The following is a 57671-nucleotide window of genomic DNA, read 5'->3' on the forward strand; positions in this document are numbered from 1 at the left end:
CGCCGGACGCCGGCCCCACCACCGGACGCCGGCGCCGGCCGACCGTGATCGCCGCCCTGCTGCTCGGGGTCGGTGCGGCCCTGTTGTGGGCATCGAGCCGGATGACGTGGGTCACCGCGGTCTCGTCCGACGGACTCGGGATCGACCGCGTCGACGACCTCGAGGGTGGCCGCTGGGCGGCGGCACTGACCCCGCTCGCTCTCGTGCTGCTCGCGGCGGTCGCCGCCGTCTTCGCGGTGCGCGGACTCGCGCTGCGTCTCGTCTCGCTCGTGGTCGCGGCCGTCGCCGTCGCCGCCGCGATCCCCGCCGTCCGGTTGCTCACCGGCGACGCAGACCCCGAGACCGCGGCCGGTGTCGCCGCGCTGCCCGACCGCGCGACCGTGACCGCCGTCGAGACCTATCCGTTGCCCGCCGTCCTCGCGATCGTCGGCGCCGTCGCGGCCCTCGCCGCGGCAGTGACGCTGTGGCGCACCCCGCGCGAGGCGGCCGGACTGTCGTCGAAGTACGACGCCCCGGCAGCACGTCNCGTCGCGAGGCGGCCGCCCGGCGCGCCGAGAACGACGAACCCCTGTCCGAACGCGGTCTGTGGGACGCACTGGACGCAGGTGAGGATCCCACGGACGACGGTGGCGAGGGTGATACAGGCACCCGCCGGTGACCGCTGTAAACCACTTCACTACTCTTTTAGACAGATCCGATGAGCTTGATCACATCGGGATTGAGCAGGGTGGGAAAGGACTCGAGCCACGATGACAGTTCTCGATTCGATTCTCGAAGGAGTGCGAGCAGACGTCGCCGCCCGTGAGGCGGCCCTCGATCTCGCCTCCGTCAAGGCTGCCGCCGCAGCCGCGCCCCCACCGATCGACGCCAAGGCCGCGCTGCGCGAACCGGGCATCGCGGTCATCGCCGAAGTGAAGCGTGCCAGCCCCTCGAAGGGTGCTCTCGCCGACATCGCCGATCCCGCCGAGCTCGCTGCAGCGTACGAGTCCGGAGGCGCTCGCGCCATCAGCGTTCTCACCGAGGAACGCCGATTCCACGGCAGCCTCGCCGACCTCGACGCCGTCCGTCGCGCTGTCCGTATTCCCGTACTGCGCAAGGATTTCGTGGTCGGTCCCTACCAGATCCACGAGGCGCGGGCACACGGCGCCGACATCGTGCTCCTCATCGTCGCGGCCCTCGAGCAGACCGTGCTGACGGCGCTGATCGACCGCGTCGAGTCGCTCGGCATGACCGCGCTGGTAGAGGCGCACACCGAGGAGGAGGCCGACCGTGCCCTCGAGGCGGGCGCCACCGTCATCGGGATCAACGCGCGCAACCTCAAGACCCTCGAGGTCGACAAGACGACCTTCTCGCGCATCGCGCCGGGCCTGCCCAGCAACGTGCTCAAGATCGCCGAGTCGGGTGTTCGCGGCCCGGCCGATCTGCTCGCGTACGCGGGCGCGGGTGCCGACGCGGTGCTCGTCGGAGAGGGACTGGTGACCAGTGGGGATCCGCGCCAGGCAGTCGCCGAACTGGTGACGGTGGGCACGCATCCGTCGTGCCCCAAGCCCGCACGCTGACCGTCCCGGCCGGTCCGGACCCCCACGTGATCCGCGTCGCGTGGTGGGGCAGACTGGACGCGTGACTGCAGACGATTCCGCACTTTCCGCCAAGGGCCGAGGGCTTCCCTCGATGAGCGAAGCCCTCGCCACTCCGACCGCGCACGAACCCGACGTCCGCGGCCATTTCGGAGTCTTCGGTGGCCGCTATGTGCCCGAGGCGCTCATGGCGGTGATCGAGGAGGTCACCGCTGCCTACGAGAAGGAGCGCGTCGATCCCGGCTTCCTGGCCGAACTCGACCGCCTGCAGCGCGACTACACCGGCCGCCCGTCCCCGGTCTACGAGGCCACCCGCCTGAGCGAACACGCCGGCGGAGCGCGCATCTTCCTCAAGCGCGAGGATCTCAACCACACCGGCTCGCACAAGATCAACAACGTGCTCGGGCAAGTGCTGCTCGCCAAGCGCATGGGCAAGACCCGCGTGATCGCCGAGACCGGCGCCGGCCAGCACGGCGTCGCCACAGCCACCGCATGCGCGCTGCTCGGTCTCGAATGCCGCGTCTACATGGGCGAGGTCGACACCGAACGGCAGGCCCTCAACGTCGCGCGCATGCGTCTGCTCGGCTCCGAGGTCATCGCCGCCAAGACCGGCTCGCGCACCCTCAAGGACGCGATCAATGAGGCGATGCGCGACTGGGTCACCAACGCCGACAACACCTACTACTGCTTCGGCACCGCCGCCGGCCCGCACCCCTTCCCGGCGATGGTCCGCGACTTCCAGCGCATCATCGGCCTCGAGGCCCGCGCACAGATCCGCGAACTCACCGGTCGCCTGCCCGACGCCGTCGTCGCCTGCGTCGGCGGCGGATCGAACGCGATCGGCATCTTCCACCCGTTCATCGACGACCCGTCCGTCAAGCTCGTCGGCTGCGAGGCCGGGGGAGACGGGGTGGAGACCGGACGGCACGCCGCCACCATCGGCGGCGGCACTCACGGTGCCCTGCACGGCGCGTTCTCGTATCTGCTGCAGAACGAGGACGGCCAGACCATCGAATCGCATTCGATCTCCGCCGGTCTCGACTATCCCGGCGTCGGCCCCGAACATGCCTGGCTCGCCGACACCGGCCGGGCCGAGTACCGCGCCGTCACCGACAGTGAGGCCATGGAGGCCTTCGCGTTGCTGTGCCGCACCGAGGGCATCATTCCCGCGATCGAGTCGGCCCACGCCGTCGCCGGTGCCGTCAAGCTCGGCCCCGAACTCGGCAAGGGCGCCATCGTCCTGGTCAACCTCTCCGGCCGCGGGGACAAGGACGTCGACACCGCCGCCAAGTGGTTCGGCTACCTGCCGACCGACGAGTCCGCCGACCGGACCGGCCCCGAAGGAGCAGCCCAGTGAGCGCCCCGCACGAACGCCTGACCGAGATCTTCGCGACCTGCCGCGCCGAGAACCGCGCCGCACTGGTCGGTTACCTGCCGGTCGGCTATCCCACCGTCGAGCGCTCCGTCGAGGCGATGAAGACGCTCGTCGAGGGCGGCTGCGATCTCATCGAGGTCGGCATCCCCTACAGCGACCCGGTCATGGACGGCACCACCATCCAGAACGCGGCGTTCGAAGCGATCGCCAACGGCGTCCGGGTCCGCGACGTCTTCCCGGCCGTCGAGGCGATCACCGCCGCCGGCGGCGCCGCGGTCGTGATGACCTACTGGAACCTCGTGCTCAAGTACGGCGTCGAGAACTTCGCGCGCGACCTCGCGGCCGCGGGTGGACTCGGCATCATCACGCCCGACCTCGTCCCGGACGAGGCGGAGAAATGGATCGCCGCGGCCGACAAGTACGGACTCGGCAGGATCTTCCTGGTCGCACCGTCGTCGACCAACGAGCGCCTCGCGACCACCCTCGACAAGTGCCGCGGCTTCGTCTACGCCACCTCGACCATGGGTGTCACCGGCGCCCGCGACAGCGTCGACAACCGCGCGCCGGAGATCGTCGCCCGGGTGCGCACGCACTCCGACATCCCGGTCGGTGTCGGTCTCGGTGTGCGCAACGGTGCCCAGGCCGCGGAGATCGCGGGCTACGCCGACGGCGTGATCGTCGGTTCGGCGCTGGTCTCCGCCGTCGCCGAAGGGCCCGACGCGTTGCTCGCACTGACTCGGGATCTCGCGAAGGGCGTTCGCTCCGCTAACGTGCACTCGTGACATCCACTGCGTCTGTTCTGGCCTATCTGCCGAGTCCGCCGCAGGGCGTCTGGTATCTCGGACCGTTCGCCCTCCGCGCCTACGCCCTGTGCATCATCGTCGGGATCGTCGTGGCGATCTGGTGGGGCGACCGCCGCTGGGTCGCACGCGGCGGACAGGCCGGCACCGTCCTCGACATCGCCGTGTGGGCGGTGCCCTTCGGTCTGATCGGTGGGCGGCTCTACCACGTGGCCACCGACTGGCAGAAGTACTTCGGAGACGGCAACGACCCGGTCGACGCCCTGAAGATCTGGGAGGGCGGCCTCGGCATCTGGGGTGCGGTCGCTTTCGGTGCGCTCGGTGCGTGGATCGGGTGCCGTCGGCGGGGGATCCCGCTGCCGGCCTTCGGGGACGCCCTCGCCCCGGCGATCCTGCTGGCGCAGGCCATCGGACGCCTCGGCAACTGGTTCAACCAGGAACTCTACGGTCGCGAGACCACGGTGGCGTGGGGACTCGAGATCTACGAACGGCGCAACGACGCAGGGCAGGTCGCGCCCGGGCTGGTCGACGGCGTGTCCACCGGCGAGGTGGCCTTCGTCGTGCACCCGACCTTCCTCTACGAGCTGCTGTGGAACCTCGCCGTCGTGCTGCTGTTGGTGTTCGTCGACCGGAAGTTCACGATCGGTCACGGACGCCTGTTCGCCCTCTACGTCGCCGGGTACTGCGCGGGCCGGTTCTGGATCGAGCTGATGCGCACCGATGCGGCGACCCAGATCGCCGGTATCCGGATCAACTCGTTCACCTCGGGCATCGTATTCGTGCTCGCGGTCGCCTACTTCGTCCTCGCACGTAAGGGCCGCGAGGACCCTGCGACGCTGAACCCGGTCGCCGGGAACGCGGACGCAGAGCCGGCCGCACAGGACGAGGGCGGGGCGGCCGCAGACGAGGCCGCGCCCACTTCGGAGTCGGCGGATGCGGAGTCGGACAGCTCGTCGTCCGCCGCCGGTAGAGTCGACGAAGCGACGTCCGGAGACAGCAAAGGGGATCACTCGTGACCACACAGGACCCGGGAACTTCGGGAGCATCCGATTCGGAGCCTGCCAAGCCGGAGCCCGACAAGACGGAGCCTGCCCAGCCCGACCTGACGAAGCGGAGCGAGTCCGCCTCCGGCGCCGACACGCCGGAGCGGTCCTCGGAGAGCGAGCACACCCCGCCGCCCGATCTCGGACGCGCGTTCGACTACGACGCCACCGCGCAGGCCTCGTTGTCCGCTCAACCGCCCACACTCGACTCCCTCGGTGGCGCCACCGGCACTCCGGGACCGGGATGGGACACCTACTCGGGTGTCGGCAACGGACCGGGCTGGGGGACCACGCCCAGCTACCCGCCGCCGGCCGAGCACGAGTCCGACTATCCGTCCCCGGGCGACTACCCCTACGGCGAGCATCAGGGCCGGCCCGAGACCGGCACCGGACCGGTCTACGGGACACCCGACCCGCACTACCCGATCGGGTCCCCGCAGCAGGACCCGTCGCAGGGCCGGTACACCGGTCCGCAGGGATCGCAGCAGCCGGGTTACGGTCCGCCGCCGCAGGGCGGGCAGGGTTACGGCCCGCCTCCACAGAGCGGACAGGGATACGGTCCGCCGCCCGGCTACGGGGTGATGTCGGCCTACGGCTACCCCGACCCGTCGAACCCGTACGGTCGCGACGCCGCAGCGCCCTTCGGACGCGATCCCTACACCGGCGAGCCGTACTCCGACAAGAGCAAGGTCACCGCAGGTGTGCTGGAGATCCTGCTCGGCGCCTTCGGTGCCGGACGCTTCTACCTCGACCAGCCGGGCACGGCGGTCGCGCAGATCGCCGTCACGTGGCTCACCTGCGGTATCGGGGGCATCTGGCCGCTGATCGACGGCATCCTCATGCTCACCGGCAAGGTCCGCGACAAGAACGGACGCCAGCTCCGTCCGTGACATCCCGACGTCTCCATCCCANCCCCGGCGACACGCACCGGGGTGCTGGGATGGAGGGTCGCAGGCTCGGAGGCTAGGCTCGAAGCGTGACCCGACGCACCAAGATCGTTTGCACTATGGGGCCGGCCACCGCCGACCCCGATGTCCTGCGGAATCTCGTCGACGCCGGAATGGACGTCGCCCGCCTGAATTTCAGCCACGGTGAACACGCCGACCACGAGGGCCACTACAACCGGGTCCGCGCTGCGTCGGAGGCCTCCGGGCACGCCGTCGGTATCCTCGCCGATCTCCAGGGGCCGAAGATCCGGCTCGGACGATTCGCCGAGGACCGCACCGTGTGGGAACACGGTGAAGTGGTCCGCATCACCGTCGACGACGTGGTCGGAGACCACGACCGCGTCTCGACCACCTACAAGGAACTCGCCCAGGACGCCGTCGCCGGCGACCGGTTGCTCGTCGACGACGGCAAGGTCGGTCTCGTCGTCGAGGCGGTCGAGGGCAACGACGTCGTCTGCCGCGTCATCGAGGGCGGACCCGTCAGCAACAACAAGGGTGTCTCCCTGCCGGGGATGAACGTCTCCGTTCCGGCCATGTCGGAGAAGGACATCGAGGATCTCGAGTTCGCCCTGCGCCTCGGTGTCGACTTCATCGCCCTGTCGTTCGTGCGGTCGCCGGCCGACGTCGAACTCGTTCACGAGGTCATGGACCGCGTCGGGCGGCACGTGCCGGTGATCGCCAAGCTCGAGAAGCCCGAGGCCGTCGAGAATCTCGAGGCCGTGGTCCTCGCCTTCGACGCGGTCATGGTGGCGCGCGGCGACCTCGGCGTCGAACTTCCGCTCGAGGAAGTACCGCTCGTGCAGAAGCGCGCGATCCAGATCGCACGCGAGAACGCCAAGCCCGTCATCGTCGCGACGCAGATGCTCGAATCGATGATCGAGAACTCGCGTCCCACCCGCGCCGAGGCCTCCGACGTGGCCAACGCCGTGCTCGACGGCACCGACGCCGTGATGCTCTCGGGTGAGACCTCCGTCGGCAAGTTCCCCGTCGAAACGGTCCGCACGATGGCGCGCATCATTGCCGCCGTCGAGTCGGATTCGACGGAAGTGCCTGCGCTGACGCACGTTCCGCGCACCAAGCGCGGTGTCATCTCGTACGCCGCCCGCGACATCGGCGAGCGTCTCGACGCCAAGGCGCTCGTCGCGTTCACCCAGTCGGGCGACACCGTGCGACGACTCGCGCGGCTGCACACCCCGCTGCCGCTGCTCGCGTTCACGCCCGTCCCGCACATCCGCAACCAGCTGGCGCTGACGTGGGGCACCGAGACCTTCTCGGTCGAGCCGGTCGACACCACCGACCAGATGGTCGAACAGGTCGACGCGGCGTTGCTGTCGCTGGGCCGGTACCAGCGCGGCGACCTCGTGGTGATCGTCGCCGGAGCGCCTCCGGGACGCTCGGGTTCGACCAACCTCATCCACGTGCACCGGCTGGGTGAGAAAGACACCCGGTGACACTGTCGGACACAACGGATCTCGACGTTCTCCTCGGCCTCCTCGATCTGGAGCAGGTCGAGGAGAACGTCTTCCGTGGTGGTCATCCCGCGCAGGTCGGCAGCCGCACCTTCGGCGGTCAGCTCGTCGCGCAGGCGCTCATCGCGGCCGGACGCACCGTGGGTGATCGTCCGGTGCACGCGATCAACGCCCATTTCATCCGGGGCGGCGACGTCAAGCGGCCCATCGACTACCACGTCGTCACCCACCGGGACGGCCGCGACTTCGCGAACCGGATGGTCACCGCCTACCAGGACGACCAGGAACTGTTCGTCATGCTCGCCGCCTTCCAGCGGTGGGGCAAAGGCCTCGAACACTCGGTGACCGTTCCCGATGTTCCCCTGCCCGAAGCGCTTCCGCCGATCGGCGAACGCCTGCGCGGCTTCGAGGAGCAGTTGCCGCATTTCGTCGGCGCGCTCAAGCCGATCGACATGCGGTACGCCAACGACCCCGCCTGGGTGTTGCGGGGAACGGGGGAGAAGCTCGGCCACAACCGCGTGTGGATGCGCGCCGACGGGCAACTGCCCGACGATCCGCTGCTCCACGTCGCCACGCTGGCCTACGCGTCCGACACGACCGTCCTCGATTCGATCCTCACCACGCACGGCCTGTCGTGGGGACTCGACCGGATCGTGGCGGCGACGGTCAACCATTCGATCTGGTTCCACCGTCCGCTCCGCTTCGACGAATGGCACCTGTACGCCACGGAATCCCCGGTGGCGGCCGGTTCCCGTGGTATGGCGACGGGACGCTACTTCACCATCGAGGGCGAACTCGTCGCGACCGTCGTGCAGGAAGGGCTCATCCGTCACTTCCCGCCGCGTCGTCCGTCGGGGAGCTGATCGGCCGATCGGTCGAGGGCGGCCGACAGCGCGCGCATGCCCTCCACGATCCGCGCCAGGTTCTCGGATCCGGTCTCCTCGCACAGTGCCCGCGCGGCGTCGGCGTGAGCGGGGCCGATGGCACGGATCGCGTCGCGACCGGCCGGTGTCATCGCGACGAGCTTGGCGCGACGGTGCGCCGGATTGGGCCGGTACTCCGCCAGGCCCTTGTCGACGAGGAGATCGGCGATGCGCTGCACGCTCTGCCGGGTGATGCCCATCTCGCGGGCGATCGCGGACACCGGCAGCGGAGCGGGGGAGACCGCGCCGAGGACCTGCCACCAGGCCGCGGTCAGGCCCACCGGACGCGCCAGGGTCTCGGCCAGCGCGAGAAACTGGCCGTTGAGCCGGAACGCCGTCAGTGCGGCCGCGCTGAGCAGTTCGGCCTCGGCCGGGTGCTGCTCGGCCGCGTTCTGCTCCGTCACGAGCCGGAGGACATGAGCTCGTAGTAGCCGCGCGGGTCGCGCTCGCCGTAGAGGGCGTACCAGGCGTCGAGCACGCGCGGTTCGTAGATGTCGAGGCGGGCGAGGATCGCGCGGGCGAAGTCGACGGGGGCGATGCCGCTCGCGGTGATGAGATCGCCGTCCGTGACCGCGGGTTCGTCCCGGTACAGATCGGCGCCCCCGTAGCCGATGCCCTGCAGGAATTCGAGAGCGTTGCTCGTGTGCGGTCGCTCGTCGAGCAGGCCGGCTGCCGCGAGCGCCCCGGTCGCGCCGCAGATCGCAGCCACCGGAACGCCGGCGTCGAGGAACTGCCGGGTCTTGTCGACGAAGGGGGCGTAGGCGTCGGTCGGCCAGATGTCGTTGCCCGCGAGGATCAGCATCGCGCTGTCCTCCGGCGTCACGTCTGCGAGCACGGTGTCGGGGAGGATGCGGAGTCCGCCCTTCGTCGTGACCGGTTCCGCCGTGGCTCCGACCGTGCGGACGCGATACCGGCCGGGACTGCGCTGCCATTCCGGATCTGCGATGTGCGGCGTGACGTATCCGATCTCCCAGTCCGCCAGGGTGTCGTACACGGCGACGTGAACTGTTTCGGTCATGACAGTATGCTGCCAAAAAGGCAGCATACTGTCAATGGTGTCGAATCGTCGATCCAGGGTGATTTGCCGGGTGGTCGCGGAGGCGATTAGCCTTGATCAGGACCACGTCGTGGCGCCACTGTCGTCGAAGGTCGCATGCGACCTCATCGGAGGAGAACATGGGCAACACCCACACGCAGACTGTGAGCACACGCGCTCGACGCGCCGTGGCTCCTGCGTGTTGTCGTTGCCGCTGATCGCCCCTGTCCGGGGCTGCTCGCACTGCTCTCACGAGTCCCCTGAGTCCGCTGTGACCGACCATCCGGCGGTGACCGGGAATTCCTCGCATCCGATGCGGTTCGAAAGGCACATCATGTCCGATTCGACGGTATTGCCCGTCATCGATCTGTCCGATCTCGACGGCGACGAAACAACGCGCAACACCCTGCTCGATCGCCTCCGGGAGGCCACCCACGAGATCGGGTTCTTCCATCTCGCCGGTCACGGGATCGACCCCGCGCTCGCCGGCGAACTCGTCGCGGCGGCCCGCGAGTTCTTCGCCTTCCCCGAGGCGGACAAGCTCTCGATCGAGAACATCCGCTCACCCCACTTCCGCGGCTACACCCGTGTCGGTGGCGAACGCACCCAGGGCTATGTCGACTGGCGCGAACAACTCGACATCGGCCCGGAACGCGATGCCGTCGCCGAGATCGACCCCGACCGCCCCTGGGAGGTGCTGCACGGCCCCAATCTGTGGCCCGAGCAGGTCCCCCGACTACGCGAACTGGCCCTGCGGTGGATCGACGAGGCCGGCAACGTCGGACGCCGACTGCTCGGTGCATGGGCCGAATCCCTCGGTGCCCCCGCCGATCACTTCGAGGACGCCTTCGCCGATCCCGACCCGCTGCTGAAGATCGCGCGGTATCCCGGGCACGACCGCTCGGTCACCGATCAGGGGGTCGGCAGCCACAAGGACGTCGGCGCGTTGACGTTGCTCTATCCCGAACCCGGCAGCACCGGATTCCAGGTCGAAGGCGACGGTCGGTGGGTCGACATCGACCCGCTCCCAGGGCATTTCATCGTGAACATCGGCGAACTCCTCGAGGTCGCCACCGGTGGCTACCTCCAGGCGACCGTCCACCGCGTGCTGCCGCCCCCGGCGGGCACCGACCGCGTGTCGCTGCCCTTCTTCCTCAATCCCGGTCTCGACCGCGAACTCCCGCCGGTGGAGCTGCCGGCGGATCTCGCCGCGGCCGCCCGCGGCGTCGGCCCCGACGCCCACGGCGGCACGCTGCACGCCGTCTACGGCCTCAACGCACTCAAGTCCCGCCTGCGGGCACACCCGAACGTGGCGGAGCGTTTTCACGCGGATCTCCTCGCCCGCTTCGCCGCACCCCGATAATCGATCTGTCCGTCCCCGCATTTCCGAAGTCCCCGCATTTCCAACGGAAGGTATCCACCCGATGTCACTGCGTCGTATCGTCGTCGCGTCCGCCGCGCTCACCCTCGCTGCGGGCCTCGCGGCCTGCTCGTCGTCCGAAGGAGACGACACCACCCTCCGGATCTCGGCGTCGTCCACCCCGCACGTCGAGATCCTCGACCAGATCGTGAGCACCGGGGCGCTGGGCGACTACGAACTCGACATCGTCGAGATCACCGGTGAGGTCGATCCCAACGAACTGCTCGAGGCCGGTGACGTCGATGCGAACTTCTTCCAGCACGAGCCCTACCTGACGGACTGGCAGAAGCAGAAGGGTGTCGACGACCTCGTCGCCGTCGCCGACGTGCACCTCGAGCCCATCGGCCTCTACTCGAACAAGATCGCCTCGCTCGACGAGCTGAAGGACGGCGACACCGTCGCCGTGCCGCGCGACACCACCAACTACGCCCGCGCGCTGTACCTGCTCGAATCGGCCGGTCTGCTCGAGATGGACGTGCCCTTCGAGGAGGCCGACCTGTCGGTGGTCACCGAATCGAACATCACCGCCAACCCGAAGAACCTGAACCTCGTCGGCATCGAGCGTCCGCAGCTCGCCCGTCAGCTCGACGACGCGCAGATCACCGCCGCCGTGATCAACTCCAACTACGCGCTCGAAGCCGGCCTGAACCCGGCCGAGGACGCCATCGTCACCGAAGAGGTCGAGGACAACCCCTTCTCCAACCTGCTCGTCGTGCGGGCCGAGAACGAGAACGACCCGGCCGTGACCGCGCTGGCCGAGGCCCTCGAGTCGCCCGAGACGGCTGCCTGGATCGAGGAGACCTACTCCGGCGCCGTGCTGCCGGTCCACCCGACGAACTGATGATCGTCGTCGAGAACCTCGTCAAGACCTTCCCCGGAGCCGGGCGCTCCGGGGAGGTGGCGGCGCTGCGAGGGGTGTCGCTCGAGATCCCGGACGGCGAGATCTACGGCATCGTGGGCCCCTCCGGATCCGGCAAGTCCACGCTGCTGCGCTGCCTGAATCTGCTCGAGCGGCCCACCTCGGGACGGATCCTGCTCGGCAAGGACGATCTGTCGACCCTGTCCGGTGCGGAACTGCGTGCGGCCCGTCGACGGATCGGGACGGTCTTCCAGCAGTTCAACCTGCTGCACTCGCGCACCGTGATCCGGAACGTCGAGTTCCCCCTCGAAGTGGCCGGGATCGGCAAGGAACAGCGCCGCACGCGGGCGCTCGAGCTGCTCGATCTCGTCGGCCTGGCCGGCAAGGGGGAGAGCTACCCCTCGCAGCTGTCCGGTGGTCAGCAGCAGCGCGTGGGCATCGCCCGCGCACTCGCCGCAGAACCCGAGGTGCTGCTGTGCGACGAGGCCACGAGCGCCCTGGACCCGGACACCACCGATCAGGTCCTCGATCTGGTCGCCGAGGTGAACAGACGACTGGGTGTCACGGTCGTGGTGATCACCCACGAACTCGGGGTGCTGCGCCGGATCTGCAGCTCGGCAGCTCGGCTCGACGCCGGACAGGTGGTCGAGACGGGCCGGATCGTCGATCTCGTCGCCGATCCCGAGTCGGCGCTCGGGCATGCGCTCGTCCCGGTCGGCACCGACCCGTCGACGGGTTCGGGTGCCGACACGGCTCTGGTCACCGCGATCGGTGATGCCGCGCACGGACCGTGGCTCGCGGAGATGATCCGCGCGATCGACGCCGACATCGCTGTGGTCGGCGGCCGGGTCGAACAGGTCGGCAGCGTCACCGTGGGCCGGATGCGCCTGCGGTTCACGGCGGGTACCGATCGGGCACTCATCGAGGGCTTCGTGGCCGGACGCCCGTATCTGAGCCTGGCGTGGGGGACGGAAGCCGAATTGGAGGGACTCACGGAATGACGGTGCAGGCGCGATGAACAAACTGCAGTGGTACGACGCCTTCCCGGAGGTGTGGGAAGCCACCCTCGAGACGCTCTACATGGTTGCGGTGTCCTTCGTGCTCACCGTCGTCGGTGGTGTGCTGGTCGGGATCGTGTTGCAGTTGACGTCACCGTCCGGGCTGTGGCCCCGCAGGACGCTCAACACCGTCCTCGGCGTGATCGTCAACCTGTTCCGGTCGCTTCCCTTCCTCATCCTGCTGATCGCGCTGATCGGGTTCACCCGCTTCATCGTGGGTACCGCGATCGGGCCGACCGCGGCGATCGTGCCGTTGACCATCGGTGCCATCCCGTTCTTCGGCCGGATCGTCGAATCCGCTCTGCGGGAGGTGCCCCGGGGCCGGGTCGAGGCGGCCCAGGCGATGGGGGCCACCAACGCGCAGATCGTGCGCAAGGTGCTGCTGCCCGAAGCGCTGTCCCCGCTGATCGCCGGTGCCACCCTCACCCTCGTGCTGCTGGTGGGCTATTCGGCCATGGCCGGTGTCATCGGTGGTGGCGGTCTCGGCGACTTCGCGATCGTCTACGGCTACCAGCGGTTCAACACGCCGGTGCTGTTGCTCGCGGTGGTCGTCCTCATCGTGATGGTGCAGATCATGCAGTCGATCGGTGATCTCATGGTCCGCAGGCTCGCGCACCGGCGGTGACGCCCCAGAGCCGGGCGCACCACCGGTGCGTCCGGCTCAGCGGTCGAGCTTCGCGATCGCCTCGTCGACGAGCGGGACGTAGCGGTCGATCGACCACGGCACGGTGAGCGGATTGATCATCGACGATCCCGTGACGAACGGCTGTTCCTCCGGTGCGACGAGCGAGCCGCGCGCGATCGCCGGAATCTGCTGGTAGACGGGCTGCGATTCGATCTCCGCGCGGTTCGCCGGGTCGGAATAGAACGTGAAGATCAGATCCGAGTCCTTCAGCAGTCCGGCGTTCTCGAGCCCGATGACCGCCGAGTCGGTGCCCTCGGTCTCCTCGAGTGTGTTCGCGACCGGGTCGACCGTCAGCCCGAGTCCGCGGACCATCGCCACGCGCTGCTCGTCGGGCATGAACACGCCCAGCGTGCCGGGGCCGGTGTTGTAGATATAGGATAACGTCACGGCGGCGTACTCGGGGTGCGCGGCCGCGGTGCGTTCGAAGGTGTCCTCGATCCCGGTGATCAGATCCAGTGATTCGTCGTGCTTGCCGAGTGCGGTGCCGATGGTCTCGATCTGGTCCTGCCAGGTGATCGTCCACGGCAGTTCGGGATAGGCGACGGTCGGAGCGATCGCCGACAGCAGTTCGTACTGTTCCTGCGTGATCCCGGACCACGGCGCGAGGATGACGTCCGGGGCGAGTCGGGCGATAGCCTCGACGTCCACCTCGGTGCCGCCGGTGAACTGCTCGGGCAGCGGCTCGCCGCGTTCGGTCAGTTCCTCGTGGATCCAGGGCAGGTACCCCGTTTCGTCGCTGCCCCAGGGATATTCCTCCATCCCTACCGGGGTGACGCCGAGGGCGATCGCCGTCTCGGCCGAGCCCATCCCGAGCGTCACGACTCTCTCGGGCTGCGCGTCGATCTCGGCGGTGCCCAGTGCGTGCTCGATCGCGACGGGTTCGAAGTCGCCCGTCGGAGAGCCGTTCGAGTCGTCGCCACTGCCGGACGAGCACGCGGTGAGCGCGACGGCGGCGGCGGCGAGTACGACTACCGCGCGCGGCCCGCGGCGGCGCAGGGATCGGAATTTCATGAGTACCTCTCGCTGATCGGGGCCATGTCGAGAGGTGAGCCTAACCTTCCGGTCGGACTGCGGGTTACCGACAGATTTCCGGGCGGTCCACAACTTGGTGATGTCCCACAAACAGATCACGAGACGGATGTCACATTTGATAGTATTCTGTTACCGAAACCGCTCACGGCCCGAGCGGGAAAGGGGACGGCCGCACTCGGCCACCGCGGGGGTTCGCTCATCACCGACGATTCGTCGACCGGGAACGATGAGTGGATGCGGGGGTACGGGATGCGTCGTTCCGGGGAGGAACGGAGATGCTCATGGTTGCATCCACGGACAAGAGGTCCGATTCGATGCCACGCTCGAATCGGCGGATTCTCGCGATCATCGCGCTCACGGGAATGCTCACGATCGGATTCCTGGCTGCGGTGTTCACCGGGTCGTATCTGATCGGTGCCGCATTCGCCATGCTCACCGGCGCATGCATCGTGCTGGCGCACCTGATGATTGCGCCCGCCTCGATCATCCACGACGACGAGACGGAGACGGCCATCCGTCCCGAGATCCGCGAGCGGTGGCATCCGCTCGGTAGCGGATCCTGAGCTCGTCCCGGCCCGCCGATGTCGCGGCGCCACCGCGACACGCGGGTTCCCCGGACGGGCGGGTGTGCTCGGTTAGCATCTTGCCCGTGACCGACTCGCTGCGCATCCTCGTCTACAGCGACGATGCAACCGTGCGGCAACAGGTTCGTGATGCCCTCGGTACCCGCCTGCACCCGGACCTGCCTCCACTCGACTACGTCGAGGTCGCGACACCGCCGGTCGTCGTCGAACGCATGCACGCCGGCGACATCGCACTCGCCGTGCTCGACGGTGAATCCGCCCCCGCCGGCGGCATGGGTCTCGCGAAGCAACTCGAGGACGAACTCGACTCGTGCCCACCGATCATCGTGTTGATCGCCCGGGCCGACGACGAATGGCTCGCCCGCTGGTCGGGCGCCGAGGTGGCGCTGCGTCATCCCGTCGACCCGATCCGGCTCGGCCGGCAGGTCCTCGCTCTGCTCACCCCTCGCTCCCGCCCCTCCTGACCCTTCCGGCGCGCGACCGCCCGGTTGCGAACTCGTATGCGGGGCCGGAGAATCTACTCTCCTTCCGGTTGTGGAGCAGCCCGACACGCCGCCTCGGATCGAGGGCGTGAAATCGCGACAAGTCCGACGCGAACAGCACTAGTGTGTGCCGTAACTCACAACCCGGAGCCGGGGCGGAACCGCCCGGTGCACGGCGGGGGTGGGTTCGCGGGCGACGAGCAGACCCGCGGCCGGATTCGCGCGAGCAACCGGAGGTCGCATGAACGCTTACGTACCGATCCTGGTACTCGGTGGCATCGCGCTTGCCTTCGCGGTCTTCTCCGTCGCGGTGGCGAGCCTCGCGGGCCCGAGCCGGTACAACCGCGCCAAGCTCGATGCGTACGAGTGCGGTATCGACCCCACGCCCCAGCCGGTGGGAGGTGGCCGCTTCCCGGTGAAGTACTACCTCACCGCGATGCTGTTCATCATCTTCGACATCGAGATCGTCTTCCTGTACCCGTGGGCGGTCCATTTCGACGCACTCGGCGTCTTCGGTCTGGCAGCGATGGCGCTGTTCATGTTCAACGTCTTCGTCGCCTACGCCTACGAGTGGAAACGAGGAGGCCTGACATGGGACTGACGACCCGCATGCACGACGGGATGTCCTGCATACGAACGGGTTCCGCGAGCGGACGGCCGGGCATCGGGTGCCCGGCCCGATTCCGGGGGAGGTGAGGGCGATGGGCATCGAGGAGAAGGTCCCCAGCGGTTTCCTGCTCAGCACCGTCGAGACCCTCGCCGGTTTCGCACGCAAGGGCTCGTTGTGGCCGGCGTCGTTCGGGCTCGCGTGCTGCGCCATCGAGATGATGGCCACCGCCGGCGGCCGCTACGACATCGCCCGCTTCGGCATGGAGGCCTTCCGGGCCTCGCCGCGACAGGCCGACGTGATGATCGTCGCCGGCCGCGTCAGCCAGAAGATGGCCCCCGCACTGCGCCGCGTCTACGACCAGATGGTCGAACCGAAGTGGGTGCTGGCGATGGGCGTGTGCGCCTCGTCGGGCGGGATGTTCAACAACTACGCGATCGTCCAGGGGGTCGACCACGTCGTCCCCGTCGACATCTACCTTCCGGGCTGCCCGCCCCGGCCCGAGATGCTCCTGCACGCCATCCTCACCCTGCACGAGAAGATCGCGCAGATGCCCCTGGGTGTGAACCGGGCGGAGGCGATCCGCGCCGCGGAGGAAGCGGCCCTGGCCCAACGCCCCCTCATCGAACTGACGGTGCCGCCGCGATGACCGATCTCGAACGGACAGGATCCGACCACGAGGACCGCCCCGACGAGGTGATCGCCGTGCGGCGCGGCATGTTCGGTGTGCGCGGATCCGGCGACACCAGCGGCTACGGCCGCCTCGTGCGCCGGGTGACGCTGCCCGGCAGCACCGAGCGTCCCTACGGCGGGTACCTCGACGGCCTCGTCGACACGCTCGAGGACGTCCTCGACGAGCGGTCCGGCGACACCGGGGTGAGTTACGCGCAGGCGGTCGAGAAGGTCGTCGTGCACCGCCACCAGCTGACCGTCTTCGTCCGCCGCGAACATCTGCCGCTCGTGGCCCGCACCCTGCGCGACCATGCGGACCTCCGCTTCGAGCTGTGCCTCGGGGTCAGCGGGGTGCACTACCCGCAGGAGACGGGCCGCGAACTGCACGCGGTGTATCCGCTCGTCTCGATCACCCACAACCGCCGGATGCGGCTCCAGGTCGCGATCCCCGACAGCGACCCGCACGTCCCGTCGCTCTACCGCATCTACCCGACGAACGACTGGCACGAGCGCGAGACCTACGACTTCTTCGGAATCGTCTTCGACGGGCACCCCGCGCTCACCCGCATCGAGATGCCCGACGACTGGCGCGGACATCCCCAACGCAAGGACTACCCTCTCGGCGGAATCCCGGTGGAGTACAAGGGCGCCCGGATCCCGCCACCCGACGAACGGAGGGCGTACACGTGATGAGCGAACCCGCGACCGAGACCGTCTTCGACGCCGTCGGACGCGACTGGGACGACATCACCGCTGCCGTACGCGACAGCGGTGAGGACCACATCGTCGTCAACATGGGACCCCAGCACCCGTCCACCCACGGAGTACTGCGCCTGATCCTCGAGATCGACGGCGAGACCGTCACCGAGGCCCGCTGCGGAATCGGCTATCTCCACACCGGAATCGAGAAGAACCTCGAATTCCGCAACTGGACCCAGGGCGTCACCTTCGTTACCCGCATGGACTACCTCGCCCCGTTCCACAACGAGACGGCCTACTGCCTCGGCGTCGAGAAACTGCTCGGCATCGAGGATCTCGTCCCCGACCGCGCGCAGGTCCTGCGGGTGATGCTGATGGAACTCAACCGCATCTCCTCACACCTGGTGGCGCTGGCCACCGGCGGCATGGAACTCGGTGCGACCACGCCCATGCTGTTCGGCTTCCGCGAACGCGAACTGATCCTCGACGTCTTCGAGACGATCACCGGACTGCGGATGAACCACTCCTACATCCGGCCCGGCGGACTGTCCCAGGACCTGCCCGACGAGGCCGTGCCGATGATCCGCGACCTGCTCGCCCTGCTGCCCGGCCGCCTCGCCGACCTCGAAGCCCTGTTCACCGACAACCCCATCTTCATCTCGCGCACCCGCGAGATCGGCTGCCTCGATCTCACCGGTTGCATGGCCCTCGGCGTCACCGGACCGATCCTGCGATCCACCGGCCTGCCCTACGACCTGCGTCGCGCCGAACCCTACTGCGGGTACGAGACCTACGAGTTCGACGTCGTCACCGCTGAGGGATCCGACTGCTACGCCCGCTATCTCGTCCGGATCGGGGAGATGCGCGAATCGTTGAAGATCGTCGAGCAGTGCCTCGACCGGCTCCGCCCCGGACCGGTGATGGTGCAGGACGGCAAGATCGCCTGGCCGTCGAAACTGCAACTCGGACCGGACGGACTCGGCAACTCGCCCGACCACATCCGCCACATCATGGGTGAGTCGATGGAGGGCCTGATCCACCACTTCAAGCTCGTCACCGAAGGCATCCGCGTCCCGGCGGGACAGGTCTACATCGGCGTCGAATCGCCACGCGGCGAACTCGGCGTCCACATGGTCAGCGACGGCGGCACCCGCCCCTACCGCGTGCACTACCGCGACCCGTCGTTCACGAATCTGCAGGCCGTCGCGGCGATGTGCGAAGGCGGCATGGTCTCCGACGTGATCGCCGCCGTCGCCAGCATCGACCCGGTGATGGGGGGAGTGGACCGATGAGCACCGAATTCGTGCGCGCCGCGGGCGCGGAGACCACCGGCACCGCGGCCACGAGCGAGACCACTGCCGCCGTGCCGATGACCGAACCGGCCGGACGCGAACGCGTCCTCGTCCCGCTCGGGCCGCGACCCGACGAGGACACCTATCTCACCCCACCCGACGCACCGCACCGCTATCCCGACGACGTGCGTGCCCGTCTCGACGCCGACGCCGACCGGATCGTCGCGCGCTACCCGCAGCCACGATCGGCGCTGCTGCCGTTGCTGCACCTCGTGCAGGCGGAGGACGGGTACATCACGCCGGCCGGCATCGAGTTCTGCGCCCGGCGGCTCGGGCTCACCGGCGCCGAGGTCGCGGCCGTCTCGACCTTCTACACCATGTACCGCCGCTCGCCGACCGGCCGCCACCACGTCGGGGTGTGCACGAACGCGCTGTGCGCGACGATGGGCGGCGACGAGATCTTCTCCGCCCTGTGCACCCGGCTCGGCATCGGACACGACGAGACCACCGCCGACGGCGCGATCACCCTCGAACACATCGAATGCAACGCGGCGTGCGACTACGCCCCGGTGATGACCGTCGACTGGGAACTGTTCGACAATCGCACTGTCGACTCCGCGATCGAACTCGTCGACGACCTGCTCGCCGGCGGCACACCCGCACCGACGCGCGGCGCCCCGCTGCGCAACTTCCGCGACACCGCACGCCTGCTCGCGGGGATCCCCGACGACCGGCCCGGTGCGCTCGAGGCCGCCGGTACCGCCGGGCCGGCCTCCCTCGCCGGGCTCGAGGTCGCCCGCAAGCACGACATGCGGGCACCGGAACCACCGGAGAAGGACGAGGCCGTCGTCGCCGTCGGGAAATCACCGACGGGTCTGACCCCCGTACTCACCCGTTATTGGGACGAGGAACAGGCGTGGACCCTCGACGCCTACCGGCGGCACGGTGGATACGAAGCCCTGCCCATCGCGCTCGGCATGGACCCGGATGCGGTCATCGCCGCAGTCAAGGATTCCGGGATCCGCGGTCGCGGCGGCGCCGGATTCTCCACCGGAACCAAGTGGTCCTTCATCCCGCAGGGCGACGACAAGCCGCACTATCTCGTCGTCAACGCCGACGAATCCGAGCCGGGCACCTGCAAGGACATCCCGTTCATGCTGGCCACCCCGCATGCCCTCGTCGAAGGCGTGATCATCGCCGCCTACGCGATCCGCGCCCGGCACGCGTTCATCTACCTGCGGGGAGAAGCCGTCCCGGTCCTGCGGCGTCTGCACGCCGCGGTCGCGGAGGCCTACGAGGCCGGCTGTCTCGGAGGCGACATCCTCGGCTCCGGATACGACCTCGAACTCGTCGTCCACGCCGGTGCGGGCGCGTACATCTGCGGTGAGGAGACGGCGCTGCTCGACTCCCTCGAGGGTCGGCGCGGCCAACCACGCCTGCGCCCGCCCTTTCCCGCCGTCGCCGGGCTGTACGCATGCCCGACCGTGGTCAACAACGTCGAATCCATCGCGAACGTCCCGCTCGTCATCCGCAACGGAGTGGACTGGTACCGCTCGATGGGCACCGAGAAATCACCGGGATTCGCGATGTTCTCGCTCTCCGGGCACGTCACCACCCCCGGCCAGTACGAGGCCCCGCTCGGCATCACGCTGCGTGAGCTGCTCGGCTACGCCGGAGGTGTGCGCGCCGGCCACCGGCTCAAGTTCTGGACACCCGGTGGTTCGTCGACCCCGATCTTCACCGACGAACACCTCGACGTCCCCCTGGACTACGAGAACGTCGCCGCCGCCGGGTCGATGCTCGGGACCCGGGCCCTGCAGATCTTCGACGAGACCACCTGCGTCGTCCGCACGGTGCTGCGCTGGACCGAGTTCTACGCCCACGAATCGTGCGGCAAGTGCACCCCGTGTCGCGAGGGCACCTGGTGGCTCGTGCAGATCCTCGAGCGGCTCGAACACGGCCGGGGCACCGAGGCCGATCTGGAGAAGCTGCTCGACATCTCCGACAACATCCTCGGCCGGGCGTTCTGCGCGCTCGGGGACGGCGCGACCAGCCCGATCACGTCGTCACTGAAGTACTTCCGCGACGAATACGTCGCCCACTTCGAGCACGGCGGCTGCCCGTTCGACCCGCACCTGTCGACGCTCGCCGCCGACGCCCCCGCGGAAGGAGGCGAGCGATGACCGCAGTGTCCGGTGCCGGTGCGGAGAAGTCCGAGACCACCGACCTCGTGAACGTCACCATCGACGACACCGAGATCGCCGTGCCCAAGGGCACTCTCGTGATCCGCGCCGCCGAACTGATCGGGGTCCAGATCCCGCGGTTCTGCGACCACCCGCTGCTCGAACCGGTCGGTGCGTGCCGCCAGTGCCTCGTCGAGGTCGAGGGCCAGCGCAAACCGCTCGCCTCGTGCACCTCGGTGGTCACCGACGGGATGGTCGTGCGCACCCAGTTCACCTCACCGGTGGCCGACAAGGCCCAGCGCGGCGTGATGGAACTGCTGCTCATCAACCATCCGCTCGACTGTCCGGTGTGCGACAAGGGCGGCGAGTGCCCGCTGCAGAACCAGGCGATGTCCAACGGACGCGCCGAGTCCCGGTTCGAGGACACCAAACGCACCTACCCGAAACCCATTGCGATCTCCTCGCAGGTGCTCCTCGACCGCGAACGCTGCGTGCTGTGCGCGCGGTGCACCCGCTTCGCCGACCAGGTCGCGGGCGACCGGTTCGTCGACATGCTCGACCGCGGGGCGCTGCAGCAGGTCGGCATCTACACCGAGGAACCGTTCGAGTCGTACTTCTCCGGCAACACCGTCCAGATCTGTCCGGTCGGCGCGCTCACCGGCGCCGCCTACCGGTTTCGCGCCCGCCCGTTCGATCTGGTCTCCACGCCGAGTGTGTGCGAACACTGCGCGAGCGGCTGTGCCCAGCGCACCGACCACCGTCGTGGAGCCGTGCTGCGCCGACTCGCCGGGGACGACCCCGAGGTCAATGAGGAATGGAACTGCGACAAGGGACGCTGGGCGTTCACCTACGCCACCGCCGACGACCGCCTCACCACGCCGCTCGTCCGCGACGACACCGGAGCGCTCGTTCCCGCATCGTGGATCGAGGCGCTTGGCGTGGCTGCGCGCGGGCTGGCGGCGGCGCACGGCAGAGCCGCAGTCCTCACCGGTGGCCGGCTCACCGTCGAGGACGCCTACGCGTACGCGAAGTTCGCGCGAACGGCGCTCGGCACCAACGACATCGACTTCCGTAGCCGAGCCCTGTCGGAGGAGGAGACGGACTTCCTCGCCTCGAGGGTCGCCGGACGGTGTCTCGACGTCACCTACCGCGACCTCGACCGCGCGCCCGCGGTGCTCCTCGTCGGATTCGAGCCGGAGGAGGAGTCGCCGATCGTCTTCCTGCGGCTGCGCAAGGCGGTCCGGCGGAACAGGCTGCAGGTCTTCACGATCGCACCGTTCGCCTCGCGCAGCGTCCACAAGCTGTCGGGGCGGGTCGAACAGTGCGTCCCGGGCGACGAGGCACGCGTGCTCGACGCGATCCGCACCGGCGCATCCGCCGACGCCGCGGCCGCGCTCCGGGCTCCCGGTGCGATCGTGCTGGTGGGGGAGCGGGCCGCAGCCTCGTCCGGCACGCTGTCCGCCGCCGCGGTCCTCGCCGACGAGACCGGAGCCCGCCTCGCGTGGATCCCGCGCCGCGCCGGTGATCGCGGAGCCCTCGAAGCCGGCGCCTTCCCGACACTGCTGCCCGGCGGTCGCCCGGTCGGTGACCCGCAGGCCCGGCGCGACGTCGAGTCGGCGTGGGGCCTCCCGGCCGNGCCGGGCCGCGACACCGTCGCCCTCCTCGCCGCCGCCGCCGAGGGTGACGTGGATGCGCTCGTGGTCGCCGGCATCGACCCCGCCGACCTGCCCGATCCCGATGCCGCACTCGCCGGTCTCGACGGCGCCGGATTCGTCGTGAGTCTGGAAGTGCGACGCAGCGCGGTGACCGACCGCGCCGACGTCGTCTTCCCCGTCGCGCCGGTGGTAGAGAAGGCCGGGAGCTTCCTCGACTGGGAGGGACGCGAACGTGCCTTCCCGATCGCGCTCCGCGACACCGGAGCACTGCCCGACCACCGGGTGCTCGCGGCGATCGCCGACGCGATGGACCTCGACGCCGGTCTCGACGCTCCCGGCCCCCACGACGTCGAGACCCTGCGCCACGAACTCGCGGAGCTCGGACGATGGAGGGGCACCGTCCCCGAGTCGCCGAAAGTGACCCCGCGACCTGCGCGACGCCCCGTTCTCGGGGAAGCGGTCCTCGCCACCTGGCGGATGCTCCTCGACGCGGGCCGGTTGCAGGACGACGAACCGCACCTCGCCGGAACGGCGCACGAAACCGTCGCCCGTCTGTCGGCCGCGACTGCCGCGGAGATCGGCGCCGCCGACCATCATTCGCTCACCGTCTCCACCGAGCGCGGCTCGATCACTCTGCCGCTGGTGGTCGACGACCTGCCCGAGCGCGTGGTCTGGCTGCCCACCGCCTCGCCGGGATCGATGGTGCACGCCGATCTCGGTGTCACCGCCGGTGATGTGGTGCGGATCCGGGCCGCCGCCACGACGGGTTCCGGATCGGACGAGGAGGATCCGCGATGAGCGTCACCGCCCAGCAGCCCGTGGACCTGTCGATGTTCGGCATAGACCCGTGGTGGCTCGTCGTCGTCAAGGCCGTGGCCATCTTCGCGTTCCTCGTCCTGACGACCCTCGTGATGATCCTCGCCGAACGCAAGATCATGGCCTGGATGCAGATGCGGGTCGGACCCGACCGGGTGGGACCGAAGGGACTGTTCCAGACCGTCGCCGACGGCCTGAAACTCGCGCTCAAGGAAGGCATCATCCCGACCGGGGTGGACAAGCCGATCTACATGCTCGCCCCGATCATCGCGACGGCCCCGGCGTTCATGGCGTTCGCGGTGATTCCCTTCGGGCCGGAGGTGTCGATCCTCGGGAACCGGACGCCGTTGCAGCTCACCGATCTTCCCGTCGCGGTGCTCTACGTCCTGGCGATCACCTCCGTCGGCGTCTACGGCATCGTGCTCGCCGGCTGGGCCTCGGGTTCGACCTATCCGCTGCTCGGTGGTCTCCGCTCGACCGCGCAGGTCATCTCCTACGAGATCGCGATGGGACTCGCGTTCGCCGCGGTCTTCCTGCAGGCGGGCACGATGTCGACCTCGGGCATCGTCGCCGCGCAGAACGACCTGTGGTTCGTCGTGCTGCTGCTGCCGTCCTTCCTGGTGTACTCGGTGTCGATGGTGGGGGAGACAAACCGCGCTCCCTTCGACCTGCCCGAGGCCGAGGGCGAACTGGTGGGCGGTTTCCACACCGAGTACTCGTCGCTGCGGTTCGCGATGTTCATGCTCGCGGAGTACGTCAACATGGTCACCGTCTCCGCGCTCGCGACCACCCTGTTCCTCGGCGGCTGGCACGCGCCGTGGCCGCTGACACTGTGGAGCGGCGCGAACTCGGGCTGGTGGCCGCTGCTGTGGTTCGTGATCAAGGTGTGGGTCGTGCTGTTCGTCTTCGTGTGGCTGCGCAGCACCCTGCCGCGACTGCGCTACGACCAGTTCATGGCCCTGGGCTGGAAACTGCTCATTCCCGTCTCGGTGGTGTGGGTGATGATCGTGGCCGCGCTGCGCATCCTCGACACCGACGACGTCCTGCCCGGCACCGCGAGCCTCATCGTCGCCGGCGTGCTGTCCACCGCCCTGCTGTTCGCCTACCTCACCCTGCAGGGGCGGCGGACCCGGCGCATCGCACAGGCGACGGAACCACCCGCCGGCGTCGACGAGGAGTTCGACGCGATGGCCGGGGGCTTCCCCGTGCCGCCACTACCTGCTCGGTCGAGCACCCGATCGAGTCCGCCGGCCCCGGCGGGTCGTCTCCCAGGAGGATCGTGATGGTCGAATTCCGCGGCCCGCTCGCCGGTTTCGGTGTGACGCTCACGACGATGTTCAAGAAACCCAACACCGAGCAGTATCCGGAGCAGAAGAGACCCACCGCCCCCCGCTATCACGGACGCCACCAGCTCAACCGGTATCCGGACGGACTCGAGAAGTGCATCGGCTGCGAACTGTGCGCGTGGGCATGCCCCGCCGACGCCATCCACGTCGAGGGCGCCGACAACACCGACGAGGAGCGGTACTCGCCCGGCGAACGGTACGGGCGCGTCTACCAGATCAACTACCTGCGATGCATCGGCTGCGGACTGTGCATCGAGGCGTGCCCGACCCGCGCGCTGACGATGACGAACGAGTACGAGATGGCCGCCGACAACCGCACCGACATGATCTACGAGAAGGACCGCCTGCTCGCCCCGCTCGAACCCGGGATGCAGCCACCGCCGCATCCCATGGCGCCCGGCGCCACCGACGAGGACTACTACCGGGGCACGATCCCCGTCCCGGAACACGCGTCCGCGGCCGACGGGGAGGAGAGTCGGTGACCACCGCCCTGCTCGCCGCCGAACTCACCACGACCTCTACCGGGGAGGCCGTGCAGTTCTGGATCCTCGGTGCCGTCGCGGTACTCGGGGCGCTCGGTGTCGTCGTCGCCCCGAAGGCCGTGTACTCGGCGCTGTTCCTCGCGATGACGATGATCGTGCTCGCCGTCTTCTACATCGCGCAGGACGCATTGTTCCTCGGTGTGGTGCAGGTCGTCGTCTACACCGGCGCCGTGATGATGCTGTTCCTGTTCGTGCTCATGCTCGTCGGTATCGATTCCGCCGACTCCCTCGTCGAAACCATCAAGGGACAGCGCGTTCTCGCGATCGTCGTGGCGATCGGCTTCGCGGTGATGCTCATCGGTGGCATCGGGAACACCGCGGTCTCCGGCTTCGCGGGACTCGACGCCGCCAACGCCGGCGGCAACGTCGAGGGCCTGGCAGTGCTGCTGTTCATCGACTACGTCTGGGCGTTCGAACTCACCGGAGCGCTGCTCATCACCGCCACCGTCGGTGCGATGGTGCTCGCCCACCGGGAACGCCTGCAGCCGAGGCAGACCCAACGCGAACTCGCCGCACGTAGATTCCGCGAAGGAGAGCGGGTCACACCGCTGCCGGCCGCGGGTGTCTATGCCCGCCACAACGCAGCCGACGTCCCGGCCCTGCTCCCGGACGGATCGTTCTCCGAACTGTCGGTCGGTGAGCTGCTCGGCCGCATCGGACGCGACTGGGACCACACCGAACTCGGCCTGCGCGAACCCGGCGACGACGCGAGGAAGGATCGGCGATGAACCCCGAGAACTACCTCTACCTGTCGGCGCTGCTGTTCACCATCGGCGCAGTGGGAGTTCTCCTGCGCCGCAACGCGATCGTCGTGTTCATGTGCGTCGAGTTGATGCTCAACGCCGCGAACCTGGCCTTCGTCACCTTCGCGCGGATGCACGGCAACCTCCACGGACAGGTGTTCGCCTTCTTCACGATGGTCGTCGCGGCCGCCGAGGTCGTCGTCGGTCTCGCGATCATCGTGACGATCTTCCGGACGAGGCGATCCGCCTCCGTCGACAACGCCGACCTGCTCAAGTACTGACGACCCCACGAGGACGGTGAGTGTGAGAGCCCACGACGAACCGAGAGGACACGCGGCATGACTTCGTTCCTGAACTCGGCGCTGTGGACGATACCGGCACTGCCCCTGGCCGGCGCGTTCGTTCTGCTGCTCCTCGGGCGGCGCAGCGACCGCTGGGGACATCTGCTCGGATGCGCCACGGCGATCGCCTCGTTCGTCGTCGGCGCCGTCATGTTCGCCGGACTGCTCGGACTCGACGCGAGTGAGAGGCTCGCGCAGCAGACCGTGTTCGCCTGGGTTCCGGTCGGAGAACTGCAGGTCGATCTCGGACTCCGGCTCGACGCACTGTCGATCTGCTTCGTACTGCTCATCACCGGCGTGGGCTCGCTGATCCACCTCTATTCGATCGGCTACATGGCGCACGATCCGGAGCGCCGGAAGTTCTTCGCCTATCTGAACCTGTTCCTCGCGGCGATGCTGGTGCTCGTCCTCGCCGACAACTTTCTCGTCCTGTACCTCGGGTGGGAGGGCGTCGGTCTCGCCTCGTACCTGCTCATCGGCTTCTGGCAGTACAAGCCCACCGCCGCGACCGCCGCGAAGAAGGCGTTCGTCGTCAACCGCGTCGGCGACATGGGGCTGCTCGTCGCCCTCATGATCATGTTCGCGACCTTCGGCAGCCTCGACTACGACACGGTCTTCGCCGCGGTACCCGCGGCGGGCGAGGGCACCGTGACCGCGATCGGCCTGTGCCTGCTCCTGGCCGCGTGCGCGAAATCCGCCCAGCTGCCACTGCAGTCGTGGCTCGGCGACGCCATGGAAGGCCCCACCCCGGTCTCCGCACTCATCCACGCCGCCACGATGGTCACCGCCGGTGTCTACCTCGTCGTCCGCGCGAACGCGATCTTCGACGCCGCACCGGCCGCACGACTCGCGGTGGTGATCGTCGGTGCCGCGACCTTGCTCTTCGGCGCGATCATCGGCTGCGCCAAGGACGACATCAAGAAGGCGCTCGCGGCGTCGACGATGAGCCAGATCGGCTACATGGTGCTCGCCGCCGGACTCGGTCCCGCCGGGTACGCCTTCGCGATCCTGCACCTGCTCACCCACGGCTTCTTCAAGGCCGGACTGTTTCTCGGCGCCGGCTCGGTGATGCACGCGATGAACGACGAGACCGACATGCGCCGCTACGGCGGACTGCGCGCGGTCATGCCGATCACCTTCGCCACCTTCGGGCTGGGGTACCTCGCGATCATCGGGATCCCGCCGTTCGCCGGCTTCTTCTCCAAGGACAAGATCATCGAGGTGGCCTTCGCCGCCGGCGGTGTCGAAGGCATCGTGCTCGGTGTCGTCGCGCTGCTCGGTGCGGGGCTGACCGCCTTCTACATGACCCGCGTGATGATCCTGACCTTCTTCGGCGACCGGCGATGGGCGCCCGACGCCGTCCCGCACGAGTCGCCGGCCTCGATGACCTGGCCGATGATCGCCCTCGCCGTGGGCTCGGTCGGTGCCGGCGGTCTGCTGGTGTTCGGTGGCGCGTTGCAGCACTGGCTCGAACCCGTCGTCGGCTACGACCATCACGAAGGTGGTCTGCCCGTCTGGCTCGTCACCACCGTCACGCTGGCGGTCGTGCTCGCCGGTGTCGCCGTCGCCTACCGGCAGTACGTGCGCGCACCGGTCCCGGCGACGGCACCCGAAGCGGTGTCGGCGCTGACCGTCGCCGCGCGTCGCGACCTCTACGGCGACGCCGTGAACGAAGCGGTGTTCATGCGTCCCGGTCAGGGTCTGGTGCGCGCCCTGGACGGCGTGGAGTCCACCGGCATCGACGGCTCGGTCACCGGTGCCGCCACCGGGATCGGTGCGCTCTCGCGCGGACTGCGCCGGCTGCAGACCGGCTTCGTCCGTTCGTACGCGTTGTACATGTTCGCCGGCGCGACCGTCGTGGTCGGCGCGCTCGTCCTGGTGACGCTGTGATGGGGGTGTACTGGTGACCACCGTTCCCTGGTTGACGATCCTGTGGGTGCTCCCGCTGCTCGGCGCCGCCGTGATCGCGGCCCTGCCCGCACGCCTCGGTTCCGCCGCCCGGTCGATCGCCCTGGTGGTGTCGATCGCCGTTCTGGTGGTCGCGGTGATCGTCGCCGTCGGATTCGACCGCGCGGGAGAGCGTTTCCAGTTCGTCGAATCGCACGACTGGATCCCCTCGTTCGGCGCCGGCTACCGGCTCGGCGTCGACGGCATCGCCCTGGTGCTGGTCCTGTTGACCGCCGCGCTCGTGCCGTTGCTCCTGGCCGCCGGATGGCACGATCACCGCGCCGCCGACGAGGAGGCCGGCGCGGCCCGCCCACGCTCCGCGCACACCTATGTGGCGCTGATCCTGCTCGTCGAGTCGATGGTGCTCGTGTCGTTCACCGCCCTCGACATCCTGCTGTTCTACGTCTTCTTCGAGGCGATGCTCGTCCCGATGTACTTCCTCATCGGCGGGTTCGGTTCGCCGGGGACACCGCGTGCCGACCGGGCACGAGCCGCCGTGAAGTTCCTGCTGTACAACCTGCTCGGCGGACTGGTGATGCTCGCCGCGTTGATCGGCCTGTACGTGGTCACCGCCCGGTCCGGGCTGGGGGAGACCGCGGGAGTGGGCACCTTCGACGCCCGGACCGTCACCGCCGCCGCCGTCGCCGGTGATCTCGACGCGACCCCCGCCGTGCTCGCCGCACTGTGTTTCGGTTTCCTCGTCGCCTTCGCGGTGAAGGCTCCACTGTGGCCGCTGCACGGGTGGCTACCCGACGCGGCGGTGCGGACCACGCCGGTCGCGGCGGTGCTCATGATGGCCGTGGTCGACAAGGTCGGCACCTTCGGCATGCTGCGCTACTGCCTGCAGCTCTTCCCCGACGCCTCGGTGACCTTCGCGCCGATCGTGGTGACCCTCGCCGTCATCGGCATCGTCTACGGCGCCGTGCTCGCGATCGGTCAGACCGACGTGATGCGCCTGATCGCCTACACCTCCATCTCGCACTTCGGATTCATCGTCCTCGGCATCTTCGCGCTGACCTCGCAGGGGCAGGCCGGCTCGACGCTGTACATGGTCAACCACGGGATCTCCACGGCCGCACTGTTCCTCATCGCCGGTTTCCTCGTCTCGCGGCGCGGAGACCGCACCATCGCCGCCTATGGCGGGGTGCAGAAGGTCGCTCCGGTCCTCGCCGGGACCTTCCTCGTCGCCGGACTGGCGACCCTGTCCTTGCCCGGGCTCGCGCCGTTCGTCAGCGAGTTCCTCGTCTTCGTCGGCACCTATCCGCGCTACCAGGTGGCCGCGGTGATCGCGACACTCGCGCTCGTGCTGTCCGCGCTCTACGTGCTGTGGCTCTACCAGCGCATGATGGGCGGACCCGTGCGCCTGCCCGGTGGGGACGACGGTGACGACGGGAACGGCGCTGCCGAACACGCCCGCAGGCTCTCCGATCTCGTGCCTCGTGAGGTCGCGGTGGTCGCGCCGCTGATCGCGTTGCTGCTCGTTCTGGGGATCTATCCGAAACCCGCGCTCGATGTCATCACCCCGGCGGTCGACGACACGCTCGTCTCGATCGACATCTCCCGGCCCGAACCGGTGGTGCCCGCCGAGCGACCCGTCGCCGAGAGTGGTGTTCCCGCGCACGGTTCCGAGGAAGGTGAAGCCGAATGAACCCCTCCGAGGGCATCGTCGTTCTTGCCGCATCAATTCCCGCCCCGGCGATCGACTACGGACTGATCGCACCGATCCTCATCGTCTTCGCCGCCGCCGTCGTCGGTGTGCTGATCGAGTCGTTCGCGCCGGCCTCGGCACGCTACCTCGCCCACGTGCTCCTGACGACGGGCGCGCTCGTGGCGGCGTTCGTCGCCGTGGTGATGCTCGCGGGAACCCGTGCGACCACCCTGTCGGGGGCGGTCGTGATCGACGGACCGGCGCTGTTCCTGCAGGGATCGGTCCTGATCGTGGCGGTGCTGTCGGTTGCGCTCGTCGCGGAACGGAATATCGAACAGGTTCGCGCGCAATCGGTTTCCCGCGCCGCGGTCGGTGCGCATCTCGACGCTTTCGCGCCCCAGGCGTCGGCGATTCCGGGTACCGCGGCCGAGCGGCAGGCGCTCGCGGCGGGCGGCGCACGGACCGAGGTCTTCCCGCTCCTCCTGTTCGCGGTGGGCGGGATGCTCGTGTTCCCGGCCTCGAACGACCTGCTGACGATGTTCGTCGCGCTCGAAGTGCTGTCGCTGCCGCTGTACCTGCTGTGCGGTCTGGCGCGGCGCCGGCGGTTGCTCTCCCAGGAAGCAGCACTGAAGTACTTCCTGCTGGGCGCGTTCTCGTCGGCGTTCTTCCTGTACGGGGTGGCAATGCTCTACGGCTACGCCGGGACCGTCCACCTCGGCGGGATCGCCCTGGCCATCGACACCGGCGCGGGCAGCGAGACCACCGCGCTCGTCGGGGTGGGTCTGCTGGCCGTCGGGTTGCTCTTCAAGATCGGAGCGGTGCCCTTCCATTCGTGGACGCCGGACGTCTATCAGGGCGCGCCGACGCCTGTGACGGCGTTCATGGCCGCCGCGACGAAGATCGCCGCATTCGGCGCACTGCTGCGAGTGCTCTACGTCGCGGTTCCCGGTTCCGCCGACCAGTGGCGTCCGATCCTGTGGGCCGTCGCGATCGCGACGATGATCGTCGGTGCGGTTCTGGCGGTGACGCAGAACGACATCAAGCGCATGCTCGCGTACTCGGCGATCAGCCATACCGGATTCGTGCTCACCGGTGTCGTGGCCGGCACCGCGTCCGGGGTGTCGTCGACGCTGTTCTATCTGCTCGTCTACGGGATCGGGACGGTCGGTGTGTTCGCGGTGGTGACGCTGGTGCGCGACCCGGACGGCGAGGCGTGGGAGCTGTCGCGCTGGGCCGGTGTCGGGCGGCGCTCACCGTTGCTCGGCGGGGCGTTCGCGCTGTTCCTGCTGTCGCTGGCGGGCATTCCGCTCACCAGCGGGTTCATCGCGAAGTTCGCGGTCTTCGGTGCGGCGATCGAAGGGGGTGCGGCTCCGCTCGTGATCGTCGGTGTGCTGGTCAGTGCGGTCGCCGCCTACTTCTACGTGCGGGTGATCGTGCTGATGTTCTTCACCGACCCGACCGACGACGCCCCGCGGCTCGCGACCTCGACCGTGGCGACGAGCGCGGCGATCGCGTTCGCGGCGGTGGCGACGGTGCTGCTCGGCATCCTGCCGCAACCCGTCCTCGACCTCGCCGAACGGGCGGCGGTGTTCGTGCTCTGACCACGAGCGGGCGCGGGCCGGGAATGTCGCGACCGTCGTATCGGTTCCACCTCTCGAGGAGGCGTAATGACCGATACACGCAAGGCGATTCTGGCAGGCGGATGCTTCTGGGGTATGGAGGAGCTGATCCGGAGGCAGCCCGGGGTGGTGTCGACGCGGGTCGGCTACACCGGCGGGCAGAACGATCACCCCACCTATCGCAACCATCCGGGGCACGCGGAGTCCGTCGAGATCGTCTACGACCCCGCACGCACCGACTACCGGGCACTGCTCGAGTTCTTCTTCCAGATCCACGATCCGACCACCCTGAACCGGCAGGGCAACGACGTCGGGGCGTCCTACCGTTCTGCGATCTTCTACCTCGACGACGAGCAGAAGCAGGTCGCGGTGGACACCATCGCCGACGTCGAGGCGTCGGGTCTGTGGCCCGGCACGGTGGTCACCGAGGTGACTCCCGCGAGCACCTTCTGGGAGGCCGAACCCGAGCACCAGGACTATCTCCAGCACTACCCGAACGGGTACACCTGCCACTTCCCGCGGCCGGGCTGGAAGCTGCCGAACAGTCGCATCGCCGACGCGGCGAACTGAATCACGCGCACGGGTGGTTCCTTCCGCGGATCCGTATCGTGGAGGTACAGGTTGTGACGCCACTGCGGAGGAGTGCTCGATGGGAATGTTCGGCAAGGCTATGAAAAGCGCCGCCGTGGTCAAGGCGATCCAGGTCGCCCGACGCGAAGCGGCCAAGCCCGAGAATCAGCGCAAGGCCAAGGAGATGCTCACCAAGCTGCAGCAGAAGCGCCGCGGCTCGCACTGATCTGCCCCTCGCCGATCCGTTGTCCACCCGGGCAGCGGATCGGCGTGCAGGCTCACCGGTTTCGTTGTGCCGCCGGTCCCGCTCGGGACCGAGCCTCAGCGGTGCTGCTGCTTCACGAGGGTGAACTGCTGGACGTCGATGAGGCGACGTCGGAAATTCGCGGCGCACCCGGTGAGGTACCTGATGTATCGCTGGTAGACCTCCTCGGAGGCCATCCGCACCGCGTCGTTGCGCCGCGCCTCGAGGGCTCGCGCCCACAGGTCGAGCGTGCGAGCGTAATGAGGTTGCAGAGACTCGATGTTCTGCACCCAGAAGCTGTTGCGTTGTGCGCCGGTGATGACCAGATCCCGGTCGGGGAGCTGTCCTCCGGGGAAGATTTCCCTCATGATGAACCGCAGGAACAGTGCGTCCTCGCGGGTGACCGGCACCTTCATCGCCTCGAGCTGGGCGCGGGAATGACCCACGATGGTGTGCAGCAGCATCCTGCCGTCGTCGGGCAGGATGCGAGAGGCGCGGTCGAAGAAGGTGTCGTACCGCTGTCGGCGGAAATGCTCGAACGCTCCGATGCTGACGATGCGGTCCACCGGCTCGTCGAACTCCTCCCAGCCTTGTAGACGCACTTCCGCGGTACGGCCGCCGGAGGACATGCCCGAGAGCAGACCGGACACGTGTTCGTACTGGTTGCGGCTCAACGTCAGACCGATGACGTGCACGTCGTATCGCTCCGCCGCCCGCATCATCGTCGAGCCCCAACCGCAGCCGATATCCAGCAGCGTCATCCCGGGCCGGAGATCGCACTTGCGGAGAGCAAGATCGACTTTCGCGATCTGGGCCTCCTCGAGGCTCATGTCGTCGCGCTCGAAGTAGGCGCAACTGTACGTGCGCGTGGGGTCGAGGAACAGTTCGAAGAAGTCGTCGGACAGGTCGTAGTGGGTTTGCACCTTCTCGTAGAACGGTGTCAGCTTCTGCATTCGGACCTACTCTCCGCGAGGAGTGGGACGCGAGTTGCCGTGTCGGTGTCGACGCATCCCGAGGGCACACCGCTATCGGTCGATAGTGCTCCAACAGAGTGCCTTCTCACACGAGAACGGCGATTTCTGGGGCAGTTGTCCGACTCGGGCACACGAGTGCGCTGCGACTATCCCGTACGTCAGGCCGCACGGACGGCCACCCCGTGCGTCAGCCCGCACGGACGGATGCCTCGTCGGTGACCGGCACGATGTCGAAGGCGTCCTCGAGCGCTTCGAGGGCCGCGTCGAAGTGGTCGAGCAGCGGCTGCAGTTGCGGCAGGCTGCGACTGCACGAGGTGAGTCCGAAAGCGATGGCATCGTCGGTACTCGTGCACGTGATGTTCAGTGCCTGACCGTCGACCGGCACGGACAGTGGATACACCGCATCCACGCGAGCGCCGTTCCAGTACAACGGATCCGGAGCTCCCGGCACGTTCGAGACGATGACGTTGAAGGGCGGTCGCGGGAGTGCACGATTGCGGGTGAGGATCCCTACCGCCAGAGGCGCGACGCCGAGTGCACTGGCCGCCAACCGGGACAGGGAGGACATCCCCTGCATGGAGGCCTTGCCCTGCGTCGTCGATGCCGACACCCTGGCCAGCCGGTCGGCCGGATCGGCGAGATCCGTACCCATATCAGCCATCAGGACACCGAGTTCGTTTCCGGCGCAATCTTTGTCGGGTCGCAGGCACACCGGGACCATGGCCACGAGCGACTTGTCGGGCAACGCCCCCTGCTCTCTCAGGAAGGCGCGCAGTGCTCCCGACGACATGGCCAGGACGACATCGTTGACGGTCGCGTCGGCCGCTCTCGCCACGGCACGCAGGCGGGTCAGCGGCCACGAGCGCGCGGCAAACCGGCGCGTCCCCGAGATCGGCACGTTGATCATGGTGTTCGGCGCGGCGAGCGACAGCGATCCGCCACCGCCGCGCAGCGCCCTGTTCACGGTGCCGGCCAGCGCGGGCACGAAGCCGGTGACCTCGGACGTCGCCGTCCGCACCGCCTGCATCGCGGCCTCGGGAAGATCGAGCGCGGTCCCGGACGAGTGGGAGCGGCTCGGCGCGTCGAAGGGCGCCCACGGTGCCGGCATGCCGGTCTGCTCGGAGTCCGGACTCAGGGCGCGGCGCAGCAACTTCATCGCGCCCACGCCGTCGGCGAGGGCATGGTGGATCTTCGTGTAGACGGCGAGCCGGCCGTCCGCGAGACCTTCGATGACATGCATCTGCCACAACGGCCGGCTCCGGTCGAGCAGCGTGCTGTGCAGCCGGGAGACGAGATCCCACAGTTCGTCGAGCCCGCCGGGCTGCGGCAACGCGTTGCGTCGTACGTGGTAGCTCAGGTCGAAGTTCGCATCCTCCTCCCAGGCCCACTGGCCGAAGGTGCCCAGGGAACGGACCGCGCGCTTGCGCCACAAGGGGGCGACCTCGCCGTCCTGTGCGGCGGCGGTGAACAGTGCTCCCAGATCCGCGGCGGTCGTGCCCTCGCGGGGCCGGAGAAGGATCAGTCCGCCCACATGCATCGGATGATCACGGGACTCCCCGAGGAGAAACATCGAATCGGTGGGCGACATGGGTGGACGCATCGGCACATTTCCTCCGCCCGGATCGCCGGGCAGTTCGTGGCGAGGCCCCCTGCTGCCCCGCCGACATGTGCGTCAAACCATGACCCCCGTCACAGGTTTATGACGCGACACAACTAATACGCGATGTCGGGTCGTATCGCCAAGTCCGAACGCCCGATTTCCGACCGAAACGAGAATTGTTGTCCGATTTGCGAACTCCGAGTGGACTCGCTGCCGCCGATCGATCTGGGCGGAAGCCGTGATCCGTGAGCGTCGGCAGAAATACAGTCGAGGACAGGAACGGAAATCACGAACTCGACACTCCACGCTGTGCCGGGTCCTCCAGATCGCCCGGAAGGATCGCGATGTCCGACCCATCGGCCGAGACGCCCGTTACCGCAGCCCGGAACACGCACGCGGATCGATCACTGCCCTTCTCGGACCTCCGGGATTTCGACGACGCCGACCGCGGCTTCATCGCCGCTCTCGAACCCGGGATCGTGAGGAACAGCGACGGCCACGTCGTGTGGGACAGCGATTCGTACGCATTCCTCGACGAGGAGTGTCCGCCGACGGTGGATCCGAGCCTGTGGCGGCAGTCGCGACTGTGCGCCCGGCAGGGGTTGTTCGAGGTCACCGACCGCATCTACCAGGTGCGGGGTCTCGACCTGTCGAACATGACGCTGGTCGAGGGCGATACCGGCGTGATCGTCATCGATCCGCTGATCTCCGCGGAGACCGCTGCGGCGGGTCTGGCGCTGTATCGCGCGCACCGCGGTGACCGTCCGGTCACCGGGGTGATCTACACCCACAGCCACATCGATCACTTCGGTGGCGTCCAAGGGTGTCACGACGGTCGAGGGCGTCGCCGCCGGGCGGTGTCCGGTCCTGGCGCCGGCCGGATTCGTCGAGCACGCCGTTGCCGAGAACGTGTATGCCGGCACGGCGATGGGACGTCGGGCCGCCTACATGTACGGGGCGGCGCTGCCGCGAGGTGCGCGCGGTGCGGTCGGTGCAGGACTGGGGCAGACGACCTCGACCGGCACGCCGACTCTGATCGCTCCCACGGTCGACATCGAGCACACGGGTCAGACGGAAACGGTCGACGGGGTCGAGATGGAGTTCCAGATGACACCCGGCACCGAAGCCCCGGCGGAGATGAACTCCTACTTCCCGCAGTTGCGGGCGCTCTGCATGGCGGAGAACGCCACCCACACGCTGCACAATCTGTTGACGCTGCGCGGGGCGCTGGTGCGTGATCCGCACGTGTGGTCGCAGTATCTGACGGAGTCGATCAACCGGTTCGCGTACCGCTCCGACGTGTTGTTCGCCTCGCACCACTGGCCGACCTGGGACACCGAGCGACTGACCGAATTCCTGTCCCTCCAGCGCGACCTGTACGGCTACCTGCACGATCAGACGCTGAGGGCGATCAACAAAGGGGCCACCGGAATCGAGATCGCCGAGTCGATCGAACTGCCACCGGCGATCGAGAAGGTGTGGCACACGCGCGGCTACTACGGCAGTGTCGGTCACAACGTCAAAGCGATCTACCAGCGATACATGGGCTGGTTCGACGGCAATCCGGCCCACCTGTGGGAGCACCCTCCCGTCGACTCGGCGAAGCGGCACATCGAGTTCATGGGCGGCGCCGATCAGGTCCTGGAGAAGGCCCGCCGCTCCTTCGCGGACGGCGACTTCCGCTGGGTCGCGCAGGTGCTGAACTACGTGATCTTCGCGGACCCCGACAACGCGCAAGCCAAGGCGCTGCAGGCGGACGCGCTCGAACAACTGGGCTTCGGTTCCGAGAACGGCACCTGGCGGAACTTCTTCCTCATGGGCGCCTACGAACTGCGCCACGGTGCGATCGGCACGCCGACCGTCACGGCCGCTCCGGACATCGTCGGTGCGCTCTCGATCGAGCAGATCTTCGACGCGCTCGCACTGCGTGTGGACGGTCCGCGGGCATGGTCGACGACGCTGACGATCGACTGGAACTTCACCGACGAGAATGTCGTGCATCGCACGCAGCTTCGCAACGGACTCCTGGTGCACTTCGACACCGACGGATCGTTGCCCGCCCCGGACACCACCATCACCCTGACCCGATCGCTGCTCGTCGCGGTACTGCTCGGCGGCGCCGACCCGACGCCACTCGTGGCGGACGGCAGCATCACCGTCGATGGGACGGAAGGCGCGTTCGCGACATTGGTGAGCGTGCTGGACGAACCCGATCCGGATTTTGCGATCGTCACCCCCTGACAACTCCTCACTCCGGCTCGATCCCCTTGATATTGGCGCCCACGGTATGGACGACCTGCAGGTTCGGATTCCAGGGGACGACCGCATCGACCGCGGCGTCGAGCTCGTCCAGGGGCGGTAGCTCGGCCGGGGCGAGGACGGAGACGATCACCGTGGTGCCGTGCCAGGACACAGCGGTGACCTCCGCACCGGGTGTCCCGTCGAGCCACTGGGTGGCCTGCGCGGTGATCTGCCGCGCCCACAACAACGCCATCGAATCGACCACCATCGGCACCGCCACGACGACCAGTGCCACCGCCAGGACCGCATACGCTCGCCCCCACCGGGGCCGGACCGTCTCCGCCGCTTCCCGCGAATAACCCGCTGCGACGAGAACCCCTGTGGCAGTGATGATCAACGCCACCACGTTGGACGCGAACAGCACGAAGGCGCCGAGCGCGAGTGTCGGTGCCCCGCAGCCCAGACAGACACCGACCACCGCGAGTGGAGGTACCAGAGAGATCGCGATGGCCACCCCGGGCAGGACGTCCCCGACATCGCGGCGGGTCACCGCGATCGCCCCGACCAGTCCCGTGGCCATCGCCGCCGTCAGATCCATCAACGTCGGCGACGTCCGACCGAGGACCTGCGAATTCGCCAGGACATTGCCAGGGTTGGCAAGCACCTGAGCGAAGATCACCCCGAGGACGACCACCAGGACGATGCCGCCGAGGATCCGGGCGAAGCTGCGAGCGATCAGCGCCCCGCGTCCCACCGCGATCCCCAGACCCACCCCCAGGATCGGCGTGGACAACGGAGCGACGATCATCGCCCCGATCACGGTGGCCGTCGAATCGCTGACCACCCCCGCCACGGCGATGACCGCCGAGAGCGTGAGCATCGTCCAGAACGCCGACCGCTTCGCCTGCCGGTCACCGACCGACAGGTCGAGACGCTCGTCGAGTTCGGTGAGACTGCGCCGCTGGGTTTCGGGCACAAGAGTGTCGAACATTCAGCACCTCCCGGAGAAGTCGTGACGTGCACCTGCGCCGATCGCCGGGCAGTGAGAGGAAGTCATCGCGACTTCTGCAGGTCGGACACCGCCCAGCGGCCTTCGCCGCGGAGTTCGAGGACGCGGTCGTGGAAGGCGTCGAGAGTGCTGCGATGCCCGACGCTGACGATCACGGCGTCCGGCATCGCTTCCCGCAGTGTCCGGTACAGCGCGTGTTCGAGACCCTCGTCGACCGCTGCGGTGGCCTCGTCCAGGAACACGATCGCCGGGGACGACAACAGGATGCGCGCGAACCCGAGCCGTTGCTGTTCGCCGGGGGAGAGGGTGCGCGCCCAGTCGGTCTCGGTGTCGAGTCGTTCGGCGAGATGCCCGAGCGCAACCGTCTCGAGCGCCGCGCGTATCGCGGCGTCGTCGTGGTCCGCCGCGCGGGGATAGGTGACGGCATCGCGTAGGGTGCCCAGCGGGAGATAGGGGTGCTGGGACAGGAACAATCCGTCCCCGGCCGGTCGGTCGACCTCACCGCGCGCATACGGCCACAGTCCCGCGATCGTGCGGAGCAGCGTGGTCTTCCCGCTGCCCGACGCTCCGCGCACAAGAAGCGCCTCGCCCGCCTCGACACCCAGCGACAGATCGGTGACGAGCGGGTCACCCGCCGGGGTCTCCACCGACAGATCCGTCAGTTCCAGCCGATCCTCCTGCGCCCGCACCGAGACCGAGGGCAACTCGGCGGCCTGCTGCGTCGTGTCCAGCAATCCGTTCAGACGGATCGTCGTCGCGCGGAACGCCGCGAACTCGTCGTACGACTCGCGGAAGAACGACAGCGAGTCGTGAACCTGCCCGAAAGCGTTGCTCGTCTGCATCACATCGCCGAGGGTCACCTGACCGGCGAACAGGCGCGGTCCCTGTACGAGGAACGGGAAGATCACCGCGGTCTGGTTGACCGCCAGGTTGAAACCGTTGAACTTCAGTGTCCGGAACACGATGCGCCACCAGTTGCGGATCACTGCGGCGAACCGGGCGAGCAGGCCACCGCGTTCGACGCCCTCACCCCGGTAGAACGCGATCGATTCGCCGTACTCGCGTACCCGCACCAGGGCATAGCGGTAGGTCGCGCCGAGCTTCTCGTTCAGGAAGTTGAGCATTATCAGGGGGCGGCCGATCCAGAAGGCGACCGTCGTGGTGACGAGCACGTACACGATCACGAGAAAGACCATTGCGCGCGGGATCTCGGTGCCGAAGATCGTGACCGGTCCCGACAGATCCCACAGGATGCCGGTGAAACTGACGATGGACAGCACTGCTGTCACCGCCCCCATCGACAGAACGCGTGTGGTCGTGACGAAATCCGTGATGTCGACTTGGATGCGCTGATCGGGGTTGTCGACCGGGGACGACACGAATCGATCCTTGTAGAAGGAGCCCGAGCCCAGCCAGTCGTCCACGAGGCGTTCGTTCAGATGTGTCCGCCACCGGATGTCGAGTGCCTGCCCGAGGAGGTAGTCGACCAGTGCTCGGAGCACGTGGATCGCCGCCAGGATCGCGAAGACCCGCATGAAACGCCAGAAGGCCGACTCGTCCAGATTCTGGATCGCCGTGTAGAAATCGTTGTACCAATAGGAGAACAACACGCTCATCCGCACTGCGAACACCGTCAGCAACAGCACGATCGCGGCCAGGGCGAGACCGCCCGTGCCGTTGCGCGGGTCGAAGTAGGAAGCGGCGATGCGCCACCACTGACTACCCCAGCGCGTGAATCGCACGATCACGACGATCACGGCGACGAAGACCAGGGCGGTGATTCCGAAGGCTTTCGCCGTCCACATGATGCTGTCGACGACAACCGATCCCCAATTCAGCATCTCGGACCTCCGACACCTGCCAGTGGACGTCGAATCCTTTCAAGGATCACCCCGCGCGGCGGTTGTGGGAATGCCCGGACGCCGAATCGCGTAGGTCGATCCCGTGATCGGTCACTCCTCGTCCCCGCGATTGCGACGACGCCACTGCACGGCGGCCGTGAGCAATCGGATCCCGAGAGCCAGGAAGATCAGATTTGCGACCATCTGCACCGACACGACGGCTCGCGCGGTCTCGGTTACAGCAGAGATGTCCCCGAATCCCACCGTGGAGAAGACCGTCAGACAGAAGTACAGGGCATCGACGCGGGACAGTGGTTCGGTGAAGTTGTCCGGATGCGCCACGGACATGCGGAGGTAAAGGGTTGCGAAGACCACGAGATAGGCGGACACGATCGTGGTGAGTGCCTCGACGGCCTGGACCGCCGGGTACTCGGACGCGAGAATCCTGCGGATCTGCCACCAGCCGACCATCAGGACCGCAGTGCCGCCACCGACGAGGGTCAGGACCTCGGATGTGCTGCGGACATGCTCGACCGGAATCATGAAGTAGACGCTGACCAGCACGAAGGCGGTGAGCGTCGGACGCGCTATCGCGGTCAGGATCAACCGTCTCCGCTCCCGCGGGTCCGGTATTCGCGGAGAATCGACCATGACGATGCCCGTTCCGGAATGGTGACTTTCGCCCCTACGGTATCGATCGGGTCGAGGCGACGATGGGAAGACCGAGTATCCGATCCGGCCCGAAAGGTCGACGCGGGGCGGGGAGTGTGGGGAGTCGTCGATGACCGAACACGAACTGTGGGTGCGACCGATCGCGGAGGTCGGCGCCGCCGACGCGCCGACGGTCGGTGGCAAGTCCGCGAACCTCGGAGAACTCACCCGCGCAGGCTTTCCGGTACCGCCGGCCTTCGCCGTCACCACCGGTGCGTATCTCGACGCGATGGACGCAGCCGGCGTCCGATTCCGGCTGGCAGCCGAGGCGGTACCCGCCCCCGACATCGACGACGCCACCTTGATCCGCACCTCCGCGGAACTCGCCGCTCTGGTGACGGATTCGACCGTGCCGGCCGGGATGCGCGCGGCGATCGTCTCCGCCTACGAGAGCCTCGGTCCCGATGTGCCGGTCGCGGTGCGGTCGTCCGCTCCCGCGGAGGACGCCTCCGACACGTCGTTCGCCGGTATCCACGAGTCCTACACGAACATCATCGGCGCCGACGCGGTCATCCGCGCGGTGCAGGCGTGCTGGGCGTCGCTGTGGTCCGAACGCGCCCGCACCTACCGAGGGCTGCGCGGGGTGACCGACGAACCGTCCATCGCCGTGGTGGTCCAGGTGATGGTGAAGTCCGAGTCGTCGGGCGTGGCGTTCACGGCCGACCCCCGCACGGGCGAACTCGATCGGATCGTCGTCGAAGCAGCGCTCGGTCTCGGTGAGGTCGTCGTCGGCGGGCAGGTCGAGCCGGACACCTACGTCGTGGCGAAGGACGGCTTCGAGGTGCTCGACGTGCACCTCGGTCATCAGGAATTCCGCATCACCTCCACCGACAGCGGGGACAGTCGCGTCGCTGTCGACCCCGCGCGCCGCACCCGGGTCCTCGACGACGAGCAACTCCTGCGCGTCGCGCGCCTGGCCGCCGGAGTCGAAGAACACTACGGGCACCCCCAGGACCTCGAGTTCGCGTTCGCGAACGACGAGCTGTGGATCGTGCAGACCCGCCCGATCACCACACTCGATCGACCGGCGGCTCCCGATCCGTCCGGCAACGGCGAGGCACGACCGCTGCTGACCGGTCTCGGCGCGGGCCCCGGGACGGCGACCGGCCGCGTGCAGGTGCTGCACGAACTCGTCGACGGGAAGAAGCTCGGCGACGGCGAGATCATCGTGGCACCGATGACCAGACCCGACTGGTTGCCGATCCTGCGCCGCGCCGGTGGCATCGTCACCGACGGCGGCGGCATCACCTGCCACGCGGCCATCGTCGGTCGCGAACTCGGCAAGCCCGTCGTGGTCGGTGTGCGTACCGCCACGAAGGATCTGCACGACGGGCAACTGATCACCGTGGACGGCAACGCCGGGGTGGTGTTCGATGGGGCGGTGCACACCGCGGAGCGGCCCGCCGCGGCGGCATCCGCACCTGCGGCTTCGACCGTGGCTGTCGAAACCGTCACGGCCACAGCGGTATACGTCAATCTCGCGACTCCGGATGCTGCAGAGGCGGTCGCCGCGACCGACGTCGACGGCGTCGGTCTGCTCCGCGCCGAGTTCATGATCACCGAAGCGCTCGCGGGCGAACACCCCTCGCACATGATCGCGCAGGGCCGTCGCAACGAGTACGTGGAGAAGATGGCGGGTGGCCTCGCGCGGATCGCGGCGGCGTTCGCACCGCGTCCGGTCGTGTACCGCGCGATCGACCTGCGCAGCAACGAATTCGCCGACCTCGAGGGCGGTGAGGTCGAACCCCACGAAGAGAACCCGATGATCGGCTACCGCGGGTGCTTCCGGTACATCCGGGATCCGGAACTGTTCTCCCTCGATCTCGATGTGCTGCACCGGGTTCGGAGCACGCACCCGAATGTGCACCTGATGATCCCGTTCGTGCGTACCCGCTGGGAACTGCGGGACTGCCTCGCTCAACTCGACCGGCATCCGCTCGGCTCCGACCAGCGCATGCAGCGCTGGATCATGGCCGAGGTCCCGTCGGTCGTCTACTGGTTGCCGGAATACGCGAAGCTCGGCATCCACGGCGTGTCCATCGGAACCAACGACCTCACGCAGTTGATGCTCGGGGTGGACCGGGACTCGGAGGTGTGCAAGGACCTGTTCGACACCCTCGACCCCGCGGTGCTCGACGCGATCGACCACATCATCGAGCGTGCGTCCGCCGCAGAACTGACGACGTCGTTGTGCGGTCAGGCCGTGTCGACGAGCACCGAACTCGCGGAACATCTCGTCCGGCGCGGCATCACCTCCGTGTCGGTCGCGCCCGACGCCGCGGCGCAGACGAGGCGGACGGTGGCGCGAGCGGAACAACGCATCCTGCTCGACCGCGCCCGGCGCGTCGGGGCGTGACCGGCGGGATCAGCGCCGACTGTAGGTCAGGCAGCGCGCCGCGTGGTCCTCGGTACCCGCACCGACGTGGATCTCACCGGCCGTGCACTCCAGATCCCGGTTGTGCACGCAGTCGGCGCGCTGGCAGGTGCCGACCATGCTGGTCGTGACGGTGTCCGGACCGCCCTTCGTCAGGGGCGCCACGCGCACTACGGGACGACCATCACGGGACAGGTCACCGTGTGCAGCAGCGCCCAGGTGGTGGATCCCAGCATCAGGCTCGGGAACCCGCCTCGACCGCGACGGCCGAGAACGAGCAACTGCGCATCGGCAGCGTGCGACGCCAGATAATGGGAGGGCTGGTCCAGCACCACCACCGGGTGCACCCGCACGTCGGGGAACTCCTCGCCGTGCCCGGCGAGACTCTCGGACAACAGTGCCCGCTCCTTGTTCTCCACGCTGTCCCAATCGATCCGGAATCGGAACGGACCGCGCACATCGAGGTCGGACCACGCGTGGACTGCCACCACGTCGGTGCCGCGCAGCGAGGCCTCCTCGAACGCGGCGGACACCGCGCGCACACTGTGTTCCGAACCGTCGACGCCGACGACCACCGGGCCGGAGATGTCGTTGACATCGAGGTGCGGCAGTTTGCGGACCACCACGGCAGGGGCGTGGGTGTGCGTCACCACCGCTCGGCTGACCGAACCGAATCGCTCCCAGCCGAACCGGTTGTCCCCGGCCCCGACCACGACCATCGACGCCGACTTCGATCGGTCCACCAGTTCGAGCGACGGAGAATCGGTGCACAGGTGGGTCTCGATGTCGAGCTCACCCTCGGGCACCGCGCGGCGCGCGTATTCGGCGGCGTCGAGGAGCATGTCGCGTCCCTCGGATTCCTCCTGCTCGAAGAATCCGGCGGGCATGCCGATCGGGACACCGAACGTGTTGCGGACCGACACGATGGTGACCAGCGACAACGGGAGCCGGCGCCGTTCCGCCTCGCGAGCTGCCCAGGCCACGGCCTGCAGGGACGCTCTCGATCCGTCCACTCCGGCGACGATGGGGTGGTGTGCTGTCATCACGATCACCTCGGTGCCTGTCCGAGCTGCGGGCACGGCCGTTTCGGGCCCTGCTTTTTCCGGGATCCTGCGGTTTCGGGACCCTGCCAGTACACGCTCGGACCGGTCGGTCGCACAAGAGTCGACGGTCCCGACCTACCCGCAGGAAGTGACCGAAGACTCTCGCGTGCCGTGCACGCCGCTTCTCACACTGGAGACTGCATCCGGCGCAATCACCCACTGCCGAAAGGCCCCGCCATGTCCGTCCTGATCGGCTACGCGACCGCTCGAGGGTCGACTCGGGGAATCGCCGAACGCATCGCTGTGGGACTGGAAAGCCGCGGTGCCGTGGAACTCCGCGCGCTCGGCGATGTCGCGTCGGTACGAACGTACGAGGCGCTGATCGTCGGAAGTGCGATCCACAACGGGCAGTGGCTCCCCGAGGCTTCCGATGCGATCGATCGGCTGGGCACCGAACCGGAAGGGCGACCGGTGTGGGCGTTCTCCGTCTCGTCGATCGGAGCGACCAGCACGATTCTCTCGCCCCGGGTGGCCGCATATCTGCGGCGGGTCACCCCGGAACCTCGGGCGGTGCAGAACCTCCGTTCGATCACCGATGTGCGTGATCACCGTTTCTTCGCCGGTGCCATCGCTTCGGGCGACTGGGCCGGAATCGGGCGGATCGTCTTCCGGCTGATGGGCGGACACTACGGCGATGCCCGGGACTGGGTCGACGTCGACGCGTGGACGGAGAGGATCCGGGAAGGTCTCGTCGATATACCGCGTGATCAGGGCTGACCGGTGCCGGTCGGGCCGGCCGGGGGAGTGACGGAGACCTGCTCGATCGGCTCGCGCGCGCCCTGGTCCAGGCGGAAGGGCGGGTATTCGTCGCGCATCAGTGCCGCATACGCCCACACCCGGTACAACCACCGGTTGATACCCATGACGAAATCGAACAACGCTCGCGGATAGGTGCCGGTGAACAGCACCACGATCGCGGCGAACAACACCAGGACGCCCAGCAACGATCCGAAGGCCCACGTGCCGTTCCCGGCTGCACCGTCGCTGCCGTCGCCGGCCGCGACACCGAGGCTCCACCCGCCCAGCCATCCTCCGGCCAGCACGGCCAGCACGACGTAGTGGGGGATCGCGAGCAGCCACCACTTGATCAACACCAGTCCGCGGGAGAGCCGCCCCGGATATTCGACGTCGAAGTCGGCCGGGTAGTCGGTGCGGTGCAGGCCGAACGGCGGGTACCTGTCGGTGCCCAGCGCCGAATAGGTGTAGAAGGCGACCCGCCAGGTCCACCGCAGCACGCCGACGTCGAAGTCGAACAGTGCGCGCGGATAACGACCGGTGAACAGGATCGCGATCCCGGCCGCGAAGGTCGCCACGACGAATGCGATGTACAGGAAGAACAGCACGACGAAATGCGGGATCGCCAGCAGCCACTTCACCAGCCACAGCCAACGCGACAACGGTTCGTCGAGGTCGCCGCGCAGATGCACCGGATAGCGAGTTGCAGGCGGGTGCGACGCGGTGACTGGAGGGGTCGCGGTACCGGGTGCGGACACCGGACCGGGTGGAGGAGGGCCGTGACGACCGAGCCCGATGGCGCCGGCGAGCAACAGCGGCACGCCGACGACGACGAGAACCAGGCCGAGGATCAGCAGTGCGAGGACGGCCGGTCCGAGCAGGTCGATGTGGATACCGGCCTGCACGTCCACGCCGATCCCTGCGGACCCGTCGGCGTGCATGACCACGACGGTCCACGTGCCGTCGCGCAGATCCCACTCCAGTTGCTGCGTGCCGGTCCCTTCCGCCGACGCGACCCAGAACTGCTGCACGGCCGGTGCCGTCGGGACGTCGCCGCCGGGAACATCCCGGTACGTGACGTCGAACGGCTCGAACCGCAGGTCGGTCACGACGGTATGGGCGACACCCGACAGATAGGACTCGACGTCCCCGACCGGAGCGATGCCGACGAACACCGCCGATGAGGGATCGGTTGCGGTGGCCCGCACCAGCAGTCGGCCGATGTCCTCACCGCGCACACCCGACGGAGTCTGGTCGTCGGTGACCAGGTCGAGCCGTTCGGAGACCAAGGCGTGCGTCTGCGTCCGGAAGGTCTCGGAGGGACCGGTGAGGAATCCACCGTCGCGCTGGAGGACGAAGAACCATCCCAGGACGAGCGCCCCGACTGCCGCGGCGGCGCCGAGGAGCGCGAGGAGAGTTCCGGCGACCAGCATGATCACTTTGCCGACGTTCATGATCCGTCCTCCGGACAGTCGTGACGGTCCTCGGGTCGCTACGGAAGGTGTTGGTAGAACGATTGTGGCAGCTCGATCAGCCTGTTCGGTGCCGATCGAGCACAGCTCGGTGTCGTTCGACCGATCCATCGGCCGATCGGGCGATCATCGGAGACCGAAGGACGGTCTGCCCTCGCGCCGCCGCGCGACGATGTCGTCGAACGCGTCGATCAGGCCGTCGGGATACCAGCGGGGATTCGTGTCGGCCGCTGTGGCGACGAGCAGCAACTGCCGTTCGCGCGCACTCGTCGCGACGTCGGCGAGTCGCTGACGTCCCTCGTCGTCGAGCGCCGCGACCGCCGCGGCGAGGTCGGCGACGAGCAGCACCCGCGGGGGTCCGATGATCGGTGAATCGAGTGCGGACACGACGCGGGTGATCTGCTCGGCGGTCGTGGCCCAGCAGCTCGGCCCCGAGGGAAGCGGGGCCGATCCTCCGAGCCAGCGATGCCGACGGTGGGGGTCGATCACGACCAGATCGTGGGTGTCGCCGGTCAGCGTCGTCATGGCGATCAGATCGAGTGACACGCTGGGTGCCGAGCGGCGCTCGTCGCGCTGGATCAGCAGATGTCGTCCGGCGGCGAGATCCCACGAGACGGGTGTGCCGTCGCTGTCGCGCCCGAACGGAATCGTCGTTCTGCATGCGGTGACCCGTGTGGTGAGTCCGCGAGCGGATCGCATCGGGACGGAGGGCCGGCACGGTCGATGTGTGGGCGGCATGGCGGGCATCGGCATGGCGGATCCGTTTCGTATCGCTGGGTCCGGAGCGATCCCCGGACGGCAGAACTGTAGAGGGGGCCACCGACAGGAACGGCCGGTGCAGGTCGCGGCCGTTACGGTGCGTCCGGCTCGGGGTAACCGCCCGCATGCGCCCGCTTGCGACAGCCCTCGCCGTAGTCTCCCTCACCGCCTTCGGCGGTCACCTCGCCTCCGCNCCGCAGCGCCCGCGCCGGTCGTGGACGACACCGGCGCGATCGCTGCTCCGAGCAGTACCCAGATCTCGTTCGCGCACACCCCGACCGGTGTGCGCGCCGGCACCGCGAACGAGCACGAGTCCCGCGCCGGTGTGTCGATCGTCAAGATGTATCTGGCCGAGTACGTCTTCACCTACGGCGACCCCGCGGACCACGCCGACGCGACCGAGATGATCCGGTCGTCGAACGACGCGATCGCCGACCGCCTGCACGCGAAGTACCCGCAGGCGATCTCGTCGACCGCGGCGGAGTTCGGGCTCACCGACACCTACGTGCCCGGCTACTGGGGTGTCGGCACCACGTCGACGCACGACATGGTCACCTATCTCGAGACGAAGAAGCGCACCGATCCCGGTTCGCCGGTGCTCGCTGCGATGGCCACGGCCTACGACACCGCGGCCGACGGATATCCGCAGAACTACGGGACGGCGCTGATCGCCGGTGTCATCGGGACGAAGTGGGGATGGAGCGACGACCGCTCGTTCCACGCCTCCGCCTCGTTCGGTCCCGATTTCTCCGTCGCGGCGTCGACCTACGGATCGGCAGGGCAGCTCTCCGAACACGTCCTCGGCGCGTTCACCGAAGGGGTGCCGCCCGGACCGGAGACCGGTCCTCTTCGACCCGGACCGAAGACCGGCCCGTTCCTGCAGGACTGCCCGCCGCTGGGCTGGCTCGCCGGCGATCCGCTCCTCGGGCCGCCCGCGCAGGATCTCCTCGACGGACTACCGCCGGTCGTCACCGATCCGATCTGCGGCTGATCCCGGTAGGCATCAGATGCGGCGCATAACGGACACGACGGTGCCCAGCACCACCGCCTCGTCGCCGTCGAGGACGGGATAGGCGGAATTCCGGGGTTCGAGGTAGACGTGGCCGCCTCGGCGCCGGTACACCTTGACCGTCGCCTCGCCGTCGATCATCGCCGCGACGATCTGACCGGAGTGGGCCTCGTGCTGCCGCCGCACCACCACGGTGTCGCCGTCGCAGATCGCCGCGTCGACCATCGAGTCGCCGCGCACGCGCAGCGCGAAGACGGTGCCGGAGCCGACCAGATCACGGGGGAGGGTGAGCAGGTCGTCGGTGTGCTCCTCGGCGAGAATCGGTGCGCCCGCGGCGATGTCGCCGACGACCGGCACGGTCACGGTGTCGTCGGATGCGCGTTCACCGCCGGACGAGCCGAGGAAGGGGCGCACGTCGAGCTGGCGCGCCACAGCGGTGCCGCGGCGGAGGAAACCCTTGTCCTCGAGGTTCTTGAGATGCTTCGAGACCGTCGACGTCGACCGCAGACCCACCGAATCGGCGATCTGCCGGGTGCTCGGGGACGATCCCTGCGCAACGATCCAGTCGCGGATCGCGGCCAGGATCTGCTGCTGGCGCAGCGGCAGGGACGCGGGGTCGAGGCCCCCGAACATGTCGAACTCGTCGTAACCGGTCACCCGGAGAATCGTAGCTACGCGGTCTCCGCAAGGTCCGGGGGAGTACCTGCGGAGGAGCTCTGCCCGTTCTGCAGCTGTTCCATGGCCCGTCGCTCCCGCAGCGCCCGGATGAGCTGCCGCTCCTGCAACTCCGCCGGATCGGCGGACAGACCGGGAATCGAGAATCCGACCAGGGCACCTGTCAGCAGCGCAAGCGCCACCCGGGCCGTGTCGTCCTCCCGGATGCCCAGGACGAGTTCCACGAACACGAGCGCTCCGACGGCGACGAGCACTACTGCGATCAGGGCCAGGATCCGGCGGATCCTGGGCTTCGGGCGCGATCCCGGCGCCAACGGCATCGACTGGGCCGCGAGCTGCCACAACCGGGCATCGACGCTCTCCCGCAGGGGACGCTTCCGGAACTCGTCGCCGAGTCCGTTGTAGATGGCCAGATCGGCTGCGATCCGGGTCCGGAGGTTTCGGCGGGCCAGTTCGCGCGACAGACGCACGACTGCCCACGACACCACACCGGTGACGAGTGCAACGACGACAGGAACCCAGATACTCACGCCGGAACATTACGACAGCGGAGCCGGAATCGGCGGGATGCGGAACGCTTGTTCCGGCCGTGTGGCGCGAGCCGAAAAGTGGTGCCCCCGGTGAGACTCGAACTCACACTGGACGGGTTTTGAATCCGTTTCCTCTGCCAATTGGGATACGGGGGCGTTGCGGACACCACTGTAGAGGATCGGGCGAAGCGGGCGCGCACCGGTACCCTTCTTACGTTCCACCCTGCACCGGGGACCGCCAGTACCGAGGGGAAGGCCCGACCATGACCTCCGCGCCGCACGACAGCACACCAACTCCTCGTCGGGTCGTCGTAGCGGAAGACGAGGCCTTGATCAGGCTCGATCTCGTCGAGATGCTGCGCGAGGAGGGTTACGAAGTGGTCGGCGAGGCCGGCGACGGACAGCGTGCCGTCGAACTCGCCGAGGAGCTCCGGCCCGACCTGGTGATCATGGACGTCAAGATGCCGCGCCGCGACGGCATCGACGCCGCCTCCGAGATCGCGCAGCGTCGTATCGCCCCTGTGGTTATTCTCACAGCCTTCAGTCAGCGCGAACTCGTCGAACGCGCCCGCGATGCGGGTGCCATGGCATATCTCGTCAAGCCGTTCTCGAAGAGCGATCTCGTGCCCGCCATCGAGGTGGCCGTCAGCCGCTTCTCCGAGCTGCGCGAGCTCGAACGCGAGGTGCAGGGGCTCAACGAGCGCTTCGAGACCCGAAAGCTCGTCGACCGGGCCAAGGGACTGCTCATGGAGAAGCACGCCATGACCGAACCGGAGGCGTTCCGCTGGATCCAGCGCGCCGCCATGGACCGCCGCACCACCATGAAACAGGTCGCGGTGGTCGTCCTCGAGACCCTCGGAGACGACACCTCCGGCTAGGCGCGCGAACCGGTTTCGCGTGCTCACGGCGCCCCGTCGCGTTACCGCCACATCAAATCTCCGCCCTGCAGATAACGGTCGTATCACAAGGATTTCGGCCCGGTTCGCAGGGTGCTTCGGACCGCTATGTTTCGACCACATCCGGAATCCGCCGGATGCGGTGTCAGGCGTTCGAAGGAGAGTTGAATGGCAAGACGGACTCTGGTCCGCGCCGTAGCGGTACTCGGTGCTGCGACGCTCGCCCTCGCCGGGTGTGGTTCGGACAGCGACGATTCGGCATCCGGTACGTCGGCCGGTGACGAGGGGTCGGCGGCCGCGACGACCGTCGAGACCGACTGCGAACCACAGCAGGCCACAGCAGGGGCGACTCCCGCCACGGGACCGCTGAAGATCGGCACGATTCTCCCCGAGACCGGCAGTCTCGCCTTCCTCGGACCGCCGGAGGTCGCTGCCGTCCGGCTCGCCGTCGAGGACATCAACGCCGCGGGCGGTGTTCTCGACCAGCCGGTCGAACTGTTCCCGGGCGATTCCGGGGACACGACGACCGACACCGCGAACACCACCGTCGATCGGCATCTCGCCAACGGCACCCAGGTGATCGTCGGTGCCGCCTCGTCGTCGGTCTCGCTCAAGGTGATCGACAAGATCGTCAGTGCCGGTGTGGTGCAGTTCTCGCCGGCGAACACCTCCGACCAGTTCGTCTGCTACGCCGACCGCGGGTTGTACTTCCGCACCGCCCCGACCGACGTGCTCCAGGCGCAGGCCCTTGCGCAGCTGATCGCCGAGGACGGGGCGCAGCGCGTGTCGATCCTGGCGTTGAACGACCCGTACGGCACCGGTCTCGCCGAGAACACCGTGAACAACCTCGTCGACGCCGGTATCCCGGAGGACCAGATCCAGAAGATCATCTACGACCCCAACGCGCAGTCGTTCAACGCGGAGATCGACCAGGTGGCCAACTTCGCACCGGATGCGGTGGCGCTCATCGGCTTCGAGGAGTCGGCGAAGATCATCACCCGTATGCACGAGGTGGGCATCGGCCCGTCCGACGGCATGGCGGTCTTCGGCGTCGACGGCAACATGGGGAACGCGCTGGGCGAGAACGTCGCCGAAGGACTGCTCGACGGCATGGCCGGGACCACGCCGCTGACCGACACCGGCGAGGAGTTCCAGCAGCGACTGCTCGGCGTCGACCCGGGCCTGATCGACTTCAACTACGCCGGTGAGTCCTACGACGCCGTGATCGTCTCGGCGCTGGCGGCGGAACAGGCAGGGTCGACCGCCGGGGTGGACATCGCCGCGAACATCAACTCGGTGACCCGTGACGGGGAGAAGTGCACCAGCTACCAGCAGTGCCTCGACCTTCTCCGCGCGGATCAGGACATCGACTACGACGGTGCCACCGGCGAACTCACCTTCGTGGACGCGGGCGAACCCGGCGTGGGCTCGTACGGCCGGCTCGTGTTCGGCCCCGACAACACCCTGACCACCGAGGACTACATCGTGGTGGGGGAGTGACCCGCAGGTCGTGAGCGAAGGGGTGATCGCCGGTGGGCGGTCACCCCTTCCGCTTCTCCCGGCTCCCGGCGAGGGTACCGAGATACAGTTCCACGACCTTCGGGTCGTGCATGAGATTGCTGCCGGTATCGGTGTACGCGTTGCGGCCCTGGTCGAGGACATATCCGCGATCGCAGATCTGCAGGCAGCGACGAGCATTCTGCTCGACCATGATGATCGACACCCCCGCCGCGTTGATCTTCTTGCAGCGGATGAACACCTCGTCCTGGAACATCGGCGACAGTCCCGCGGACGGCTCGTCGAGGAGCAGCACCGACGGCTCCATCATCAGCGCGCGGCCCATCGCGACCATCTGCCGCTCGCCACCGGAGAGCGCTCCCGCCTTGACCTTCCGGCGCTCGGCCAACAGGGGGAACAACGAGGCCACCCGCTCGAACTGCTTCTCGAAGTCCTTCGGGCGCAGATAGATCCCCATCTCGAGGTTTTCCTCGATGGTCAGTGAGGGGAACACGTTCTGCGTCTGCGGCACGTAGCCGATGCCCTTGCGCACCAGGATGTGTGCGGGTGCCGAGGTGATCTCGTCCCCGCCGAGCGTGACGGTGCCGCTGCGGATGGGGATGAGGCCGAACAGCGCCTTGAGCAGGGTCGACTTACCGGCCCCATTCGGGCCGATGATGCCCACGATCTCACCGTCGCGCAGGTAGAAATTGCAGCCGCGCAGGATGTCGACGCCGGGGAAGTAACCGGCCACGAGATCGTCGGCGCGCAGGAGGGCGCCGGTCGCGAGACGGGCGTGTTCCTCCGGGGTCGCGGCACGTTCCGCCGGCGTCGTGCCGGTGGATGCAGGGGTGATGTTGTCGCTCACGGCTTCTCCGGTGTCGTGGTCGTCGCGTCCGTCGACGTCGCATCGGGATCGGACAGGTCGCCTCCGGCCTCGAGGGTCTGCGCTTCCGCGTCCGCGAGGGCGTCGGCGAGTTCGGCGGTCGCGCCCACGGGATTGCCCTCGTCGTCGAACTCGAGTGCCTGGTCGTGGTGACTGCCGAGATAGGCGTCGACCACGGCGGGATCGGACGACAGCGTGTCCGGCGGTGCCTCCGCGATCACCGAACCCTGCGCCATCACCACCACCCAGTCGGAGATGTCGCGGATGACGTCCATGTCGTGCTCGACGAACACCACCGTCGTCCCGTCGTCGCGCAGGGTCTTGATGTGTCCCAGCAGATTCTGCGTGAGTGCCGGATTGACGCCGGCCATCGGCTCGTCGAGCATGACGACGGTCGGCTCGGTCATCAGCGCACGGGCCATCTCGAGCAGTTTGCGTTGGCCGCCGGACAGTGAACCGGCGAAGTCGTCGGCCTTCGCGGCCAGGCCGAAACGGTCGAGCAGTTCGTATGCGCGCGTGGTGATCTCGCGTTCCTGGCGGCGCCATGTCCACGGCAACAGTGCGCCGGCCATGCGCTCGCCGGTCTGGTGCCGGGCGCCGAGACGGACGTTGTCGAGGACCGTCATCTTCGACAGCGCCTTGGTGAGCTGGAAGGTGCGCACGATCCCGCGCCGCGCCACCTGATGGGGGTGGAGGCGGCCGAGCGGGACGCCGTCCATCGCCCAGGTGCCCGTGTCGGGCCGGTCGAAGCCCGTGAGGAGATTGAACAGGGTGGTCTTGCCGGCACCGTTCGGGCCGATCAGGCCGGTGATGCACGAGCGCTGGATCTCGAGATGGCCCACGTCCACGGCCTTGAGACCGCCGAACGTGCGGCACAGATCGTCGACGACGAGGATCGGGTCGGGTTTGGCGGCGCCGGGGGTGCGGTCGACACCGGCGAACAGTGCGGCACGTTCGTCGGCACCGAGGACCGCGCGCGGCGGTTTCGGGTCGGGTCGGATCGTGTCAGGCATCGAGTTGCACCTTCCGCTTGCTTCCCAGGATGCCTTGTGGCCGGAAGACCATCATCACCGCGATGAGAATGCCGAGCAGCACGTACCGCATCGCGCCGACCTGCTGTTCGGTGAGGGGGAGCAGCGGGTCGGGTCCGGCGATCGCCTGGCGGAGGAAGGCGTCCGGGAGGGTGAGCAGGAACCAGAACACCATGGCGCCGAGCACCGGTCCGAAAACCGTTCCCGCACCCCCGAGGATCAGCGCGCCGAACGCGAAGAAGGTCTGCGCGGTCGAGTAGAAGTCGGGGTTGATCGATTTGGTCTGCAGGGCGTTGAAGACGCCGCCGAGACCGCCGATCATGCCGCCGAGCACCAGGGCCTGCATCTTGTAGGCGAAGACGTTCTTGCCGAGCGCGCGGGCGGCGTCCTCGTCCTCGCGCACCGCCTCGAGGACCCGCCCCCACGGACTGTGGGAGAGGAGGTAGACCAGCCCGCACAGCAACAGCACGAGGGTCCAGCCGACGACCATCGCCCACAGGTCGTCGCCGTAGAACCGCATCCCGAGCAGGTTGTACTGGCGACTCGAATCGAACGGGCTCAGCGATGTGAACGGGTCGGCGAATCCCCACAGGCCGCGGGTGGATCCGGTCACCGAGTCGGACGCGGTCGAGCGGAACACCAGCCGCAGGATCTCCGCCGCGGCGATCGTCGCGATGGCGAGATAGTCGGCCCGCAACCGCAGGGTGGGGATGCCGAGGACGAGTGCGAGCAGACCTGCCAGCGCGAGGCCGACGAGGATGCCCACCCACAACGGCTGGTCGTAGGTGACGGTCATGATGCCCACGCCGTAACCGCCCAGCAGCGCGAACCCGATCTGACCGAAGTTCAGCAGACCGGCGTAGCCGTAGTGCAGGTTCAGGCCGATCGCGAGCAGCGCGTAGAAGATCGCCGACGGGCCGATGAGCTGGGCGAAGGAAACCTGGAGTACCGCAACGATATCCATGGGTCACCCGATCCTTGTCCGACTGCCGAGGATGCCCTGGGGGCGGATGACCAGGATGACGATGAGTACGAGCAGACCGCCGATGTACTTCAGGTCCGGATTGATGACGAGGGTGGACAGCTGGACCAGCAGACCCACCACGACGCAGCCGACCAGCGCGCCGTAGGCGGTGCCGAGGCCGCCGAGGATGATGCCGGCGAACATCAACAGGAGCAGCTTGAACCCCATCTCCCACTGCACGCGTCCACCGAGCTCCGACAGGCCGAAGAGCACACCACCGAGCGCGGCGAGCCCACCACCGAGCCCCCACACGAACCGGATGACGTGTTCGACGTCGATCCCCGACGACGCCGCGAGGTCGCGGTTGTCGGCCACGGCGCGCATCGCCTTGCCGATCCGGGTGCGCTGCAGCAGCAGGGCGACGCCGACGAGCACCACCAGGCTGATTACGATGCATGCGAGATTGACCGGGGTGATCGCGATCGGCCCCCACACGAGCTGCTGTTGCGCCTGGTAGTCGTCGAACGGCTGGGTGCGGTCGGAGTAGAAGGCCAGGATGAGATAGCGCAACGAGATCGCGAGCCCGATCGACACCACCAGCTGGGCGATCAGGCCGGTGCGGCGGCGCCGGAGCGGCGCCCAGATGAGTGCGTTGTTGAGCAGGCCGATGACGATGCCGACGATCACCGCGAGGATCGTCGCCGGTATCAGCTGGACACCGAGGGTGACGTTGAAGATCCAGGCCGCGACCGCGCCGAGGGTCACCAGCTCGCCGTGGGCGAAGTTCGTCAGGCCGGTCGTACCGAAGATGAGGCTCAGGCCCACCCCGGCGATCGCGATGACCAGACCGAAACGCAGACCGTCGACGATGGTGCGCACCAGCGTCTCGCCCCACGCCACCGTCGACCCGGTGCGCGCCTCCCCGAACGAGAAGATCACCGTGTTCGCCCGTCCCGGTGCCACGTCGCGGGTCACCGAGGTCTGGACGGTGACGTCGTCGGGCAGGCTCTCGGTGTCGACCTCGAAGACGTAGGTGCCCGGCGGAACGGTGAGCTCCCAGCGACCACCGTCGGCCGATTCGGTTTCCGCGACCACCTCGCCGCCCTCGGTGGTCGCACGGACGACGACACCGTCGAGTCGTTCGCCGGCATTGTTGAGCGTTCCGCGGACGGTCACCCCCTCCGCGGATTCCTCGTCGGGTGCGGCCGGTGCTGTGTTCGCGGGCGGTGAGGGTGGGTCCGGTGGATCCTGGGCGGAGGAGAGGCCGGCGCCGACGAGGACGAACAGGACACTCGCGAGCGTGACGAGTGCGGCGCGGACCGATCGGTGGAGGGTCGAGGTCGGTCGTCGCCGACATCCCGAGGTAGGGGCCACGCAGGTCCTCCCGGTGGGTGCGCTGTCATCGAGCGCGGCACTGCGCCCGGGGCATCATCGTCAACCGCGGTGACGCCGGACTACGGTGTCGTGACAGGGGACTCTAACGGCTGGATCGCACGTCCACGGGAAAAATTGGATCACCCGGACGTTTCGGTCTCGTTTCTTCGGACAACGAGTGTTCGCACATACCGGAGAGGTGCTGGTCGGGCGGTGTGGCCGACGCTGTCGTCCTCGGTCCCTAGACTGGCACGCGTGACCCGTGCATCCACTTCCGCGACGTCCACCGCGGCCACCGACGACCGCCCGACCCTGCTGCTCCTCGACGGCCATTCCCTCGCGTTCCGCGCGTTCTACGCGCTGCCCGCCGAGAACTTCAAGACCCACAGCGGGCAGACCACGAACGCGGTCTACGGGTTCACCTCCATGCTCATCAACCTGCTGCGCGACGAACAGCCCACGCACGTCGCGGCAGCATTCGACGTCAGCCGCAAGACCTTCCGCGCCGAACTGTTCGCCGCCTACAAGGCCCAGCGCAGCGCCGCACCCGACGACTTCAAGGGTCAGATCGAACTCACCAAGGACGTCCTCGGGGCGATGGGGATCCCGGTGATGGCGATCGAGGGCTACGAGGCCGACGACATCATCGCCACGCTCGCGACGCAGGCGCACGCCCAGGGCTTCCGGGTGCTCGTGGTGACCGGCGACCGCGACGCGCTCCAACTCGTCAACGGCGACATCACGGTGCTGTATCCGCGGCGCGGCGTCTCCGACCTGACGCGCTTCACCCCCGACGCGGTGGAGGAGAAGTACGGACTCACCCCCGAACAGTATCCGGACTTCGCGGCGCTGCGCGGCGACCCGAGCGACAACCTGCCCGGCATCCCCGGCGTCGGCGAGAAGACCGCCGCGAAATGGATCCGCGAGTACGGAAGTCTGAGCGGACTCGTCGACCGCGTCGACGAGGTGCGCGGCAAGACCGGCGAGGCGCTGCGCGAGAACCTGTCCAACGTGTTGCTCAACCGCCAGCTCACCGAGATGGTGCGCGACGTGGCCGTGCCGTACACCCCCGAACAACTCGCCCTCGCCCCGTGGGACCGCGACCGTATCCACCGCCTGTTCGACGATCTCGAGTTCAAGGTGCTGCGCGACCGGCTGTTCGAGACGCTCTCGTCGGCCGAGCCCGAGGCCGAGGAGGGCTTCGAGGTGCGCGGCGGGATCGTCGAGCCGGGTGCCCTCGGCGACTGGCTCGCCGAGCACGCCCCGGAGGGTCGACGTCATGGTCTCGCCGTGGTGGGCACCGGCATTCCCTACGGAGGCGACGCGACCGCGATCGCCGTCGCCGGGGCCGACGGTGAGGGCGCCTATGTGAGCACAGTGGCGCTCACGCCCGAGGACGAGAACGCCCTCGCCGCATGGCTCGCGAACCCCGCCGTGGAGAAGGCCGTGCACGAGGCGAAGTTCGCCATCCACGCGCTGCGCGGACGCGGCTGGACGCTCGCCGGCATCACCAGCGACACCGCGCTCGCCGCCTATCTGGTGCGGCCCGGCCAGCGCTCGTTCAAGCTCGACGACCTGTCGCTGCGCTACCTCAAGCGTGAGCTGCGGGTGGAAGACACCGGTGCGCAACAACTCTCGTTGCTCGACGACGAGGACGCCGCCGACGCGCAGGCGGCCGAGGCGCAGATCCTCGCGGCGCGCGCCGTCGTCGACCTCGCCGCGGCCCTCGACACCGAACTCGGCGAGATCGAGTCGGTGCGCCTGCTCACCGAGATG

The 57671-nt window shown here is 68.2% G+C and carries 52 protein-coding genes, 1 tRNA gene and 2 pseudogenes (1 of these 55 running past the window's edge); 36 read left to right on the plus strand and 19 right to left on the minus strand.

Translation table 11 applies throughout. The features are described from left to right. From ACLBYD_RS11880 to ACLBYD_RS11915, 8 genes and pseudogenes are all read left to right on the plus strand, one after another. Positions 1-658, plus strand: a pseudogene (locus ACLBYD_RS11880) (TIGR02234 family membrane protein); the annotation flags it as partial. A gap of 91 nt (positions 659-749) precedes the next feature. Next, positions 750-1559 carry an indole-3-glycerol phosphate synthase TrpC gene (gene trpC, locus ACLBYD_RS11885; RefSeq protein WP_016696041.1) on the plus strand — a complete coding sequence of 270 codons (810 nt, stop codon included), beginning with the start codon at positions 750-752 and terminating at the stop codon, positions 1557-1559. A 112-nt stretch (positions 1560-1671) separates the two neighbouring features. Continuing rightward, positions 1672-2934, plus strand: a complete 1263-nt coding sequence (trpB, locus tag ACLBYD_RS11890) for a tryptophan synthase subunit beta (RefSeq protein WP_447816666.1) — start codon at positions 1672-1674, stop codon at positions 2932-2934. Continuing rightward, on the plus strand, positions 2931-3734 hold the full coding sequence (gene trpA, locus ACLBYD_RS11895; RefSeq protein ID WP_447816588.1) for a tryptophan synthase subunit alpha: 804 nt from the start codon (positions 2931-2933) through the stop codon (positions 3732-3734). Before trpB ends, trpA begins: the two co-directional genes overlap by 4 nt. After that, on the plus strand, positions 3731-4768 hold the full coding sequence (gene lgt, locus ACLBYD_RS11900; RefSeq protein WP_039585217.1) for a prolipoprotein diacylglyceryl transferase: 1038 nt from the start codon (positions 3731-3733) through the stop codon (positions 4766-4768). The genes trpA and lgt overlap by 4 nt, the downstream gene beginning before the upstream one ends. After that, positions 4765-5685 (plus strand): TM2 domain-containing protein, encoded by a 921-nt coding sequence (locus ACLBYD_RS11905; protein WP_447816589.1) that lies wholly within the window; start codon positions 4765-4767, stop codon positions 5683-5685. Before lgt ends, ACLBYD_RS11905 begins: the two co-directional genes overlap by 4 nt. A gap of 86 nt (positions 5686-5771) precedes the next feature. Continuing rightward, positions 5772-7193, plus strand: a complete 1422-nt coding sequence (pyk, locus tag ACLBYD_RS11910) for a pyruvate kinase (RefSeq protein ID WP_060652879.1) — start codon at positions 5772-5774, stop codon at positions 7191-7193. Beyond that, on the plus strand, positions 7190-8074 hold the full coding sequence (locus ACLBYD_RS11915; RefSeq protein WP_085468362.1) for an acyl-CoA thioesterase II: 885 nt from the start codon (positions 7190-7192) through the stop codon (positions 8072-8074). The genes pyk and ACLBYD_RS11915 overlap by 4 nt, the downstream gene beginning before the upstream one ends. Here ACLBYD_RS11915 and ACLBYD_RS11920 read toward each other — a convergent pair. Further along, positions 8041-8538 (minus strand): MarR family winged helix-turn-helix transcriptional regulator, encoded by a 498-nt coding sequence (locus tag ACLBYD_RS11920; protein ID WP_447816590.1) that lies wholly within the window; start codon positions 8536-8538, stop codon positions 8041-8043. The genes ACLBYD_RS11915 and ACLBYD_RS11920 overlap by 34 nt on opposite strands. Then, the gene (locus ACLBYD_RS11925; protein WP_447816592.1) at positions 8535-9152 is read right to left on the minus strand and encodes a DJ-1/PfpI family protein; all 618 of its coding nucleotides are present in this window, start codon (positions 9150-9152) and stop codon (positions 8535-8537) included. The genes ACLBYD_RS11920 and ACLBYD_RS11925 overlap by 4 nt, the downstream gene beginning before the upstream one ends. Positions 9153-9504: 352 nt before the next feature. Between ACLBYD_RS11925 and ACLBYD_RS11930 the strand changes: the two genes are divergently transcribed. The 4 genes from ACLBYD_RS11930 to ACLBYD_RS11945 all read left to right on the plus strand — a co-directional run bounded on the left by ACLBYD_RS11930 (position 9505) and on the right by ACLBYD_RS11945 (position 13132). Then, on the plus strand, positions 9505-10533 hold the full coding sequence (locus ACLBYD_RS11930; RefSeq protein WP_447816593.1) for an isopenicillin N synthase family dioxygenase: 1029 nt from the start codon (positions 9505-9507) through the stop codon (positions 10531-10533). Positions 10534-10594: 61 nt separating this feature from the next. Then, a complete protein-coding gene (locus ACLBYD_RS11935) occupies positions 10595-11431 on the plus strand; it encodes a MetQ/NlpA family ABC transporter substrate-binding protein (protein ID WP_016696051.1) in 837 nt (278 codons plus the stop codon). Continuing rightward, positions 11431-12450: a methionine ABC transporter ATP-binding protein gene (locus ACLBYD_RS11940; protein ID WP_447816594.1), complete on the plus strand. Its 1020-nt coding sequence runs from the start codon at positions 11431-11433 to the stop codon at positions 12448-12450. Before ACLBYD_RS11935 ends, ACLBYD_RS11940 begins: the two co-directional genes overlap by 1 nt. A gap of 13 nt (positions 12451-12463) precedes the next feature. Continuing rightward, the gene (locus ACLBYD_RS11945) at positions 12464-13132 is read left to right on the plus strand and encodes a methionine ABC transporter permease (RefSeq protein ID WP_016696053.1); all 669 of its coding nucleotides are present in this window, start codon (positions 12464-12466) and stop codon (positions 13130-13132) included. Between the two features lie 36 nt (positions 13133-13168). Here ACLBYD_RS11945 and ACLBYD_RS11950 read toward each other — a convergent pair whose 3' ends face one another. Beyond that, complete coding sequence (locus ACLBYD_RS11950; RefSeq protein WP_447816595.1) at positions 13169-14203, minus strand: iron-siderophore ABC transporter substrate-binding protein; 1035 nt, start codon at positions 14201-14203, stop codon at positions 13169-13171. Between the two features lie 302 nt (positions 14204-14505). Here ACLBYD_RS11950 and ACLBYD_RS11955 point away from each other — a divergent pair, with 302 nt between their 5' ends. From ACLBYD_RS11955 to ACLBYD_RS12035, 17 genes are all read left to right on the plus strand, one after another. Then, positions 14506-14787 (plus strand): hypothetical protein, encoded by a 282-nt coding sequence (locus tag ACLBYD_RS11955; protein WP_238588679.1) that lies wholly within the window; start codon positions 14506-14508, stop codon positions 14785-14787. Between the two features lie 80 nt (positions 14788-14867). After that, positions 14868-15272: a response regulator transcription factor gene (locus tag ACLBYD_RS11960; RefSeq protein WP_081314660.1), complete on the plus strand. Its 405-nt coding sequence runs from the start codon at positions 14868-14870 to the stop codon at positions 15270-15272. Positions 15273-15531: 259 nt separating this feature from the next. After that, complete coding sequence (locus ACLBYD_RS11965; protein WP_016935086.1) at positions 15532-15891, plus strand: NADH-quinone oxidoreductase subunit A; 360 nt, start codon at positions 15532-15534, stop codon at positions 15889-15891. Between the two features lie 100 nt (positions 15892-15991). Continuing rightward, positions 15992-16546 (plus strand): NuoB/complex I 20 kDa subunit family protein, encoded by a 555-nt coding sequence (locus tag ACLBYD_RS11970; protein ID WP_059381031.1) that lies wholly within the window; start codon positions 15992-15994, stop codon positions 16544-16546. Continuing rightward, entirely contained in the window at positions 16543-17259 is a 717-nt protein-coding gene (locus ACLBYD_RS11975; RefSeq protein WP_447816596.1) for an NADH-quinone oxidoreductase subunit C, read from the plus strand. The genes ACLBYD_RS11970 and ACLBYD_RS11975 overlap by 4 nt, the downstream gene beginning before the upstream one ends. After that, on the plus strand, positions 17259-18560 hold the full coding sequence (locus ACLBYD_RS11980; RefSeq protein WP_447816597.1) for an NADH-quinone oxidoreductase subunit D: 1302 nt from the start codon (positions 17259-17261) through the stop codon (positions 18558-18560). Before ACLBYD_RS11975 ends, ACLBYD_RS11980 begins: the two co-directional genes overlap by 1 nt. Further along, on the plus strand, positions 18557-20743 hold the full coding sequence (nuoF, locus tag ACLBYD_RS11985; RefSeq protein WP_447816598.1) for an NADH-quinone oxidoreductase subunit NuoF: 2187 nt from the start codon (positions 18557-18559) through the stop codon (positions 20741-20743). Before ACLBYD_RS11980 ends, nuoF begins: the two co-directional genes overlap by 4 nt. Continuing rightward, positions 20740-23196: an NADH-quinone oxidoreductase subunit G gene (locus ACLBYD_RS11990; protein WP_447816599.1), complete on the plus strand. Its 2457-nt coding sequence runs from the start codon at positions 20740-20742 to the stop codon at positions 23194-23196. The genes nuoF and ACLBYD_RS11990 overlap by 4 nt, the downstream gene beginning before the upstream one ends. Next, positions 23193-24497, plus strand: a complete 1305-nt coding sequence (nuoH, locus tag ACLBYD_RS11995; RefSeq protein WP_447816600.1) for an NADH-quinone oxidoreductase subunit NuoH — start codon at positions 23193-23195, stop codon at positions 24495-24497. The genes ACLBYD_RS11990 and nuoH overlap by 4 nt, the downstream gene beginning before the upstream one ends. Next, complete coding sequence (gene nuoI, locus ACLBYD_RS12000) at positions 24497-25042, plus strand: NADH-quinone oxidoreductase subunit NuoI (RefSeq protein WP_064061995.1); 546 nt, start codon at positions 24497-24499, stop codon at positions 25040-25042. Before nuoH ends, nuoI begins: the two co-directional genes overlap by 1 nt. Beyond that, positions 25039-25830: an NADH-quinone oxidoreductase subunit J gene (locus ACLBYD_RS12005; protein WP_217579708.1), complete on the plus strand. Its 792-nt coding sequence runs from the start codon at positions 25039-25041 to the stop codon at positions 25828-25830. Before nuoI ends, ACLBYD_RS12005 begins: the two co-directional genes overlap by 4 nt. Continuing rightward, a complete protein-coding gene (gene nuoK, locus ACLBYD_RS12010; protein ID WP_006554035.1) occupies positions 25827-26126 on the plus strand; it encodes an NADH-quinone oxidoreductase subunit NuoK in 300 nt (99 codons plus the stop codon). The genes ACLBYD_RS12005 and nuoK overlap by 4 nt, the downstream gene beginning before the upstream one ends. A gap of 57 nt (positions 26127-26183) precedes the next feature. After that, a complete protein-coding gene (nuoL, locus tag ACLBYD_RS12015; RefSeq protein ID WP_447816601.1) occupies positions 26184-28076 on the plus strand; it encodes an NADH-quinone oxidoreductase subunit L in 1893 nt (630 codons plus the stop codon). A 13-nt stretch (positions 28077-28089) separates the two neighbouring features. Then, positions 28090-29781: an NADH-quinone oxidoreductase subunit M gene (locus tag ACLBYD_RS12020; RefSeq protein ID WP_447816602.1), complete on the plus strand. Its 1692-nt coding sequence runs from the start codon at positions 28090-28092 to the stop codon at positions 29779-29781. Beyond that, positions 29778-31382, plus strand: a complete 1605-nt coding sequence (gene nuoN / locus ACLBYD_RS12025) for an NADH-quinone oxidoreductase subunit NuoN (RefSeq protein WP_447816603.1) — start codon at positions 29778-29780, stop codon at positions 31380-31382. The genes ACLBYD_RS12020 and nuoN overlap by 4 nt, the downstream gene beginning before the upstream one ends. 66 nt (positions 31383-31448) lie before the next feature. After that, positions 31449-31970, plus strand: coding sequence for a peptide-methionine (S)-S-oxide reductase MsrA (gene msrA, locus ACLBYD_RS12030; RefSeq protein ID WP_447816604.1), 522 nt, complete (start codon positions 31449-31451; stop codon positions 31968-31970). A 79-nt stretch (positions 31971-32049) separates the two neighbouring features. Continuing rightward, the gene (locus tag ACLBYD_RS12035; RefSeq protein ID WP_197483238.1) at positions 32050-32196 is read left to right on the plus strand and encodes a hypothetical protein; all 147 of its coding nucleotides are present in this window, start codon (positions 32050-32052) and stop codon (positions 32194-32196) included. 95 nt (positions 32197-32291) lie between these two features. Here the strand turns inward: ACLBYD_RS12035 and ACLBYD_RS12040 are convergent, their stop codons facing one another. Together ACLBYD_RS12040 and ACLBYD_RS12045 are read right to left on the minus strand one after the other, a co-directional pair. Beyond that, complete coding sequence (locus tag ACLBYD_RS12040) at positions 32292-33167, minus strand: cyclopropane mycolic acid synthase family methyltransferase (RefSeq protein ID WP_447816605.1); 876 nt, start codon at positions 33165-33167, stop codon at positions 32292-32294. Positions 33168-33375: 208 nt separating this feature from the next. Beyond that, a complete protein-coding gene (locus ACLBYD_RS12045) occupies positions 33376-34788 on the minus strand; it encodes a WS/DGAT/MGAT family O-acyltransferase (protein WP_447816606.1) in 1413 nt (470 codons plus the stop codon). Positions 34789-35132: 344 nt separating this feature from the next. On the opposite strand from ACLBYD_RS12045, the pseudogene ACLBYD_RS12050 reads away from it, so the two are divergent. Further along, positions 35133-37029: pseudogene (locus tag ACLBYD_RS12050) on the plus strand (alkyl/aryl-sulfatase). Between the two features lie 7 nt (positions 37030-37036). On the opposite strand, the gene ACLBYD_RS12055 reads toward ACLBYD_RS12050, so the two are convergent. From ACLBYD_RS12055 to ACLBYD_RS12065, 3 genes are all read right to left on the minus strand, one after another. Next, on the minus strand, positions 37037-38020 hold the full coding sequence (locus tag ACLBYD_RS12055; RefSeq protein ID WP_447816607.1) for a TIGR00341 family protein: 984 nt from the start codon (positions 38018-38020) through the stop codon (positions 37037-37039). 62 nt (positions 38021-38082) lie between these two features. Next, positions 38083-39876, minus strand: coding sequence for an ABC transporter ATP-binding protein/permease (locus tag ACLBYD_RS12060; RefSeq protein WP_447816667.1), 1794 nt, complete (start codon positions 39874-39876; stop codon positions 38083-38085). Positions 39877-39990: 114 nt separating this feature from the next. Next, positions 39991-40485: a potassium channel family protein gene (locus ACLBYD_RS12065; RefSeq protein ID WP_447816608.1), complete on the minus strand. Its 495-nt coding sequence runs from the start codon at positions 40483-40485 to the stop codon at positions 39991-39993. A gap of 175 nt (positions 40486-40660) precedes the next feature. Between ACLBYD_RS12065 and ppsA the strand changes: the two genes are divergently transcribed. Then, the gene (ppsA, locus tag ACLBYD_RS12070; protein WP_447816609.1) at positions 40661-42946 is read left to right on the plus strand and encodes a phosphoenolpyruvate synthase; all 2286 of its coding nucleotides are present in this window, start codon (positions 40661-40663) and stop codon (positions 42944-42946) included. 9 nt (positions 42947-42955) lie between these two features. Here ppsA and ACLBYD_RS12075 read toward each other — a convergent pair whose 3' ends face one another. Then, on the minus strand, positions 42956-43129 hold the full coding sequence (locus ACLBYD_RS12075) for a hypothetical protein (RefSeq protein ID WP_447816610.1): 174 nt from the start codon (positions 43127-43129) through the stop codon (positions 42956-42958). A gap of 5 nt (positions 43130-43134) precedes the next feature. Beyond that, positions 43135-44007 carry a universal stress protein gene (locus tag ACLBYD_RS12080; RefSeq protein WP_447816611.1) on the minus strand — a complete coding sequence of 291 codons (873 nt, stop codon included), beginning with the start codon at positions 44005-44007 and terminating at the stop codon, positions 43135-43137. A gap of 237 nt (positions 44008-44244) precedes the next feature. Here ACLBYD_RS12080 and ACLBYD_RS12085 point away from each other — a divergent pair, with 237 nt between their 5' ends. Then, on the plus strand, positions 44245-44784 hold the full coding sequence (locus ACLBYD_RS12085) for a flavodoxin domain-containing protein (protein WP_138843461.1): 540 nt from the start codon (positions 44245-44247) through the stop codon (positions 44782-44784). On the opposite strand, the gene ACLBYD_RS12090 is transcribed toward ACLBYD_RS12085, so the two are convergent. After that, positions 44775-46256 (minus strand): DUF4389 domain-containing protein, encoded by a 1482-nt coding sequence (locus ACLBYD_RS12090; protein ID WP_447816612.1) that lies wholly within the window; start codon positions 46254-46256, stop codon positions 44775-44777. The genes ACLBYD_RS12085 and ACLBYD_RS12090 overlap by 10 nt on opposite strands. Before the next feature lie 144 nt (positions 46257-46400). After that, entirely contained in the window at positions 46401-46973 is a 573-nt protein-coding gene (locus ACLBYD_RS12095; RefSeq protein WP_447816613.1) for a hypothetical protein, read from the minus strand. 274 nt (positions 46974-47247) lie between these two features. Between ACLBYD_RS12095 and ACLBYD_RS12100 the strand changes: the two genes are divergently transcribed. Beyond that, positions 47248-48024: a hypothetical protein gene (locus tag ACLBYD_RS12100; RefSeq protein WP_447816614.1), complete on the plus strand. Its 777-nt coding sequence runs from the start codon at positions 47248-47250 to the stop codon at positions 48022-48024. Between the two features lie 12 nt (positions 48025-48036). Here the strand turns inward: ACLBYD_RS12100 and lexA are convergent, their stop codons facing one another. The 3 genes from lexA to ACLBYD_RS12115 form a co-directional block, all read right to left on the minus strand. Then, the gene (gene lexA / locus ACLBYD_RS12105; RefSeq protein ID WP_447816615.1) at positions 48037-48699 is read right to left on the minus strand and encodes a transcriptional repressor LexA; all 663 of its coding nucleotides are present in this window, start codon (positions 48697-48699) and stop codon (positions 48037-48039) included. A 14-nt stretch (positions 48700-48713) separates the two neighbouring features. Further along, complete coding sequence (locus ACLBYD_RS12110) at positions 48714-49247, minus strand: hypothetical protein (RefSeq protein ID WP_447816616.1); 534 nt, start codon at positions 49245-49247, stop codon at positions 48714-48716. Between the two features lie 79 nt (positions 49248-49326). Next, a tRNA-Leu gene (locus ACLBYD_RS12115) sits at positions 49327-49403 on the minus strand. A 107-nt stretch (positions 49404-49510) separates the two neighbouring features. On the opposite strand from ACLBYD_RS12115, the gene ACLBYD_RS12120 reads away from it, so the two are divergent. Beyond that, on the plus strand, positions 49511-50125 hold the full coding sequence (locus tag ACLBYD_RS12120; RefSeq protein ID WP_016691452.1) for an ANTAR domain-containing response regulator: 615 nt from the start codon (positions 49511-49513) through the stop codon (positions 50123-50125). Between the two features lie 186 nt (positions 50126-50311). Continuing rightward, positions 50312-51643, plus strand: a complete 1332-nt coding sequence (locus ACLBYD_RS12125; RefSeq protein ID WP_447816617.1) for an ABC transporter substrate-binding protein — start codon at positions 50312-50314, stop codon at positions 51641-51643. Between the two features lie 40 nt (positions 51644-51683). Here the strand turns inward: ACLBYD_RS12125 and ACLBYD_RS12130 are convergent, their stop codons facing one another. From ACLBYD_RS12130 to ACLBYD_RS12145, 4 genes are read right to left on the minus strand one after another with little or no spacing between them, the layout of a single operon-like run. Further along, the gene (locus tag ACLBYD_RS12130; RefSeq protein WP_447816618.1) at positions 51684-52508 is read right to left on the minus strand and encodes an ABC transporter ATP-binding protein; all 825 of its coding nucleotides are present in this window, start codon (positions 52506-52508) and stop codon (positions 51684-51686) included. Then, positions 52505-53539, minus strand: coding sequence for an ABC transporter ATP-binding protein (locus tag ACLBYD_RS12135; protein ID WP_447816619.1), 1035 nt, complete (start codon positions 53537-53539; stop codon positions 52505-52507). The genes ACLBYD_RS12130 and ACLBYD_RS12135 overlap by 4 nt, the downstream gene beginning before the upstream one ends. Continuing rightward, complete coding sequence (locus ACLBYD_RS12140) at positions 53532-54521, minus strand: branched-chain amino acid ABC transporter permease (RefSeq protein WP_060652921.1); 990 nt, start codon at positions 54519-54521, stop codon at positions 53532-53534. Before ACLBYD_RS12140 ends, ACLBYD_RS12135 begins: the two co-directional genes overlap by 8 nt. Positions 54522-54524: 3 nt before the next feature. Next, positions 54525-55895 (minus strand): branched-chain amino acid ABC transporter permease, encoded by a 1371-nt coding sequence (locus ACLBYD_RS12145; protein WP_447816620.1) that lies wholly within the window; start codon positions 55893-55895, stop codon positions 54525-54527. 255 nt (positions 55896-56150) lie between these two features. On the opposite strand from ACLBYD_RS12145, the gene polA reads away from it, so the two are divergent. Further along, positions 56151-57671, plus strand: partial view of a DNA polymerase I gene (gene polA, locus ACLBYD_RS12150; protein ID WP_447816621.1) — the 5' portion only. 1203 nt of this gene lie beyond the right edge of the window; the window shows 1521 of its 2724 coding nt (coding positions 1-1521); the start codon lies at positions 56151-56153; its stop codon lies beyond the right edge, outside the window.

The sequence above is a fragment of the Rhodococcus sp. C26F genome (genome assembly GCF_053345925.1).

What these genes read in the sequence shown, in the direction of transcription:
- ACLBYD_RS11945 (WP_016696053.1), top strand. Translation starts at nt 12,464, where the DNA reads ATGAACAAACTGCAGTGGTACGACGCCTTCCCGGAGGTGTGGGAAGCC.
- nuoF (WP_447816598.1), top strand. Translation starts at nt 18,557, where the DNA reads ATGAGCACCGAATTCGTGCGCGCCGCGGGCGCGGAGACCACCGGCACC.
- ACLBYD_RS12045 (WP_447816606.1), bottom strand. Translation starts at nt 34,788, where the DNA reads ATGCGTCCACCCATGTCGCCCACCGATTCGATGTTTCTCCTCGGGGAG.
- ACLBYD_RS12135 (WP_447816619.1), bottom strand. Translation starts at nt 53,539, where the DNA reads ATGCCTGACACGATCCGACCCGACCCGAAACCGCCGCGCGCGGTCCTC.
- ACLBYD_RS12035 (WP_197483238.1), top strand. Translation starts at nt 32,050, where the DNA reads ATGGGAATGTTCGGCAAGGCTATGAAAAGCGCCGCCGTGGTCAAGGCG.
- ACLBYD_RS12080 (WP_447816611.1), bottom strand. Translation starts at nt 44,007, where the DNA reads ATGACAGCACACCACCCCATCGTCGCCGGAGTGGACGGATCGAGAGCG.
- ACLBYD_RS11925 (WP_447816592.1), bottom strand. Translation starts at nt 9,152, where the DNA reads ATGACCGAAACAGTTCACGTCGCCGTGTACGACACCCTGGCGGACTGG.
- nuoK (WP_006554035.1), top strand. Translation starts at nt 25,827, where the DNA reads ATGAACCCCGAGAACTACCTCTACCTGTCGGCGCTGCTGTTCACCATC.
- ACLBYD_RS12140 (WP_060652921.1), bottom strand. Translation starts at nt 54,521, where the DNA reads ATGGATATCGTTGCGGTACTCCAGGTTTCCTTCGCCCAGCTCATCGGC.
- ACLBYD_RS11955 (WP_238588679.1), top strand. Translation starts at nt 14,506, where the DNA reads ATGGTTGCATCCACGGACAAGAGGTCCGATTCGATGCCACGCTCGAAT.
- ppsA (WP_447816609.1), top strand. Translation starts at nt 40,661, where the DNA reads ATGACCGAACACGAACTGTGGGTGCGACCGATCGCGGAGGTCGGCGCC.
- ACLBYD_RS11950 (WP_447816595.1), bottom strand. Translation starts at nt 14,203, where the DNA reads ATGAAATTCCGATCCCTGCGCCGCCGCGGGCCGCGCGCGGTAGTCGTA.
- ACLBYD_RS12055 (WP_447816607.1), bottom strand. Translation starts at nt 38,020, where the DNA reads ATGTTCGACACTCTTGTGCCCGAAACCCAGCGGCGCAGTCTCACCGAA.
- ACLBYD_RS12090 (WP_447816612.1), bottom strand. Translation starts at nt 46,256, where the DNA reads ATGAACGTCGGCAAAGTGATCATGCTGGTCGCCGGAACTCTCCTCGCG.
- ACLBYD_RS11935 (WP_016696051.1), top strand. Translation starts at nt 10,595, where the DNA reads ATGTCACTGCGTCGTATCGTCGTCGCGTCCGCCGCGCTCACCCTCGCT.
- ACLBYD_RS12125 (WP_447816617.1), top strand. Translation starts at nt 50,312, where the DNA reads ATGGCAAGACGGACTCTGGTCCGCGCCGTAGCGGTACTCGGTGCTGCG.
- ACLBYD_RS11930 (WP_447816593.1), top strand. Translation starts at nt 9,505, where the DNA reads ATGTCCGATTCGACGGTATTGCCCGTCATCGATCTGTCCGATCTCGAC.
- nuoH (WP_447816600.1), top strand. Translation starts at nt 23,193, where the DNA reads ATGAGCGTCACCGCCCAGCAGCCCGTGGACCTGTCGATGTTCGGCATA.
- nuoI (WP_064061995.1), top strand. Translation starts at nt 24,497, where the DNA reads ATGGTCGAATTCCGCGGCCCGCTCGCCGGTTTCGGTGTGACGCTCACG.
- trpC (WP_016696041.1), top strand. Translation starts at nt 750, where the DNA reads ATGACAGTTCTCGATTCGATTCTCGAAGGAGTGCGAGCAGACGTCGCC.
- nuoN (WP_447816603.1), top strand. Translation starts at nt 29,778, where the DNA reads ATGAACCCCTCCGAGGGCATCGTCGTTCTTGCCGCATCAATTCCCGCC.
- ACLBYD_RS11940 (WP_447816594.1), top strand. Translation starts at nt 11,431, where the DNA reads ATGATCGTCGTCGAGAACCTCGTCAAGACCTTCCCCGGAGCCGGGCGC.
- ACLBYD_RS11970 (WP_059381031.1), top strand. Translation starts at nt 15,992, where the DNA reads ATGGGCATCGAGGAGAAGGTCCCCAGCGGTTTCCTGCTCAGCACCGTC.
- ACLBYD_RS12040 (WP_447816605.1), bottom strand. Translation starts at nt 33,167, where the DNA reads ATGCAGAAGCTGACACCGTTCTACGAGAAGGTGCAAACCCACTACGAC.
- ACLBYD_RS12085 (WP_138843461.1), top strand. Translation starts at nt 44,245, where the DNA reads ATGTCCGTCCTGATCGGCTACGCGACCGCTCGAGGGTCGACTCGGGGA.
- ACLBYD_RS12120 (WP_016691452.1), top strand. Translation starts at nt 49,511, where the DNA reads ATGACCTCCGCGCCGCACGACAGCACACCAACTCCTCGTCGGGTCGTC.
- ACLBYD_RS12095 (WP_447816613.1), bottom strand. Translation starts at nt 46,973, where the DNA reads ATGCGATCCGCTCGCGGACTCACCACACGGGTCACCGCATGCAGAACG.
- trpB (WP_447816666.1), top strand. Translation starts at nt 1,672, where the DNA reads ATGAGCGAAGCCCTCGCCACTCCGACCGCGCACGAACCCGACGTCCGC.
- msrA (WP_447816604.1), top strand. Translation starts at nt 31,449, where the DNA reads ATGACCGATACACGCAAGGCGATTCTGGCAGGCGGATGCTTCTGGGGT.
- nuoL (WP_447816601.1), top strand. Translation starts at nt 26,184, where the DNA reads ATGACTTCGTTCCTGAACTCGGCGCTGTGGACGATACCGGCACTGCCC.
- ACLBYD_RS11975 (WP_447816596.1), top strand. Translation starts at nt 16,543, where the DNA reads ATGACCGATCTCGAACGGACAGGATCCGACCACGAGGACCGCCCCGAC.
- ACLBYD_RS11980 (WP_447816597.1), top strand. Translation starts at nt 17,259, where the DNA reads ATGAGCGAACCCGCGACCGAGACCGTCTTCGACGCCGTCGGACGCGAC.
- ACLBYD_RS11965 (WP_016935086.1), top strand. Translation starts at nt 15,532, where the DNA reads ATGAACGCTTACGTACCGATCCTGGTACTCGGTGGCATCGCGCTTGCC.